A 57,671-nucleotide genomic window follows, 5' to 3' on the forward strand; every position below is an offset into this window, starting at 1 on the left:
CGGCAACCCGCAGATGGTCGATGACACGCGGCAGTTGCTCAAGCAACGAAATATGAACCTGAGCTTGAGCCGCCGTCCGGGCCAGGTGGCGGTCGAAAACTACTGGTAATAAAAAAGGCGCCTCAAGCAGGGCGCCTTTTGTCCAAACCGGCAGTTACTGCAGCGGTTTGTCGTTCTGGGCCTTGAGCAGATCGCGGATCTCGCCCAGCAACACTTCTTCCTTGGTCGGCACCGGTGGCAGCTTTGGCGCAACGGCCTCTTCGCGCTTCAGGCGGTTGATGACTTTTACGCCCATGAAGATCGCGAACGCGACGATCAGGAAGTCCACGACGCTCTGGATGAATTTACCGTAGGCCAGGATCACCGCGGGTGCGTCGCCTTGCGCCGCCTTGAGTGTCACGGCCAGGTCACCGAAGTCCACACCGCCGATCAACAGACCGAGTGGCGGCATCACCACGTCGCCTACAAAGGATGAAACAATTTTGCCGAAGGCGGCGCCGATGATGATACCGACCGCCATATCGACCACATTACCTTTGACCGCGAAGGCCTTGAACTCACTGATCACGCCCATAGGTTATTCCTTGTTACAGATGAGAAGGGTGGAACTCAGTGTAAGTCAGTCGTACCGGGCTTGCCTGACACAACTGTGAACACTGTTAGTTTTAATCGACACATTAAATCGCAAATAGTTTGCAAAGTGCCACCAATCGCGCGCGAGATACGCGCCAAATCAGGGGTTTACCAGATTATTTTATTAATCGCGGTGGTACGGCTTTTCTATTTATCTTCTGACTCGCGGGTCACTAGCCTCTGGCAAGCACAACTGAATGTGCATTAAAAAAACCAGAGGAAACCTCGATGAAAAATCCAAAGAGCCGCGGGCCTGTCGCAGCGCGATCCGTGCTGGTACTGGTGACCGCCAGCCTGCTTTCCCTTTCTGTGCAAGCCGCCAACCTGACGCGCGATAACGGCGCCGCCGTGGGCGACAACCAGAACTCGCAAACCGCCGGCCCCAACGGCCCGGTATTGCTGCAGGACGTGCAACTGATCCAGAAGTTGCAACGCTTTGACCGCGAACGCATCCCTGAGCGTGTGGTTCACGCCCGTGGCACCGGGGCCCACGGCACCTTCACGGTCACGGACAGCCTCAGCGACCTGACCAAGGCAAAAGTGTTCGCCGCCGGCGAAGCCACGCCGGTGTTCGTGCGCTTTTCCGCCGTGGTCCACGGCAACCATTCCCCGGAAACCCTGCGTGACCCGCGCGGTTTCGCCACCAAGTTCTACACCGCTGACGGTAACTGGGACCTGGTCGGCAACAACTTCCCGACGTTCTTTATCCGCGATGCCATCAAGTTCCCGGACATGGTCCACGCGTTCAAGCCAGATCCGCGTACCAACCTGGACGACGATTCCCGTCGCTTCGACTTCTTCTCTCACGTGCCCGAATCCACTCGCACCCTGACCGAGCTGTACTCCGACTCGGGCACCCCGGCCAGCTACCGCGAAATGGACGGCAACGGTGTGCACGCCTACAAGTTGATCAACGCCAAGGGTGAAGTGCACTACGTCAAATTCCACTGGAAGAGCCTGCAAGGCATCAAGAACCTGGATCCCAAGCAGGTCACCGAAGTGCAGGGTCGTGACTACAGCCACATGACCAACGACCTGGTCACCCATATCAACAAGGGCGACTTCCCCAAGTGGGACCTGTATGTGCAGGTGCTCAAGCCGGAGGACCTGGCCAAGTTCGATTTCGACCCGCTGGACGCCACCAAGATCTGGCCGGGTGTGCCCGAGCGTAAAGTCGGACAAATGGTGCTGAACCGCAACCCGGCCAACGTCTTCCAGGAGACCGAGCAAGTGGCCATGGCCCCGGCCAACCTGGTGCCGGGTATCGAGCCGTCGGAGGACCGCCTGCTGCAAGGCCGAGTGTTCTCTTACGCCGACACCCAGATGTACCGCCTGGGCGCCAATGCCCTGCAGCTGCCGATCAACGCGCCACGGGTGACGGTCAACAACGGTAACCAGGACGGCGCGCTCAACATGGGCAAAACCACGAGCGGCGTGAATTACCAGCCAAGCCGCCTGGAACCACGCGAAGAACCGCAGGCCGCGCGTTATAGCCAGTCGGCCCTGTCGGGCAGCACCCAGCAGGCGAAGATCCAGCGTGAGCAGAACTTCAAGCAGGCTGGCGATTTGTATCGCTCCTACAGTCAGAAAGAGCGTCAGGACTTGATCGAAAACTTCGGCGGCTCCTTGGCGACCACTGACGAGGAGAGCAAGCACATCATCCTGTCGTTCCTCTACAAGGCCGACCCGGAGTACGGCACCGGCGTGGCCAAGGTTGCCAAGGGCGACCTGGCTCGCGTGAAAGCGCTGGCGGACAAACTGACTGACTGATCCGTTGGTTCCGGTCGGCGCCCGCAAGGGCGTCGACCCCTGGCAGGAGAAACCCATGCGTATTTCTATCGGTTTGCTGATGGCCATGCTGGCCTTTGTCGCTCATGCCGAGCCCTCCGACCCGGTCGCGCTCAAGGCTCAGCTTCAAGATTATTACTTCGACGCCGCCCGCCGTGGCGATGTCGACATGCTCAACACCTTTATCGAGTCCGGCTACAGCCTCAACAGCCAGGACGACAAGGGCTACACGGCGCTGATCCTCGCCGCCTATCACGGCCAGGGCCCGTTTGTGGAGCGTTTGCTCAAGGCTGGTGCCGACGCCTGCGTGCAGGACAAACGCGGCAATACCGCGCTGATGGGGGCGATTTTCAAGGGCGAGTTGAAAATCGCCCAGCGCCTGCTGGCCACCGACTGCAACCCCGACCAACGTAACGGCGCCGGGCAGACCGCCGCCATGTACGCCGGGCTGTTCAAGCGTGTCGAGCTGCTGGACGAACTCAAAGCCAAGGGCGCCGACCTCAACGCCGAGGACCCGGTCGGCAACAGTGCTTCACGATTGGCCAGCGGTGAAATCCGGACCCCGGCGCCGCGCTGAGCTATCATCGCGGTTTTTCGGTTGGAGGTTCTCAAATGGCCAAGGCCAAGCGCATGTACGGCTGCACGGAGTGCGGCGCGACCTTTCCCAAGTGGGCCGGCCAATGCACCGAGTGTGGCGCCTGGAACACCCTGACCGAGACCATGATCGAAAGCGGCGGCGCGGCGGCGCCGACCGGTCGAGCCGGCTGGACCGGGCAACAGGCACAGATCAAGACCCTGGCCGAAGTCAGCGTCGAAGAGATCCCGCGCTTTTCCACCGCGTCCGGCGAGCTGGACCGCGTCCTCGGCGGCGGCCTGGTGGACGGTTCGGTGGTGCTGATCGGCGGCGACCCCGGTATCGGCAAGTCGACGATCCTGCTGCAAACCCTGTGCAGCATCGCCAGCCGCATGCCGGCGCTGTACGTCACCGGCGAAGAATCCCAGCAACAAGTGGCCATGCGCGCGCGCCGCCTGGGCTTGCCCCAGGACCAACTGCGGGTGATGACCGAAACCTGCATCGAAAGCATCATCGCCACCGCGCGCATCGAAAAGCCCAAGGTGATGGTGATCGACTCGATCCAGACCATCTTCACCGAGCAACTGCAATCGGCGCCGGGCGGCGTGTCCCAGGTGCGCGAAAGCGCGGCGCTGCTGGTGCGTTATGCCAAGCAGAGCGGCACGGCGATCTTCCTGGTCGGCCACGTGACCAAAGAGGGCGCGCTGGCCGGGCCACGGGTGCTGGAGCATATGGTCGACACCGTGTTGTATTTCGAAGGCGAGTCCGACGGTCGTCTGCGCTTACTGCGGGCGGTGAAGAACCGCTTCGGCGCGGTGAACGAGTTGGGCGTATTCGCCATGACTGACCGGGGGCTGAAAGAAGTCTCCAACCCCTCGGCGATCTTTCTGACCCGCGCCCAGGAAGAAGTCCCAGGCAGCGTGGTGATGGCAACGTGGGAAGGCACCCGGCCGATGCTGGTCGAAGTGCAGGCGTTGGTGGATGACAGCCATTTGGCCAACCCACGGCGCGTCACCTTGGGACTGGATCAGAACCGTCTGGCGATGCTGCTGGCGGTATTGCACCGTCACGGTGGCATTCCGACCCACGACCAGGACGTGTTCTTGAACGTGGTCGGCGGGGTCAAGGTGTTGGAGACAGCGTCCGATCTGGCATTGATGGCGGCGGTGATGTCGAGCCTGCGCAACAAACCGTTGCCCCACGACCTGCTGGTGTTTGGCGAAGTCGGCCTGTCCGGCGAAGTCCGCCCGGTGCCCAGCGGCCAGGAACGCCTCAAGGAAGCCGCCAAGCACGGCTTCAAACGCGCGATTGTGCCCAAGGGCAACGCGCCGAAGGAAATGCCTGCGGGGTTGCAAGTGATAGGTGTGACACGTCTCGAACAGGCGTTGGATGCTTTGTTCGAATAATTCAGTAACACCGCGACCCCCATGTGGGAGCGGGCTTGCTCGCGAAGGCAGGGTGTCAGTCGATAAATTCATCGCTGACACACCGCTTTCGCGAGCAAGCCCGCACACATTTGAATTGTGTTGGCTGTTATAGCTGCAGCAAGGTGCCCAACTCCCGTTCCAGTTCTTCCTGATCACCCAGATTCAACTCGATCAGCCGCCGCAGATGGCTGATCGAGTCCAGGTCGATTTCCTTGCACACAAAGCCTAATTGGCCGTGGTCATCGTGGGTCAGCTTGACCTGCATCTTTATATGGGCCTTCGGATCCAGGCGAATGTCGACGTCGAACGGCAGCGCCTTATTGCCTTTCCAAGTGTCGGGCCGCTTTATCGCCAGGCCCTTGAGCGACAAATCCAGCAATTCCACCGGCCAGTCGTGGCCGTTTTGCCGCAGTTCGGTGGCTGCATCAATCGCGATCCGGCGGAAACAGCGGCGATCAGACGGTGGCTCGGTCATGGTTAAACCCTCTGTGGATAGAAGGAGTGTAGCCCTGCGCCATCATTGGCCCGGTTTTTCTGCTTTTTTTGCCTTGGCAAGGCTCTAGACCAACGTAGGGGGGTGGCCTTTAAGGCCAGTAGCGCTAAACTCCGGTTGGCTGTCCTTTCTGTCCACCCTGGCTGGAATATAAAAATGAAAAATAATAATAGCCTGCTACGCCACTTACCCTGGCTGGTGCTGGCAATCGTAGGAGCGTGCGCCCTGGGCGTAGTGGCCTTGCGCCGCGGCGAGGCGATCAACGCCTTGTGGATTGTGGTTGCCGCGGTGGCCATTTATCTGGTTGCTTACCGTTACTACAGTCTGTTCATCGCTAACAATGTGATGCAACTCGACCCACGGCGGGCCACCCCCGCAGTGCTCAACAACGATGGTTTGGACTATGTGCCGACCAACAAACACATCCTGTTTGGTCACCACTTTGCGGCGATTGCCGGTGCAGGCCCGCTGGTCGGCCCGGTGCTGGCGGCGCAAATGGGTTATCTGCCCGGCACGCTCTGGCTGATTGCCGGCGTGGTGCTGGCCGGTGCGGTGCAGGACTTCATGATCCTGTTCCTGTCCACGCGTCGTAACGGCCGTTCCCTGGGGGACATGGTTCGCGAAGAGATGGGCCGCATTCCCGGGACCATCGCGCTGTTCGGCTGCTTCCTGATCATGATCATCATCCTTGCGGTGCTGGCGCTGATCGTGGTCAAGGCCCTGGCCGAGAGCCCGTGGGGCATCTTCACGGTGATGGCGACCATCCCGATCGCGATGTTCATGGGCATCTACATGCGCTACATCCGCCCGGGTCGCATCGGTGAAATCTCGATCATCGGCGTGCTGTTGCTGCTGGGTTCGATCTGGCTGGGCGGGCAAATTGCCGCTGATCCGGTGTGGGCCAAGGCCTTCACCTTTACCGGTATCCAGATCACCTGGATGCTGATCGGCTACGGTTTCGTCGCAGCGGTACTGCCGGTTTGGCTGATCCTGGCCCCACGCGACTACCTGTCGACCTTCCTGAAAATCGGCACCATCATCGCCCTGGCGATCGGCATTCTGGTGACCATGCCAGACCTGAAAATGCCGGCACTGACCCAGTTCATCGACGGCACCGGCCCGGTGTGGAAGGGCGGCCTGTTCCCGTTCCTGTTCATCACCATCGCCTGTGGCGCGGTCTCGGGTTTCCACGCGTTGATCTCTTCGGGCACCACGCCCAAGTTGCTGGCCAGTGAGAGCCATGCCCGTTATATCGGCTATGGCGGCATGTTGATGGAGTCGTTCGTGGCCATCATGGCCATGGTTGCCGCTTCGGTGATCGAGCCTGGCGTGTACTTCGCCATGAACAGCCCGGCTGCCATTGTCGGCACCGATGTGGTCACTGTTGCGCAAACCGTCAGCAGCTGGGGCTTTGCGATTACGCCTGAGGCGCTGTCGGCCGTTGCCCATGACATCGGTGAAACCACCATCCTGGCGCGTGCCGGTGGTGCACCGACGCTGGCAGTGGGTATCGCGCAGATCCTGCACAGTGTGCTGCCGGGTGAAAATACCATGGCGTTCTGGTACCACTTTGCGATCCTGTTCGAAGCGCTGTTCATTCTGACGGCCGTCGACGCCGGTACCCGTGCCGGTCGTTTCATGCTGCAGGACTTGCTCGGCTCCTTCGTCCCGGCGCTCAAACGCACCGAGTCCTGGACCGCCAACCTGATCGCGACCGCCGGTTGTGTGGCCATGTGGGGTTACCTGCTGTACCAGGGCGTGATCGATCCACTGGGCGGCATCAACACCTTGTGGCCGCTGTTCGGTATCTCCAACCAGATGCTGGCGGGTATCGCGCTGATGCTGGCCACCGTTGTGCTGATCAAGATGAAGCGTCAACGCTACATCTGGGTGACCCTGCTGCCGGCGGTCTGGCTGCTGATCTGCACCACTACGGCGGGCTTCATCAAGCTGTTCGACGCCAACCCGGCGATCGGCTTCCTGTCGCTGGCCAAGAAATACAGCGATGCCCTTGCCAACGGCCAGATCCTCGCCCCGGCCAAGAACATCGACCAGATGCAGCACGTGATCTGGAACGCCTACACCAACGCAACGCTGACGGCGCTGTTCCTGTTCGTGGTATTCAGCATCCTGTTCTTTGCGCTCAAGGTCGGCGTAGCCGCCTGGGGCAACAAGGAACGTACGGATAAAGAAGCCCCGTTCCAGGCCGTACCGGACGCGTGATCGAGGATTGCAACCATGTTCAATGACATCAATCGCCTCGGTAAATACCTCGGTCAGGCCGCGCGCCTGATGGTCGGCATGCCCGACTACGATACGTACGTCGAGCATATGCAAACCAAGCACCCGGACAAACCGATGATGGACTACAAGGCGTTCTTCCGCGAACGCCAGGAGGCCCGTTACGGAGGCAAGGGTGGACCCAAGTGCTGCTGACCCGGTAGTTAGGGTTGCGGTGATCCCCTGTGGGAGCCGGCTTGTGTGGGAGCTGGCTCCCACATTTGTTTTGTGTTCCTTCAGTTATAAGGAGAACTGTCTTTGTCCTCTCCCATCCCCGTCACCGTCCTCAGCGGCTTCCTCGGTGCCGGCAAGACCACCTTGCTGCGCCATCTGCTCAAGGCCGAGCACGGCCTGAAGATTGCCGTGATCGAAAATGAATTCAGTGACGCCGGTATCGACACCCAGTTGTTGGGCGCGGAGCCGGTGCAAGTCATGACCCTGTCCAATGGCTGCGTGTGCTGCACCATCCACACCGACCTGACCAAAGCCCTGTACCTGTTGCTCGAGCGCCTGGACAGCGGTGAGATCGCCTTTGACCGCCTGGTGATCGAGTGCACCGGCCTGGCCGATCCGGCCCCGGTCGCCCAGACCTTTTTCATCGACGAGGAACTGCGCGAGCGCTACATCCTCGACGGCATCATTACCCTGGTAGACGCCGCCCACGCCGAGCATCACCTGACCCAGACCATCGCCCAGGCCCAGATCGGTTTTGCCGACCGCCTGCTGGTCAGCAAGCGCGACCTGGTGGATGACGCCACCTTTGATGCCCTCAGCGAACGCCTGACCCGCATCAACCGTCGCGCGCCGATCCGCGTGGTGGACCATGGCGCCATCGACCTGGCCGAACTGCTCGATGTGCGCGGCTTCAATCTCAACGCCGGCATGAGCCTGCGCCCGGTGAGCGCCGCGCCGTCCATTGACCGCATCTCAAGCCTGGTACTGCGCACCGACCAGCCGCTGGACATCGACCGGCTCAGCGCGTTCATGAACGAGCTGCTGGAAGACCACGGCAAGCAACTGCTGCGCTACAAAGGCGTGCTGAACATCGCCGGGGAAGAGCGGCGCATGGTGTTCCAGGGTGTGCTGAAGCTTTACGGGTTCGATTGGGATACCGAGTGGGAGGAGGGTGAGGCGCGGGAGAGTGTGATTGTGTTTATTGCCGATGAGCTGCCGGAAGACAAGATTCGCGAAGGCTTTGCCAAGGTCTACCAACCCTGACTTGAAACACGGTCAAAACTGTGGGAGCTGGCTTGCCTGCGATGGCGGTCTGTCAGTTATCCCATCAATGGCTGGACCACCGCTATCGCAGGCAAGCCAGCTCCCACAGTTGACCCTGTTTCAAGTTGAAATTGGCATAAAAAAGCCCGGCTCTTCAGCCGGGCTTTTTGTTCAAGCAACCGCTATCAAGCGCCGTACACTGGCAGCTTCTTGCAGATGGCCTTGACCTTCTCACGCACCGCATCGATCACGGCTTCGTTGGAAAGGTCCGCCAGGATGTCGCAGATCCAGCCGGCCAGTTCCTTGCACTCTGCTTCCTTGAAGCCGCGAGTGGTCACCGCCGGGGTACCGAAGCGCAGGCCGGAGGTGACGAACGGCGAACGTGGGTCGTTCGGCACGGAGTTTTTGTTCACGGTGATGAAGGCTTTGCCCAGGGCAGCGTCAGCATCCTTACCGGAAATGTCCTGCTTGATCAGCGACAGCAGGAACAGGTGGTTCTCAGTACCGCCGGAAACCACGTCAAAGCCGCGCTCGATGAACACGCCAGCCATGGCCTTGGCGTTCTTGACCACTTGTTGCTGGTAGGTCTTGAACTCAGGCTGCAACGCTTCCTTGAAGCAGATCGCCTTGGCGGCGATCACGTGCTCCAGCGGGCCACCCTGGGCGCCCGGGAATACCGCGGAGTTCAGCTTCTTCTCGATCTCGGCATTGGCGCGCGCCAGGATCAGGCCGCCACGTGGACCGCGCAGGGTCTTGTGGGTGGTGGTGGTGACCACGTCAGCGTAAGGCACCGGGTTCGGGTAGACGCCAGCAGCGACCAGGCCGGCCACGTGGGCCATGTCGACGAACAGGTAGGCGCCAACCTTGTCAGCGATTTCGCGGAAGCGTGGGAAGTCCAGGATCTGCGAGTAGGCAGAGAAACCGGCCACGATCATTTTTGGCTTGTGCTCGACCGCCAGGCGCTCGACTTCGTCGTAGTCGATCAGGCCGTTGGCATCGATACCGTATTGAACGGCGTTGTACAGCTTGCCGGAGGAGGAAACGCTGGCGCCGTGGGTCAGGTGACCGCCGTGGGCCAGGCTCATGCCCAGGATGGTATCGCCGCCTTGCAGCAGGGCCAGGTACACGGCGCTGTTGGCTTGGGAACCGGCGTGGGGCTGGACGTTGGCGTAATCGGCGCCGAACAGTTCCTTGGCACGGTCGATGGCAAGCTGCTCAACCACGTCAACGTACTCGCAACCGCCGTAGTAGCGCTTGCCTGGGTAGCCTTCGGCGTACTTGTTGGTCAGCACCGAACCTTGAGCCTCCATCACCGCAGGGCTGGTGTAGTTTTCCGAAGCGATCAGCTCGATGTGCTCTTCCTGGCGCACGGCTTCTTGCTCCATGGCGGCAAAGAGATCGGCGTCGTACTTGGCAATAGTCAAATCACGGCTGAACATGGCGGTCCTCAAGGATCGGGGGCAGAAAAGGAGGGCATTCTAACCCAATGGGTTTTAGATGGCATATGAAAGGACATCATGTCGCGGACAAGTGGGGTTCACTTGGGATGAGTGGTGCCAGTGAGGGCCTATTCGCGAGCAAGCCCGCTCCCACACTTGACCGAGTTCCATCCTTGAAATGCGGTCGAATGTGGGAGCGGGCTTGCTCGCGAAGGGGCCATCAGCCGCACTGAAAAGGTTCAGTCGAACATGAACAGCGCATCATTGCTGAACTGCGCCGCAAACCGATTCGCCGGCATCGGCCGCCCGAACAGATAACCCTGCACCTCATCGCAGCCATGTTCGCGCAGGAAGTCCAACTGCTCATGGGTCTCCACGCCCTCTGCGATCACCGCCAGATTCAGGCTGTGGGCCATGGCGATAATGGCGCGGGCGATCTGTGCATCCTGCTCGCCGGACGGCAGGCCATCGACGAAGGTGCGGTCGATCTTCAGCACATCGATAGGGAATTGCTTGAGGTAGTTGAGCGACGAGTAACCGGTGCCGAAGTCGTCCACCGCAATGCTCAGGCCCAGGTTCTTCAGGCTGTCGAGGATCTGCATGGCCTCGTTGACTTCGCGCATCAGGATACTTTCGGTCAGCTCCAGCTCCAGGCACGCCGGCGACAGGCCGGTGTCCTTGAGAATGGTGGCGATGCGCGTGCCGAGCTGGCCGTCGGAGAACTGCCGCGCCGAGATGTTCACAGACACTTTCGGCACGCGCACCTTGTTCTGGTGCCAGCTCTTGAGCTGGCGGCAGGCTTCGCTGATGACCCAGTCGCCGACATCGACCACCAGGCCCAACTCTTCCAGCACCGGGATGAAGTCGCCCGGCGGCACCAGCCCGCGGCGCGGATGGCGCCAGCGGAGCAGGGCTTCGGCGCCGGTCAGGCGCTTGCCGTCGCCGCTGAACTGTGGCTGGTAATAGAGCACGAATTCGTTCTGTTCCAGGGCGTGGCGCAAGTCGCTTTCCAGCTCCAGGCGTTCCAGCGCGCTGGCGTTCATGTCGGCCTGGTAGAACTGGAAGTTGTTCTTGCCGCGTTCCTTGGCGTGATACATCGCCGTGTCGGCGTTTTTCATCAACTGGCTCAGCTCATTGCCGTCCTGGGGGCTGAGGGCGATGCCGATGCTGGCGGTCACGAAGAACTCGCGGCCTTCCAGTACAAAGGGCTTCACGAGGCTTGCGAGGATCTGCTCGGCCACATGAATCGCGCGGTTCAACGCCAGTTCACGGTTGACCCGTGGTTGCAGCAGCAAGGTGAACTCGTCGCCGCCCATGCGCGCCACGGTGTCGTCTTCGGCCACGCAGCCCAGCAGGCGCGTGGCCATTTCCTTGAGCATGCGGTCGCCGGCGGCGTGGCCCAGGGAGTCGTTGATCGGTTTGAAACGGTCGAGGTCGAGGAACATCAGCACCACCCACGACTTCTGCCGCTCGGCCGCCTGCAACGCGGTGTGCAGGCGGTCCTGGAACAGCGTGCGGTTGGGCAGGTGGGTCAGGGCGTCGTAATAGGCCAGGCGATGGATGCGCTGTTCGCTGGCTTTGCGCTCGCTGATATCACTGAAGAAACACACGTAGCTGGCCAGGTCGCCTTCATCGTCGAACACGGCGGTAATGCCGACCCACGCCGGGTAATGCTCGCCGTTGCGGCGCTTGAGCCACACTTCGCCTTCCCAGGTGCTGTGCTGGTGCAATTGCTTGAGCACGTAGCGCAGGTGCGCTTCCTGCTGTTCGTCGACGGTGAGCAGGTTCGGCAACTGGTCGAGTACATCGCTCACCGCGTAGCCGCTGACCCGGCTGAACGCCTCGTTGGCCTGCACGATGTAGCCCGCCGGGTCGGTGATCAGGATCGCCGAGGTGGAATGTTCGAATACCGTGGCCGCCATGCGCAGGTCTTTTTCGGCGCGGCGTTGCTGGCTGATGTCGCGACCCACGCCAAGGATGCCCTCGAAAGCGCCGTGCTCATCCCACACCAGCACCAGGCGCAGCTCGATTGGCACCTTGCGCCCGTCGGCGCGCAGGCAGTCGAACAGGAATAGTTGGGTTTGAATGTCATCACGCAGCGTGTTCAGCGCCTCGAGATTGCCCAGCGCGCGGCTGACCTGTTCCATCAGGCTATAAATGCCGTTCAGTTGCTTTGGATTGGCGATGATCGACTGCCAGCCGTGCTTGAACACCCAGTCCACGTCATAGCCCAGCACCGCATTGACCGAAGGGCTGATGTAGTTGAGGGCCAGTTGGCTGTCGGTGGAGCAGATCACGTCGCTGATGCTTTCGGCCAGCATGCGGTAGCGCTTTTCACTGTCGCGCAAGGATTCGCTGGCTTCGATCTGGTCGGTGATGTCCTTGGCCACGCCGATAATGCGGGTGATCTGCGCCGTCTTGTCGCGCGCCAGGGCTTGTTCGCGAATGTCGAAGCGGCGCCACTGGTTATTGCGATGGCGGAAGCGCAACTGGCACTGCAATTGGGTGGTGTAGCCGATCTGGCGCTGTTGCTGGCGCAAGTCGTGATAATGCTCGGCGTCTTCGGGGTGCAGCAGGATTTCCCAGAAGTACTCGCCCATTTGCTGCAGTTCGGCTTTGTTGTAACCGAGGGTATGCCCCAAATGGTGGTTGCTGAAGATCATGCGCTGGCTGATGACGTCCTGCACATACAGGTGGTCTGGCACAGTGCGGACCACGTCCGACCAGAACCCCTCACGCTCCACCAGCGACAGCTCGATCAGCTTGCGGCTGGTGATATCGCTGATGCTGAGGATCACTGCCTTGAAATCGTCCTGCTGCTCCGGCAGGCGCATGACCAGCCACAGGTATTGGTCGTTGCCGGCCACGTCCTTGAGCTGGATCTCAAGCTCCAACTGGTTCTGGCGGGCCAGGAAGGCTTCGAGTATCGAGTAACCGATCGCGGTGGCGTTGTGCGGGCAGTCATCGATCAGGCGGTCCCAGGCTTCTTCGCAGGAACTCACATTCAACAGGCGCACCGCCACCTGGTTGACCTCGGTGACGCGCAGCTCCTTGAGCAGTCGCTTGCGCTCGTCGGGGTTGTCCTGCAGCCAGGCATGCAATTGTTCGCGGGTCTGCAACGAGGTCTTGTCGAAAAAGGCGTTGAGGCCAGACAGGTCAAGCACGCACAGGGCCACGCCGGTGCCTTCGAAAATGTCCTGGTAGCGCCGCCGGCCCTCATTGACCTGGCGCTGACGGCGGCGCATGTTCAGCAACACGATCACAGGGATCAGCGAGAACGCCAGGCCCAGCAGGCATTTGCCGATAAACGCCGGCAGCAGTTGTTCCAGCACGGCGGTGCGGTCGAACAGCCCGCGCAATTGCCAGTCGCTTTTGCTCAGGGGCGTGACCAGTACGCTTTTGTTCATTTCGTCCGGCGTCAGCGCGCCGGCCCATTGCGCTGGCATGCCGCTGTCACGGCTGACGACGCGGTGGTTAACGCGATTCTCGATGACCCACGTCGGGCGTTGGCCCTGGCTGTCCTGGCGCGTCAGGCTGGCCAGGTAGTCGGGTGTCAGGCGCAGTGCCCAATACATCCTCGAGCCGCCGCTGGGCTGGTGCAGCAGCAGATAGATAACGGTGCCGTCGTTGCTGTTGCTCAGGTAATAGGATTGGGAGTGGCTGCGCTGGACCAGCTCTTCGAGCCAGGCGCCATCCTGGCTGTCAGTGGCGCTGTCACTGATCATCGCGCCGCTGGGGGCGAGCAGGGCGACGCTGCGCAGCTCCGGCAGCGAGCGCTGCAGCATGCGCATCAAGGCCACTTGCTGTTCGCTGTCGCGGGGCGGTTCGACCATCGGCAGCAGGTTCAGGGCGATTTTGGCGCTGAGGGCCATGTTCAGGCTGATCTGTTCAGCCAGGTCGGCGCTGTAGTCGATGGTGTATTGCTGCTGGTCCTTCTGGTTTTGCTGCAGTTGATCCAGCAACTGCCAGAACAAAAGCGCGAGCAGCATGAGGACAAGCGTCGCCAACGCGCCCTTGAGGGTGCCGTGCAGGGGCGCTCCCGGCGCTATATGAGCGGCGCGCAGGGGAGTTGGCGGCGTGACTTTGGACAAGCTGTGATCCTGCGGTTTGGCTGGACTGGCGCGCGACGTGCACTATAAGCCGGACGCCCGGAGGGCGGCTAGCATGCCTTGACTTGTGGCAAAGTGCCAGCCCCGCCTGGCGGCTACTACAGTGTGCCGCTGGTGTGGATCAGGCTGTCCGCCAGCCGGCCCAGGATCGCAAGGGTGAACAGGCTGATAACCACAGAAGCCGTGCGGTTGATGGTGTGCGGCGTCAACCAGGCGTAGCCGCCCCGCTTGATGCGGGCGCCAAACAGCACCCACGCACACCCCACCGGTATCACCACCAGCGTGAACTGGGCGACGAACTGCATGTACAAGGACACATCGGTAAACGTCTGGATCGGCACAATAAACGAAACGATCAGCAACCCCTTGGGGTTGATCAGCGTCAGCATGAAAAACTGCAGGTTGGACACCCGTGCTTCAGGCGGGGACTTAAGTGTCTCGTCGGGATTGCGCCACAGCAGGTATGAAGTCCTGATCAAATAACAGATCGAGGCGAACTGCACCACTTTCAGCCCCCAGGGCGCACGGTCGCCGAGATGGCTGAACAAGTAGCCCCAAAAGGAGATTTGCGCCAGGTAGGCCAGGCACTCCAGCAGGCTCAGCGGCCAGGCACGCCTGAACCCCTTGAGTATCCCCGAGCGCAACAGCAACGTGTTGGTGGGGCCCGGCATTAATAGCAGCAAACCGAGTGCGGACAGGACGCCGAGCATGAAGGGTTGTTTCCTGGAGACTGGGGGGCAGGGTCGGCTAATCTAACAGATAGATTTCGATACGCCCGGCCACTTGGGTTAACCTTGGGGATTGGCAATGCTATGTACAGCGCCATGACGCTACGTAGGCCTGTTCTTACTTTTTCATGAGGTCCACATTTTGGCTCAATACGTCTTCACCATGCATCGGCTGGGCAAAGTTGTCCCACCGAAGCGGGAAATCCTTAAAAACATCTCGCTGTCCTTTTTCCCTGGCGCCAAGATCGGCGTGCTCGGCCTCAACGGCTCGGGTAAGTCCACGCTGTTGAAAATCATGGCCGGTGTCGATACAGAGTTCGAAGGCGAAGCCCGCCCGATGCCCGACCTGAACATCGGCTACCTGCCGCAGGAGCCGATCCTCGACCCGACCAAAACCGTGCGTGAAGTGGTCGAAGAGGCGGTCAGCGTGATCAAGGACGCCCAGGCGCGCCTGGACGAGGTCTACGCCGCCTACGCCGAACCGGATGCCGACTTCGACAAGCTGGCCGCCGAGCAGGCCAAGCTCGAAGCCATCCTGCAGGCCGGCGACGGTCACAACCTGGAGCGCCAGCTGGAAGTGGCCGCCGACGCGCTGCGCCTGCCGGCGTGGGACGCCAAGGTCGAGTTTTTGTCCGGTGGTGAAAAACGTCGTGTGGCCTTGTGCCGCCTGCTGCTGTCGGCCCCCGACATGCTGCTGCTCGACGAACCGACCAACCACCTGGACGCCGATTCCGTCGCCTGGCTGGAACATTTCCTTCACGATTTCCCGGGCACCGTGGTTGCGATCACGCACGACCGCTACTTCCTGGACAACGTGGCCGGCTGGATCCTCGAACTCGACCGTGGCGCCGGCATCCCTTACGAGGGCAACTACTCCGGCTGGCTGGAAGCCAAGTCCGACCGTCTGGCCGCCGAATCCAAGCAGCAGTCGGCCCACGAAAAAGCCATGAAGGAGGAATTGGAGTGGGTGCGCAAAGGCGCCAAGGCCCGCCAGTCCAAATCCAAGGCCCGTCTGCAACGCTTCGAAGAAATGCAGTCGCAGGAATTCCAGAAGCGCAGTGAAACCAACGAGATCTACATCCCGGCCGGTCCACGCCTGGGTGACAAGGTCATCGAGTTCAAGAACGTGTGCAAAGGCTATGGCGACCGCGTGCTGATCGATAATCTGTCGTTCTCCATGCCAAAAGGCGCGATCGTCGGCGTTATCGGCGGTAACGGTGCGGGTAAATCCACGCTGTTCCGCATGCTGATGGGCAAGGAAACCCCGGACTCCGGCAGCATTGAGATCGGCGAAACCGTGCAGTTGGCCTGCGTGGATCAGAGCCGTGAAGACCTGGACGGCAGCAAGACGGTGTTCCAGCAGATCTCAGACGGTTCCGACCAGATCCGCATCGGCAACTATGAAATCCCGGCGCGCACCTATGTCGGCCGTTTCAACTTCAAGGGCGGCGACCAGCAGAAGTTCGTCAAGGACCTGTCCGGTGGTGAGCGTGGTCGCTTGCACCTGGCCCTGACCCTGAAAGAGGGCGGCAACGTCCTGCTGCTCGACGAACCGTCCAACGACCTCGACGTTGAAACCCTGCGTTCCCTCGAAGAAGCCCTGCTGGACTTCCCGGGCGCCGCCATTGTGATCTCTCACGATCGGTGGTTCCTTGACCGCGTCGCGACGCACATTCTGGCGTACGAAGACGACTCGCAAGCGGTGTTCTTCGAAGGCAACTACACCGAGTATGAAGCGGACCGTAAAAAGCGCTTGGGTGAAGCAGCTGCCCAGCCGCATCGCGTACGGCATAAAAAACTGGCCTGATTCGGGTCGGTGGTTTGAAAGAGCGGAGCCTTCGGGCTCCGTTTTTTGTGGTTTTTTTCAGGCAGACCGAGGTGGGTTCATCGCAGGCAAGCCAGCTCCCACACCTGACCGCGCCGAGGCTGATGTACTCGATCAATGTGGGAGCTGGCTTGCCTGCGATAGCGGTTCAACTGTTGGTGCATGCTCTAAATTGAAATCCCTTTTTTGGTGCGATAAAGCGCACTTATTTATATGCAGCGCACCATTTAAATTCACAAAGGCGACATTTTGCCCTGTTGCAGTGCGAAATGAATTGATAAAGTCCGGCTCAATCTCCCTTAACAACAATCAATTTGCCGAGACTTTTCATGACCGAATCCGTCGAGTCCTTCCTCGCCCGCCTCAAGAAACGCGACCCCGACCAGCCGGAATTCCACCAGGCCGTAGAAGAAGTCCTACGCAGCCTGTGGCCGTTTCTTGAGGCCAATCCCCATTACCTGAGCGCCGGCATTCTGGAGCGCATCTGCGAACCTGAACGTGCGATTACTTTCCGGGTTTCGTGGGTGGATGATCAGGGCAAGGTTCAGGTCAATCGCGGTTTCCGTATCCAGATGAACAGCGCCATCGGCCCTTACAAAGGTGGCCTGCGCTTTCATCCTTCGGTGAACCTTGGGGTGCTGAAATTTCTCGCCTTCGAGCAGACCTTCAAGAATTCCCTGACCTCGCTGCCCATGGGCGGCGGTAAAGGTGGCTCGGATTTCGACCCCAAGGGCAAGAGCGACGCCGAAGTCATGCGCTTCTGCCAGGCGTTCATGAGCGAGCTGTACCGCCATATCGGCGCGGATGTGGATGTACCGGCCGGCGATATCGGCGTGGGCGCCCGTGAGATCGGCTTCCTGTTCGGCCAGTACAAACGCCTGAGCAACCAGTTCACTTCGGTGTTGACCGGCAAGGGCATGACCTACGGCGGCAGCCTGATCCGCCCGGAAGCCACCGGTTTCGGCTGCGTGTACTTCGCTGAAGAAATGCTCAAGCGCAACGGCCAGCGGGTCGAGGGCAAGCGCGTGGCCGTGTCCGGCTCCGGTAACGTGGCGCAATACGCGGCGCGCAAGGTCATGGACCTGGGCGGCAAAGTGATTTCCCTGTCTGACTCCGAAGGCACCCTGTACGCCGAAAACGGCTTGACCGAAGAGCAATGGTCGGCGCTGCTGGCGCTGAAAAACGTGCAACGCGGTCGCATCAGCGAACTGGCCGAGCGTTTCGGCCTGGAGTTCCGCAAAGGCCAGGCACCCTGGGCACTGGCCTGCGACATCGCGTTGCCCTGCGCGACCCAGAACGAACTCGACGCCGATGCCGCACGCACGCTGCTGCGCAACGGCTGCATCTGCGTGGCCGAAGGCGCCAACATGCCGACGACTTTGGAGGCTGTGGATATCTTTATCGAGGCCGGTATTCTGTTCGCCCCAGGCAAGGCCTCCAATGCCGGTGGCGTAGCAGTGAGCGGGTTGGAAATGTCGCAGAACGCCATGCGCCTGCTGTGGACCGCCGGTGAAGTGGACAGCAAGCTGCACAGCATCATGCAGTCGATCCACCACGCTTGCGTGCATTACGGCGAAGAAGACGGGCGGATCAACTACGTGAAAGGCGCGAACATCGCGGGTTTCGTCAAAGTCGCTGACGCGATGCTGGCCCAAGGCATCGTCTAAACCTCGGGCTCGATGCGCAGCACTTCAATCAACTGATCGCCGACGGGGCGTTTCCACAACACCTCGTCGCCTACCTGGGCACCCAGCAACGCGCGGCCCAGGGGCGAGCCCCAGTTGATCAAGCCGGCGCCCGCATCGGCCTGGTCCTCGCCGACCAACTGGATACGCTGCTGTTCGTCCTGTTCAATGGCGAAGGTCACCCAACTGCCGATCTGTACCTTGTCGGTGGACGTGGCCGGTACCACGACCTGGGCGCTTTGTACGCGCTGGTTGAAGTAACGCAGATCCCGTTCAAGGTCAGCCTGGCGCTGTTTATCAGCCTGCTCGCCCTTGGTGGATTCGCTGCTGTATGCCTGCTGCAACTGCGCGACCTTGGCCTGCAACTGCACCAGCCCCTGTGCGGTCAGGCGATTGGGTTGCTGGCTGACTTGGCGCTCCACTGGCTGATCAGCCTGGGCGGCGGCGTTGTCTTCATTTACAAATGCACGGCTCATGGTGTTCTCCCTCAATGGAGTTTGGGCCATGTTCACCGCGCTTTAGTTTCGATGGATATCTGAAAGCGACCTATTGCGAGCGATAAGCCCTGGCGGCGTCGCGGTCTTTCTCCTGTTGCCACGCCCGATCCCGGTCATCCCAGTGGCGTTCCTTATAGTCGCGCAGGTCCTCGTTCTCGCGCATCGCCTTGCACTGACGAAAACCGTCTTCCCAGCCTTCGGCGTATTGCCGGTCCTTGAGATAGCGAGCAACGTTCTTGCGAAACTCACCGGTAATCACCCCGGCGGCCTGACGACCGCTGCTGCAGCCATCATCGAAGCCGTCGGCAAAAGCCGGTGGGTAACCCTTGGCTAGCAAATCCTGGTGAGTTGACTGGCAACCGGATAACACCATCACTGCACACAGCAATACCGCAGACCGCCACATGGCGTACTCCCTGGCCGTTTCACGGCTTATAGGGAGAAGTCTAGATCGGGATTCGTTGGGGGGATGTGAAAGGGGTGTGAGAAAGGTGTGGCGGGCGCAAACCGCACGATGGTCCTGGCCGAACTCAGAACCAAATGTGGGAGCGGGCTTCGTTGCTTGAGTCTTGCATAAGCAGTCGACCGCATTCCTGTGGCGAGCGGGCTTGCCCCGCGCTGGGGTGCGAAGCGCCCCCAATGAAGGCGATGCGGTGGATCAGGCCTACCTCTGCGCCGGGTTTTAGGGCTGCTGCGCAGCCCAACGCGGGGCAAGCCCGCTCGCCACAGAGGACCCAGTTTGCTGCGCGACAGCGCTACGTCGAAGCGGTAGTGGAACTCCCACATTTTGATTTTTGCCAGGCTTCAATCAGTAGTGATACCACTTCACTTCGAGCATCACTTCATTCACTGGTGTCGACAAGTGGCTGTATTCGCGCTGCGCGCTCAGGCGCAGGCCCAGGTTGCGCGACAGTTCCCATTGCTGGTTGAGGCTGATGCTGCGGCGCACTTCGCCATTGGTGAAAAAATCACCCTTGGCTTCCAGGCTCAAATTGCCCAGCGGGTTTTTCCACAGCACGCCGGTATTGAACCCGGCCGCCGGGGAGATGGCTTCGTTGAAGTCATTGTTGTGTTCCACACGCACGGTGCCGAGGGCGAAGCCGAGCATGTCGTCGCGCAGTTGCCAGGTGCCGCCGGCGCCGCCGTTGACGTGGGCGACCAGGGTTTCGTCATCGTGTTTGCCGGGCACCCGCTCCAGGCCGCCGGTGACTTGCCATGACCAGGGCTGCAACAAGGCGTTGCGCGGGGTCAGGGAGCGGATGGTGGCCAGGTCCAGTTGCTGCAGTTGCCAGTGGTTGCCTTCGTACTGGCGCAGTTTCATTTGCAGGATTTCGATCTGCGCGCCGAGGGGAAAGCCTTCGGCGTTGTCGTTGAGGTCATGGTAGGCCATGCGCAGGCCGTATTCGCCGAAGGCCTTGTCGCCACGGGTGCCGATGCCGGCTTGCCAGGTGCGCGATTCATGGCCGTTTTCCGGCAGGCCTGGGGGCGTGATCTTCAGGTCGGGCGCGGGGTTCTGGTTGATCGCGCGCAGCAGTTCGAAGCTGCGCTGGGAGCGGGCGGTGTCGCGTTCCAGGCCATTGGCGCGGTAGCGGCCCAGGCGATAGGCAGCGTCGATGATCAGGGCCTGGCGCTCGCGGGGCAACGCTTTGAAGGCTGGTTCCTGCAATTGTTTCTGGTCGTCGCTGACTTTGAGTACCCATTGTTGCTCATCGCCATCCAACGGTTTGGCGCGTTCGAGCAGCTCGCGCTCACGGGACGGCCGGTAATCGATCTTTTCTACAAGACCTGCCTCTTTCACGGCCTTGACCGTGTCGGTCGGGATGGCGGTGAGCGGAAACTGTTCGGTCAGGCGCAGGCCGGGGCGTGCCACTTGCAGCAGTTCGAGCAGGCGATAGGAGCAGTTTTCGTCGAAGAAGAAATAGTCGAACTGGATCTGCTTGAGTTCCCACACGTGCTCGACCATGCGTTTGGTCTCGACTTCGGTCAGGTTCAGGCGGTATTCCCACAGGTCGCGGTTTTCGAGGCTACGGTACTCGGAGAGTTTTTCCTGGTAGGGCACCAGGGCGAACAGGCCGGGGTAACCACCCATCAGGCCTTTCCAGGCATAGAGGATGCTGTTGTCGGAACCCTCGATATAGGCGCCGAAGTTGATCGCGTAACTGAGCAGAGCGGTGTTGTTGCTCTGTACGTCGGCCTGGTCGATGCGCAGCAGGGTGTGGCCAAACATGGAGGACGGGCTGTTAAGGTAGGCCGCCGGGAAGATCATCACCGCGCTGTGGGGGGCGACGTCCTTGAACCATTGCTTGAATTCTGTGCAGTCAACGGCCGGCAGGTCAGTGAGGTGCAACTGATCCTTGAGCCAGCGGGTACGTGCGGGATAAACGCATTGGGCATGTTTTTCGCCAAGGCTGGCCGGTGCGTAGAGCGCATCAACGGTGGCCTTGAGTTCGGCCTCGGGATGGTGGGCGCCATCGGCGGCGAGGAAAAACTTCTTGTCGCTGACATAGCTGCGCCAGCCGCTGATTTTACCGGCTTCGTAATGGCCCAAAGATAGCCAGAACGGATCATTGGCCAAGTGCTGCAAACGTTGATCATCGATAGGCGGCGCCGCGTACAGCGGGGCGCAGGTAAAGAGTGCCAGCCAGGCAAAGCGTTTGAGCATAGGGGCAACTTAAGTCGGAATAAATAAAGACCCAAAGGGGAGGCGGGTCCAAAAAGAGCCCGCGCCTTTGGTAGGCGCGGGCGGGTCGAGCTTAAGCCTGGGTAGCGTATTTCGCCAGACGGGCATCGCTTTTCAGTACAGCAATGGTGTTGTTGTGCACATCGTCAGCGGTCACGTCAGCTTTGCTGAAGATTTGCTGGAAGTGTTCGTGAGTCACGGCTGCGAAGTGCTCGCGGTCTTCCGGTGCAACGCCCAGTACCACCGCGTAGGTGGTCAGCGCTTCGCCATTACCCTTGGCCATGTCTTCGGACAGCTCGTTCATCATGCCATTCATGGCAATCCAGGACTTGCCGCCATAGGACAGCGCGCTGTTGGTGCTGCAACCGTTGGTGCCCGAGGTCATGCCGAAGGTGGCGTTACCCGAAGTGCCGTTGGTGGTGGAAGCCAGGAAGTGAGCTGGAGTGCCACGCTGGCCTTCGAACAACATGTTGCCCCAACCGCAGTTCGGGCCACCGGGTGCTTCTGCCATTGCATTGAGGGATACGACGGTGAAGAGAGTACCGAGAAGGATCCGTTTCATAGCTTTGTTCTCTTTGTGTGCAAACCAATGGACAAGGGTTCAGGCACTTCATAGCGCCCTAGGGATCGGTTATTAGTCCAACCCGCGCAGTTTGGAGTTTAGGCACGTTCCAAGGGTTCCGTGAGTTTTTTATAAAACACCGAATCATGTCACGATATTTTTGCAGGACGCATCCCGCGTCCATGCCTTCCCGAAAAGCGCGCCTTGCCAGAGCGCGTGACCGGGAGCCAGAATGCCCCATCTGCCCCGCCTGATGTAAGGAAGCCCGATGCCTGATCCTGTTGCTGCCAGCTTGCGTCTAGCGCCCGAAGCGCTGACTCGCCCTTTCTCCGCTGAACAGTTCAGCTTCTCGACCACCAATGATCTGGAGCCTTTTCGCGGTGTGCTTGGCCAGGAACGCGCGGTTGAAGCCTTGCAGTTCGGTGTGGCCATGCCACGCCCCGGTTACAACGTGTTTGTCATGGGCGAGCCCGGTACCGGCCGCTTTTCGTTCGTCAAACGCTACCTGAAGGCCGAAGGCAAGCGCCTGCAGACCCCGGCTGACTGGGTCTATGTGAACAATTTCGACGAGCCCCGTGAGCCCCGTGCCCTGGAATTACCGGGCGGCGCTGCGGCGGCATTCATCGCCGATATCAATGGCCTGATCGATAACCTGGTGGCCACTTTCCCGGCCGCCTTCGAACACCCCACGTACCAACAGAGAAAAAGCGCCATCGACCGCGCCTTCAACCAGCGCTACGACAAGGCCCTGGACGTGATCGAGCGCCTGGCCCTGGAAAAAGACGTGGCGCTGTATCGCGACAGCAGCAATATCGCGTTTACCCCGATGCTCGACGGCAAGGCCCTGGACGAGGCCGAGTTCTCGCAGTTGCCGGAAGCCGATCGCGAGCGTTTCCACACCGACATATCCGAGTTGGAAGAGCGCCTCAACGAAGAACTGGCGAGCCTGCCGCAGTGGAAGCGTGAGTCCAACAACCAACTGCGTCAGTTCAACGAAGAAACCATCACCCTGGCCCTGCAGCCATTGCTCGCACCTCTGTCGGAAAAATACGCTGAAAACGCCGCCGTCTGCGGTTACCTGCAAGCGATGCAGGTGTACTTGCTCAAGACCGTGGTCGAGCAATTGGTCGACGATGCCAAGACCGACGCCCAGGCGCGCAAGCTGCTCGAAGAGCAATACTGCCCGAGCCTGGTGGTGGGCCATTCAGTCAACGGCGGCGCACCGGTGGTGTTTGAACCTCACCCGACCTACGACAACCTGTTCGGCCGCATCGAATACAGCACCGACCAGGGCGCGCTCTACACCACCTATCGGCAGTTGCGCCCAGGTGCCTTGCACCGCGCCAACGGCGGCTTCCTGATCCTTGAAGCCGAAAAAATGCTCGGCGAGCCGTTCGTGTGGGATGCGCTCAAGCGCGCCCTGCAGTCGCGCAAGCTGAAAATGGAGTCGCCGCTGGGCGAGCTGGGCCGCCTGGCCACCGTGACCCTCAACCCGCAGATGATCCCGTTGCAGGTCAAGGTGATCATCATCGGTTCGCGCCAGTTGTATTACGCGCTGCAGGACGCCGACCCGGACTTCCAGGAGATGTTCCGGGTGCTGGTGGACTTCGATGAAGACATCCAGATGGTCGACGAAAGCCTGGAGCAGTTCGCCCAGTTGCTTAAAACCCGCACCTCGGAAGAGGGCATGGCGCCGCTGACGTCGGATGCGGTGGCGCGGCTGGCCACGTACAGCGCGCGATTGGCCGAACACCAGGGGCGTTTGTCGGCGCGCATCGGCGACTTGTTCCAGTTGGTGAGCGAGGCGGACTTCATTCGCCACCTGGCGGGTGACGACATGACCGACGCCGGCCACATCGAGCGCGCGCTCAAGGCCAAGGCCACGCGCACCGGGCGGGTCTCGGCGCGGATTCTCGACGACATGCTCGCCGGGGTCATCCTGATCGACACCGCGGGCGCGGCGGTGGGCAAGTGCAACGGTCTGACAGTGCTGGAGGTGGGCGATTCGGCCTTCGGCGTGCCGGCGCGGATTTCAGCCACGGTGTACCCGGGCGGCAGCGGCATTGTCGATATCGAGCGTGAGGTCAACCTTGGCCAGCCGATCCACTCCAAGGGCGTGATGATCCTCACCGGGTACCTGGGCAGCCGCTATGCCCAGGAATTCCCACTGGCGATCTCGGCGAGTATCGCGCTGGAACAGTCCTACGGTTATGTGGACGGCGACAGTGCGTCCCTGGGCGAAGCGTGCACCTTGATCTCGGCCCTGTCGAAGACGCCGCTCAAGCAGTGCTTTGCCATCACCGGCTCGATCAACCAGTTTGGCGAAGTGCAGGCCGTGGGCGGGGTCAACGAGAAGATCGAAGGCTTCTTCCGTCTCTGCGAAGCCCGCGGCTTGACCGGGGAGCAGGGCGCGATCATTCCCCAGGCCAACGTCGCCACGCTGATGCTCGATGAGAAAGTCCTGCAGGCCGTGCGCGCCGGACAGTTCCATATCTATGCCGTGCGCCAGGCGGACGAGGCCTTGAGCCTGCTGGTGGGTGAGGACGCCGGTGAGCCGGATGCCGATGGGCAATTTCCCGAGGGCTCGGTGAATGCACGCGTGGTAGAGCGGTTGCGGGCGATTGCCGAGATGATCAGTGAGGAAGACTTGAAGGAGGCCGAGAAAGAGCTGGCGCTCCAGGCGTTGGCGGAAGCCAAGCCGAGCTGATTTGTTAGCGCGACGCGGCCAAAGTGTGGGAGCGGGCTTGCTCGCGAAGGCGGTATGTCAGAGAAAAGTGTGCTAACTGACACGCCGCCTTCGCGAGCAAGCCCGCTCCCACATTGGGTCTGCGGCGTATGTGAGATAGCATGCAGTTCGTCATTAAATTGACACTGAGCTGGCGACCAGTGCCGTTGGTCCCTACAACCTTGGTTTGTTGTGGCTTTCTTCTATTCTTGATTCAGGGATATCCACAGGAGTCGCTGGATAGAAACAGCCTTGCCCCAGGCTGAGGCTGAACACCGATCTACCGAGGGTCGCCGCCATGCCGCGCAACCTTTGCCTTACCCGCCAGTGCCTTGGCCTGGTCACCCGTATCGAATGTGCCATTCGCCCTCTTGCGGGGGATAACGGGCTGTGGACTTTATTGTTCGCCGCCGGAATGACCGGCGAACAGCCTTCCACCCTCAAGTCCGAAGGCCCGTTTGCCGGGCCGGTCGTGGCGCAACACATGCTGCAAGCTATCGTGGACAACTTGACCTTGTGCGGCTATGAGCTGGCGCGCGACCCGCAGATCTGGTGCCTGCACCTGCAGGCCTATCTGCGCCAGCTCAACGCGAGGCACGAACAGCTGGCCTAATAGCCGTCGTTTATTTGCTCTCGGGCTTGTCCAGCTTGACTTCGAAGCCGTATTGCACGGTGTTCAGATCGGTGCGCTGATAGCTTTCCAGGGATGTCGGCTGGCCGTAGAAGTAATGCACGTCAAACATCGCCGTGCCGTACTCCTCGGCACGGTGGCTGACCCCGAGAATTTCCTTGAGGTAGTTGCCACTGGCGTCTTTGGCGTAGAAGCGCCAGCTGTCGGCGGGGAACTCCTTCTGGTCGACGATCAGTGCGTTGTCCTTGAGCGATAGCCCCTTGGGCAGCTTGGCTACGTCTATCTCGCCCTTCTCGATGGTCGCCAGAAACAGCGGAATCGAGCCCACCACGAAGGCCGGGTCTTCCGGAAACAGGTTCAGGTCGTAGGTGAGGGTGCCGCGCGTGGGGTTCAGTTCGAAGGCTTCGGTCGGCAACTCGATCGGCTCGCCGCGTTCGCCTTTTTCGTCGGCGGTGAAGAAGGTCACCGGTGACTCACTGCTGGTGCGCTCGCTGCCGATCAGGTCATCGTTGAAGGTGAACGGGTGGTCGAACGCGATGTGCGCGGCGCTGGCGTCTTCCACCGACTGGCTGATGGTGACGCTGTTTTTCAGTTGCTCTTCGGTCATGCTCGCGCCTTTGAGCCAGCTGGCGGCGCCATCGTCATAAACGGTGACCTGCATCGGTAACGCCTGCACGGTTGGCTGCAGGCTGTTCTTGTCGAAGCGCAGCACCGGCAGGTCGAGGTCCTTGCGGGTCAGTGTAGCGCTGGAAAAATCCAGCACGTTGACCTGCAGGTTGTCGACCAGCCCGTTGAAGTACACCTTGGCGTAATGACTGCTCTGCTGGTGTTCGAAGGCCTTCTGTTGTTCGGCCAGCTTTTTTTCGAGCGCATCGGACCATGCGTCCTGCTTTTGCAGCTGCGCCAGTTGCTTCTCGTAGAACGCCACCTGTGCGCCGCTTTCGTTGATCGAGCCAGAGCGTGTGAGGAATTGCCCGGTGCTGTCGCGTGCCTGTACCAGCAGGGGGTTAGGCGATTCCTCGCCCACTTGCGGCGCCAGTGGCAGGCTGTTGGTCATCTCGATTTCGGCGTAGTTTTTGTCCAGATGCACCAGGGTGAGGGTGATATTGCCTTCGGTGCGCGTGTGGCCCTCGTCCCTTTTCGACAGCTCGAATGTCAACACCTTGCCCGGCGCAACCACTTCAACCGTGCCTTTGAGGCTGACCGGCTGTGGCTGGCTCTTGTTTTCCGTCTCGATGCCGTCGAAGAAGGGGTAGGTCACCGTCAGGTCGTCGGGGTTGGTCAGGTTGGAACTGCTGGGGCTCAGTTGGATGCCAGGATCGGTTTCCGACCATTCCGGCTGAAAGGGGATGACTTTGTTGTTGCTCAAGGTCACCGACTGCCATTCCAGGCCATGGGGGAAGGGAAACGCGTCGGGCATACCGAAATTGAAGGGGAAGACCGGCTGCAGGTCCGTCAGGTAATCGGAGTGGGACGTCTTGCGCAGCACAAACAGGCCATTGATGTAGGTGTCCACCAGCGCCTGGGGCGTGGGGTAATGCTTGAGCAGGGCCAGGGCGTCTTCGCCGTATTCGGTTTCGATGGGCTTGCTGTCAAGCTTGGTCCGCGCTCGTTCCAGTAACAGCAGCGAACCGCCGAGGTCAGCGATGGCGTCGCGCAGCTTGGGGTCGTAGATGCCGTCGAGGGACTGTTCGAACGTTGCGGTTTTCTCTTCGAGGGAGGCCTGCTTCTGCTCGTCGCTGGGGGAGCACCCGCCGGCCAGCAGCAATATCGTGCACAGGCCGATGTTGGCCAAAGGGAATCGCACATCCATCATCTGAGTTTTTCCTGTCCGACATCATCGAGCCGAGTTATTGGGCTCGACACTAGCAGAAAAATTCTCTTACAGATGCCGCCCCGGTCAGTTTTCTCGTGGTTACAGGTGGCTTGTAGCGGCTGGTATACTCGCCGTCATTTCTAGCCAAGCTGTGTGAGATCCCATGGAACGCTTTATCGAAAACACTATGTACGCCTCACGCTGGCTGCTGGCGCCGATCTACCTCGGGCTGTCCCTGGGCTTGCTGATCCTGGCGCTGAAGTTCTTCCAGGAAATCATTCACGTGATTCCCAACATTTTCACCATGTTGGAAGCCGAGGTGATCCTGCTGCTGTTGTCGCTGATCGACATGGCGCTGGTCGGCGGCCTGTTGGTCATGGTGATGATTTCCGGCTACGAAAACTTCGTTTCGCAGCTGGATATCGATGAAAACAAAGAAAAGCTCAACTGGCTCGGCACCATGGACTCTTCATCGCTGAAGATGAAGGTCGCGGCCTCCATCGTGGCCATTTCGTCCATCCACCTGCTGCGCATTTTCATGGACGCCAAGAACGTCGATCCCCAGCACCTGATGTGGTACGTGATCATCCACATGACCTTCGTGGTTTCAGCCTTTGCCATGGGCTATCTGGACAAGCTCACCAAACATTAATGCCCGGCGCCGGCCTTACTGTTCCACAAAATAGTAAGGCTGGCGGTTGATCGACATTTCCTTGAGCACTTTCACCGGCGTGGCCAAGCCGTTGGTATGGTCCAGCAGCGCAATGTTGCCGGGCTTGGCGGCGAGGTAGTCGTGCAACTGGGCCTCGGTCTGCAGGATCGGCAGGTAGGCCCGCAGGTAAAACACACTGGCCCCGGCGATGCGCTCGTTGGGCTGGAACAGCACCACCTCCTTGCCTTCATCTTTTAACGCCTGGACCTGGCTGATCACCGGTATGAACGACTGGCGTGCATCCGCCTTGGGCGCGAACCAGAACGCCGCTATCAGGTAGCAAGCCACGGCCAGGGTGAACACACTGCCCACCAGGGTTTTGTGGTGTTTGTGCAACGCGGGCTTGTGCGCTTGTAACCAACCCAGCAACACGCGCGAAAATTCCGCAGCCAATACGGCGGCAGCTGGCGTCAGTGCCATCAGGTACACCGTGCGTTTGCTCGATGCCAGGCTCAGCAGGGTGAACTGCGCCACCAGCCAGACACTGAAGAACAGGCGGTAGCGGTTGCGTACCAGGCTTTTTCGAAAGTGCCAAAGGCCCAGGTACACAAGGATGTTCCAAGGCAGAAAGGCCTCCGGAAGCTTGGCGATGTAGTAATAGAACGGCTCGTAATGCCCCGCCTCGACAAACGAACCGCTGAACCGACCGACGCTGTTGGTCAACAACACCTCGGCCACCGCCTGCATGCCGCCGCGTTGGAACAGGAAGCCCAGCCAGATCACCAGCGGCACCAATGCCAACAGGGTAAACAGCGCAGGCTTGAGCCAGGCATCAAGGTGCACGCGCTTGTCCATCAGGCTGGTACTGGCCAGGTACACAAAAATCACAATGCCAGGCATGGCCAGGCCCAGCACCCCTTTGCTCAACGTGGCAATCGCCATCCCGGCGGTAAACAGCGCCCATGCGCCTGCACTGGAGCCTTCGCGATCAGGTCGTACGGCCTGGTAGAACGCCAGCAGCGCAGCGGTAACGCCCAGTGTGAGCAACGAATCTTCACCCACACCGCGCACGTTGCTCCAGTAGCTGGCCATGGTCGCCAGTATCAATGCCGCGCTGAAGGCCAGCGTTTGCGGGCGTCCGAACCGTCGCAGCATGGCGTACAGCAGCATCACGCTGAACAAACCGGCAAATGCCGACGCCAGGCGCACCGCCCAGGTAGTGCCACCAAACAGGCGAATGGCCCCCGCGTCGATCCATAGGCTCAGCGGTGGTTTTTCCAGGAAGGGCTCACGAAACAATTGGGGCACCACCCAGTTGTTGTCCAGGTGCATGGCCATGGCGATCCCGGCGACGCGGGCTTCGGTAGAGCCTTGCAACTCATGGTTACCCAGGGCGAAAAAGAACAGCAGGCCAGCAAGCAGGAGCAGCAGAGGAGCGGGACGCGACATGGGTGGGGCTACCAAGGCAGAAGGACCGTCCGGGTAACGGTCATCGCAATTGGCTAGTATCTGTTTGTGCTTCTGAACATTTCGTGAACGAATCGGGAATTTTTTAGAGGCGGGTCACGGCATTTTCAAGCTGGGCACCGCCTGTTTGCCTTGCGCCGTCAGCACCGGTTCCAGTTCTTCCCAGGTAAAGCTCAGTTCGTTGTCACAGCCGTCGCCTTGGGCGGGTGTCGAGAGTTGCAGGCCCTGGGTGTTGAAACTCAAGTCGAACGTCGTATAGCTGGTCACGGCCGGGCACCCTTCGTCGGTGCTGGTCTTCTTGGCCAGCCATGCGCTGAAGGCGGCGGGCAGTTTGACCTGGCTGGAGTAGGGGCTGTCCCATTCTTGCTGGCCGCCCAGCCATATCCAGGGGTCGACGCGTTCGCCGGTCTGCAAGTTCCAGCTGTGCAGGCCCCAACTAATGCCGCCGCGTCCGTAACCTGCCGACCAGCGGTAGAAGCGCACGGTGATCCAGTGCGATGACCAATAAAACGGCTCGACCGTGATCTCGCTCGTGGTGGTACCGCCGCTTTGCTCCAAAGCGTTGCGCCGCTCGGTGTAGAACTCGGTCTGGCCGTCCGGGTTGATGGCCATGCGCGCAAGGTCTCGGTTGATCTCGTCGATGGCCGCACCGTCGCCTTCGAGTTGCAGAATGACCTGGCCGCCTTGGGTTTTCACTTGATAGGCATGTTCGCCGAACGTCTTCCTCTCCACCTTTACCGCAGGCGGCACCGCTTCAAGCGCGTTGTTATAGGCGTCGCTGGCGCAACCGTCGGTGTCAGCGCGTTTGAGCCTGAGCGCCAGGCTTTTACCGCCCAGGGTTTTGCTCCAGGTCCCCGTCAACGTGTCACCCTGAGGGTCGTCCAACTGCCAGAAACCGGTTTGCCCTTCTTCGGCCCACGGCTCGCTGGCGTTGGCCTGCGTCAACTGGATGGGCGTGAGAATGCGCTGGTAGTAATAACTGCCATTGGCCCCATGGGCGCCGTTGAAACAGACGGTGATCGCGGACTTGCCCAAGGTGCCCCTCCAGACACCGGCCAGGTCGGCGGCGTTGGCAAGCAGTGGGGCGCAGGCGAGTGCGAGAACAGCAAGTGGCTTGAGCACGGGTATCGGACTTCCGGTTGTCTGATAGAGGGGGTCAGGGTAATGGGAAGTGCGGGGGGATTCCAGATAGGGATTGTTTTGCTTCGAAGGCTTTAGCCGATGCGCAGCGGTCTAAATTTTTATCTGGTCAAATTTTCCTGGGGCAGAAAAGCGCCACGGCACGTTGAATGCGGCGCCTCCTCTTATCAGCTCTGATTGACTCATGATTGCCGGCCACCATCGAATCAGGTTATGCGCCTTGTTCCAATAGGTCTCGTTATTCCAATGTTTCGCCAGACAGAAAATGGGTAGCCCGCAGTCTCGAAATGCCTGCTTTTCAGCGTGCCCTTTGGCAAAGCGATCTTGGGAGATAACGACCCAGTCGCCTTCCTCGCGAAGCACTGATATCCAGGAAATATCACTCGCGTCCTGGGGGAATTTATCTCTGAGCGGAACTACGCCATGCTCATGGACTTTTGAAAGCTCATTCAGGGCGCGTCCCAGTGCCGGTGGCAGATTGTGGTCCAGAAGGAAATTCAAGCCGCATGCCTTTGTTCGAAGTTGATCGCGGCTTTTACAGCGGATGTAGGGATCTCGTAGAGCAGGGCAACGCGTTTTGTATCCTGTCCTTCCGCTTCATAGGCACTGAACAGCGCGGCGGTGTCGATACCGGTCACGGTCAGTACGGGCTTCCCGAAATTCCTGGCAGGGTCCAATACAACGGCCTTGCTACGTTTGATCGGATACCAGCGTTGTGCCGAGCCTATACCGGTGTAGTCGATCCCTTCATACAGCGACGGACTGATGACCTGCTTGAAAGCGTATTGTTTTTTGATCAGATCCAAAAGTGCCTCATCGCCCGTTTCATCCAGAACGGTGGCAAAGATGCTTCGGCCGTCTGTTTGGAAGCGCCTGCAAGTGAACGGGTAGGCTTGACCGAAAAGCTCCGTTGCTTGCCTGGACGCGCTGCGAATGGCTTGAAGGCTGACTCCGTGCTGACGGAATGCATGCACAAAGCGGATTTCCAGCAGGTCATGGAAACCCAGTACGCAATCGCTTACATCCTGCAGTTCCGATTGCCAAAGACCAGGATGATGAATGCCGTTGTTACTGTAGCCGAACAACCATCTTCGAATGTCTGAGGCGGGGATGCCGGTATACAGTGAGGCTTCACCGAGCGTATAGAGGCCAACCCCCACAAGGGGGCTGGGCGAAACAGTGCCTTGCATGACGGGCCTCCTTGTCGTGGGTCGGGGGGGGGGGCAGGAGTGTGGGCGCTCAAATAGTTGCGTTCAACTATGGTCAGACGAGCAGTCGTTCGAAGCGTATTCGAGATATTCACTTCGCGCCAGTTCATCTAAGGCATACCAACGTGCAGGAATTTTCCGTCGGCTGATGTAAGTGGCAGTAGTCCGCATCAGAAGCCCAGCCCCACGCGCTTCGAGCACAGAAGAAGACGCCCTCAGACATCTTCTTCTGCTCCAGCAGATGACTCGGGTTGACCCGAATCAACAATCAATGTCCCCCGCCAATGCGCGCGCTTCAATTCGCCTGCCGAACCACCTGCTGCTCGCGCTGGTTGCATTGCCAGCGCCACGCATCGGCGAGCATTTGCTCCAACGAATAGCGCGCTTGCCAGCCCAACTCGTCGATGGACTTTTGCGGGTCGGCCCAGCAGCAGGCTATGTCGCCTGGGCGGCGCGCTTCGAAGTTCAGGGGGATCCGGACGCCGCTCACTTTTTCAAAGGCGTTGATCACGTCCAGCACCGAATACCCACGCCCCGTTCCGAGGTTCCAGATACTGACGCCGCGGCGCTCGCGCAATGCTTCCAGCGCGCGGATATGACCCAGGGCCAGGTCCACAACGTGGATGTAGTCGCGAACGCCGGTGCCGTCCGGGGTGGGGTAGTCCTTGCCATAGACCGACAACGCTTGGCGCTCGCCGCTGGCAACCTGAAGCAGATAGGGCAATAGATTGTTCGGTGTGCTGGTCGGCGCCTCGCCCAGCAGGCCGGAGGCATGGGCACCGATCGGGTTGAAGTAGCGCAGCAGGCCTATCGACCAGCGCGGGTCGGAGCTGGCCACGCTTTTCATGACGTTTTCGCACATCAGCTTCGACATCCCGTACGGGTTGGTCGGTTGCCCGGTGGCGCACGCTTCGTTGATCGGCATGCGGCTGCAGTCCCCATACACCGTTGCGGATGAACTGAACACCAGCCGGAACACGCCGGCCTGTGCCATGGCCTGGCAAAGCACCACGCTGCCGCCGACATTGGTGTCGTAGTAGCGCAACGGCTCGCGCACGCTTTCGCCAACGGCTTTCAAACCCGCGCAGTGCACCACGGCATCGATGGGGTAGTCACGCAGCAGGGTGTCGAGCAAACGTCGATTACGCACGTCGCCATAGATGAACCCCGGCCGCTTGCCCGCCAAGGTGCTTATCCGGTCGACCGCCGAGCGATGGCTGTTGCATAAGTTGTCCAGTATCAACACCTCTTCGCCTCGGACCATCCATTCCAATGCAACGTGCGCACCGATATATCCCGCACCGCCCGTAATCAAGATCATGCGCTCGCCCTCGTTCGCCCTGGCATCTGCCCGATGCCTGTTTTTTTCTGTTCGATCAGCGCTGTTTGCGCGGCTGACTGTTCAAGGTAGGGGGCGCTTTTGACGAGGAGTTCAAACCGGATGACTGACCGGTATGTGCAGTTCATCGGCTTCGCTCACTCTTGCGCTGAACGCGCCGCGACGACCGTGCTTCCAACCTTCAAGAGCCGAGTGGCCTGGATAAGGGCTGTCGTGCACTTGCCGTATCGACACGGTATGGCCAAGGGGCTCAATGCATGAGCCGTCACTTTCCGCTTGATAAGGACGTTGATATGAACCTTGCAGAACAGCCCGAGGCGTTTGCTCAAGTGATTGCGCAAAGCCCTGTTGAATCCCCCAGCCAGGCCCGTCCTACGCTGGTGTGCCTGTCCCATTTGCGCTGGGGGTTCGTCTACCAGCGTCCGCAGCATGTGATGTCGCGCCTGGCGAAAGACTATGACGTGATCTTCTTCGAAGAACCGGTCGTGGGCGGTAGCGAGCCTCCCCGGCTTGAAGCGTTGAGCCCGTCTGCAGGCATCCAGGTGGTTGTCCCGCACCTGCCCGAGGGCCTGGGTGAGCAGGCGATGATCGAGGCGCAGCGACGGTTGTTGGATGAGCGTCTCGCCGAGGCCCTGCAAGGTGATCTCCTGCTCTGGTATTTCACGCCCATGAGCCTGGCGTTTACCGACCACCTCCAGGCGCGGGTCACGGTGTTCGACTGCATGGATGAGCTGTCTGCGTTCAAGGGCGCACCCGCACGGCTGGTGGACATGGAGCGGCTGCTCATGGACAAGGCCGACGTGGTGTTCACCGGCGGTTTCAGCCTCTGGGAGGTCAAGCAGCACCAGCACGGCAATGCGCACCCGGTGCCCAGCAGCGTCGACATTGGGCATTTTGCGCAGGCGCGAAACGCATTGGCGGACCCTGCCGACCAGGCGCCGATCGCGCGGCCACGCCTGGGCTTTTTCGGTGTGATCGATGAGCGCTTCGACATCGAACTGGTGGACCGCATGGCGGCGCAGCGTCCCGACTGGCAGATCGTACTGGTTGGGCCGGTGGTCAAGATCGATCCGCAGACCCTGCCGCGACGCCCCAATATTCATTATCTGGGCGGGCGGCAATACGCCGAATTGCCGGCTTACCTGAGCGGCTGGGACGTGGCCCTGATGCCGTTCGCGCTCAATGAGTCCACCCGTTTCATCAGCCCCACCAAGACCCCCGAGTACCTGGCCGGCGGCTGCCCCGTGGTCTCGACGCCAATACGCGATGTGGTCAATGGCTACGGCCAAAGCGGTGCCGTATTTATCGCCGACACTGCCGACGCGTTTGTCAGCGCCATCGAAGGCGCGCTGCGCCTCAAAGGTACGCCCGATTTCCTGAAACGCGCCGATGCGGCGCTTGAAGGGATGTCCTGGGACAACACGTGCCGCTTTATGAAGGAGCAGATCGAATGCCTCAGATAAACCTTGAAACCGCCAAGTCCGGTCCGTCCCGCCAACCCGGGCGCGGCGTCTATGACTACCTGGTCGTCGGCGCCGGCTTTGCCGGCAGTGTCATCGCCGAACGGCTGGCCCAGGGGCTGGGGCGCAACGTGCTGTTGATCGACCGACGCGCGCATATCGCCGGCAACGCATACGATCACCCGGATGCGGCGGGGGTGCTGGTGCATCGCTACGGTCCGCACATCTTTCACACCAACGCGCAGCGGATCGTCGACTACCTGTCGCGCTTTACCGAGTGGCGGCCCTATGAACACCGTGTGCTGGCGCAGGTCGATGGGCAACTGGTGCCGATCCCCATCAATCTCACCACGCTTAACAAACTGTACGGTTTGTCGATGACGTCCGAGCAGGCCGAAGTGTTCCTGGCCGAGCGCGCGGAGCCGGTGGCCACGATTCGCACGTCGGAAGACGTGGTGGTCAATCAGATCGGGCGCACGCTCTACGAGAAATTCTTCCGTGGCTACACCCGCAAGCAATGGGGCCTGGACCCTTCCGCGCTGGACAAGTCGGTGACCTCGCGGATCCCGACGCGCACCAATGAAGACGACCGCTATTTCACCGACACCTTCCAGATGATGCCCCGCGATGGCTACACGCGCATGTTCGAGCAGATGCTCGATCACCCCCGGATCGACGTGCTGCTGGATACCGACTTCAAGGCCGTGCGCGATGCGGTGAAATTCAACCACGTGATCTATTGCGGCCCGATCGACGAGTACTTTGATTTCCAGTTGGGACGCTTGCCCTACCGTTCGTTGCGGTTCGAGCACCAGACGCTCGAGCAGGAGCGCTATCAGCCGGTGGCGGTGGTCAACTTCCCGGACCCGGAGGTGCCCTACACGCGCATCACCGAGTACAAGCACCTGACCGGCCAGGTCCACCCCTGCACCAGCATTACTCGCGAGTTTCCCTGTGATGAGGGCGACCCTTATTACCCGGTGCCACGCGCCGAAAACGTCGAGCTGTACAAGCGTTACAAGGCCCTCGCGGAGCAGACGCCGAATGTGACGTTCCTCGGGCGCCTGGGTACTTACAAGTACTACAACATGGACCAGGTGGTGGGCCAGGCGCTTGCGTTGTACCGCGACATTGAGGCCGCGAGCAGCGAAGCCACCGTTGCAGCCGGGCTCGATGTGTTATGAGCGCGCCGCCGGAGCAGAGCCAAAGGGAGCCCCGCGAGCGCGGTCATCATGCGCTCTTCAACAGCTTCGTGATGGCGGGCTACGAGTGCTCCAGCCAGCGCCGCCAGGATGGTCGGCGCCTGGATTTGCTGGCCGCCACCGGGCACGCGCGTTGGGCACACAAGGACTACGCGCAACTGGCGGGCCTGAATGTGCGTTGCGCCCGTGACGGCCTGCGTTGGCACTTGATCGAGCGCAGCCCGGGTCGCTACGACTGGAGCAGTTTCCTGCCGATGCTCAGGGCTGCGCGCGATCACCAGGTGCAAGTGATCTGGGACCTTTGCCATTACGGGTATCCGGATGACCTGGACGTCTGGCGCCCGTCGTTTGTCGACCGGTTCGCACGTTTTGCCGGCGCGGTGGCAGGGCTGATGGCGGATGAAGGCATCAGCGTTCCGTTCTATTCGCCGGTCAACGAGATATCGTTCTGGAGCTGGGCGGGGGGCGACGTCGGTTATTTCAACCCCAATGCCCACGGGCGCGGCCAGGAGCTCAAGCACCAGTTGGTGCGCGCCAGCATCGCGGCGATCGAGGCGATTCGCGAACGCGCGCCGGCTGCGCGGTTCGTGCAGTGCGACCCGCTGATCAATGTGGTCTCCGAGTCGCAGCGTAGCGAGGACATTGAAAACGCCGAACGCTACCGGGTGGCCCAATTCGAGGCCTGGGACATGCTGATCGGGCGCCAGTGGCCGGGCCTGGGCGGGCAGGAGGATTACCTGGATATCATCGGCGCGAATTTCTACCCGCATAACCAGTGGTATTTCCACGGCGGGCGCATTGCGCTGGGTGAGTCGGATTACCGCCCGCTCGCCGGTATGCTCAAAGAGTTGCACCAACGCTACCAGCGGCCGCTGCTGATCTCTGAAACTGGAGCGGAGGACCAGGAACGTTTGCCCTGGTTGAGCTATGTCGTGGAACAGGTGCTGATGGCGCTGGAACGTGGGGTGCCGGTGCAAGGCATTTGTTGGTACCCCTTTCTCGATTACCCCGGCTGGGATGATGGCCGGTATTGCCCCACCGGCGTCTTCGGCTACGCCGACGGAGAGGGCGAGCGCGCGGCTTTCCACCCGTTGCACCTGCAGCTCAAAGCCCTGCCCGAGCGTATCGAGGCACGCTTGCGCGAGCTTGATGAAAGGCGGGCGCAGAGGCTGCGCACATGATCTTCCAGCGCCTGCGCGACGAGCCTTTGCCGGCGACAGCCAGCGCGTTTTTATGGCGCTACGTGAGGGTACGCCCGCTGCATTTCAGCGCGATGTTGTCACTGGTGATCGGCGCGGCCTGCTGCGCGGTGGCGGTACAGTACGGCATGAAGTTGCTGGTGGACGCCATGGCCGGAGAGTCGCAGGCCGACCAGGTGTGGCATGCGTTCAGTCTGTTCATCGGCTTGATCGTGTTGGAAAACGTGCTGTGGCGGTTGGGCGGTTGGGTGGGCTGTTATACCGTGGTGGGCAGTTGCGCCGACCTGCGCGTTGACCTTTTTCATCACCTGACCGGTCATCCGATGCGCTATTTCAACCGGCATTTTGCCGGTTCGCTGGCCAATCGAGTGTCGTCGGCCGGCGCGGCCGCCGACAAGATATACGGCGGCCTGGCGTGGCGCATCGTGCCGCCGTGCGTGGACTTTATCGGTGCCGTAGTGGTGTTGTTCGCCGTGCGCGGCTCAATGGCATTGGCCCTGATCGCGTGTGTGGTGCTGGTGGCCGCGTTGATCACTGTGGTCGGCGTGCGTGGCAGAAACCGGCATATCGCCTTCGCCTCACAGTCGGCGCGGGTCGGGGGCGAGATTGTCGACCTGGTGTCCAATGTCTGGACGATCAAGGCGTTCTCCGGGCGCGAGCGCGAGCGCGTCAGGCTGGAGCGGGAGATCGGCGTCGAGGCGGGCGCGCATCGGCGCAGTTGGATCTACCTGGAAAAGGCACGCGTGCTCCACGATATCTGCCTGTCCATCATGGCCGGGTCAATGCTGGGCTGGGCGATCCTGCTGTGGCGCCAGGGCCAGGTTACGGCGGGCGATGTGGTCATGGTCAGCGCGTTGACGTTTCGTATCCTCCACGGCTCGCGCGAATTGGCGCTGGCGCTGGTGGAAGCCAGCCAGCAGATGGGCGTCATCACCGAAACGCTCGGCATCATCGCGCAGCCGCACGAACTCAGCGATGCGCCGGAAGAACTCGCGCCGACCCGGGGCAGCATCAAATTGCTGGACGTCAGCTATGCGTACCCCGGCGGGCGCCAGGTGTTCAACCATTTATTCCTGGACATTCCTGCGGGCCAGAGCGTCGGGATTGCCGGTACCTCGGGTTCGGGAAAATCCACGCTGCTCAGCTTGCTGCAACGTCTGGACGACGTGCACAGCGGGGCGATCCTGATCGACGACCGGGACATCCGCTCGGTCAGCCAGGACAGCCTGCGCCGGCAAATCGCCGTGGTACCCCAGGAGCCGGCGCTGTTCAATCGCAGCATCCTGGAAAACATCGGCTACGGCCTGCCGCGCGCGACCGAGCAACAGATTATTGATGCCGCCCGGCGGGCCTACTGCGATGAGTTCGTGCAGGCGCTGCCTGATGGTTATCACACGCTGGTGGGGGAACGTGGCGTGACGCTTTCCGGCGGGCAACGCCAGCGCCTGGGGCTGGCGCGAGCGTTCCTGAAGAACGCGCCGATCTTGATCCTCGACGAGGCGACCTCCGCACTGGATTCCGATTCCGAGGCCGTCATTCAGTGCGCGCTGATGGACCTGATGCGCGGCAGGACCGTGCTCGCGGTGGCTCACCGACTCTCGACCATCGCCAGCTTCGACCGGGTGCTGGTGCTGGAGGAGGGGAAGGTGGTTCAGGACGGCGCACCCGATGAACTGCGTCGCCGCCAGGGACGTTTCCGCACGCTCTGGCAGATGCAGGCGATGGTCCAGGACCACTGATGCCTGAGCGTGCTCGGAGCGGAGTACGCCGTTGATCGGCCTGCGCCGTTTGCCGAACGAACGCGTGAGAATAGCCTCGGTTCGAACCTTACATAGCCGTTGACGCCCTTGGGGCGAACCTACTTTTCAGGACAGAAGAGGAATTGACCATGCTGGTACAGGTAGACAGTAATCATATTGAGGGCAGTGCCGATCTTCAGGAGTGGGTAGGCAGTACGGTGGTGGGTGAGCTGGAGCGCTACAGCTCGGTACTGACCCGTGTGGAAATCCACGTGGGCGACGTGAACGCGCAGAAGTCCGGTCCGCAAGACAAACGTTGCCAGATCGAAGTGCGCCCCAAGGGCCACAGCTCATTGTCCGTTACGCATCAGGCGGAAAGCCTGGAGCTGGCCGTCGCCGGCGCCGCTCGCAAAATCCACCACGCGCTGGAACATCTGATGGGACGCTTGTCGCCCAAAGTCGAATCCACCGGGCATCTGACGGCGCCCCCGGTCCAGGAAGAATCGCCGGCGCAAATCGACGCGCTGCTCGAAGACGATTTCCTGGCCAGGCAGGCTGATCTGGACAAACACTGAGGAGGCTCCCCATGGTCCACGTTCAAACCTTTACCCGCGACACTCTGGACACGCTTCTGGCCCTGGCGGATCGCACCAACCTGAGTGTCTACATGCCCGCCCAGCAGACGTTCCCCGAGCGCACGCAAAACCCGATTCGTTTGAAGAACCTCATCAAAGACCTCGAAGGCCTGCTGGCTGATCAGGCGCAGGCCGAGACGCTGCTTGCACCGTTTCATGACCTGGTGGCCGACACCGAATTCTGGAATAGCTGCCCGCCTTCGATCGCAATCTTTGGCGGCGCCGAGCATTTTCTGGTGGTGGGGTTGCACCGGCCGGTCCAAGAAACCGCCATCGTCAACCGCCACCCCTATCTCAGGCCGCTGCTGCGCCAGGCGCCAATGACCGAACGCTACCAGGCGCTGTGCCTGACACGGGACAGCGTGCGGGTTTACGAGGGCGCCGCGCAGACACTGCAGGAAATCGAATTGCCGGAGGCGGTGCCCACCTCTCAGGCCGATGCCTTGGGCGATCAACTGACCGCCCGCGACCAGCAAGGCCACCCCGACGGGTTCAGCGGCGCGGGCGAGCGCGGCGATCCGATGATGCATGAGTCGGGCGGCGGCGGTAAGCAGGACGAAGTGAACCTGGACCGCGAACGGTTCTTCCGTGCCGTCGACAAAGCGACCACCGAGCACTGTTCGCGCGTCTGCAAACTGCCGTTGGTGCTGGTGGCGCTGCCCGAGAACCAGGCCGTGTTCCGGGCGCTCAGTCACAACCCCTTCCTGCTGGCCGACGGTGTGCGTAAAGACCCCGCCACGCTCTCGCCAGCCGAGTTGGCGCAGGCCTGCACCGCCGTGATGAGCAAGCGCTACGAGGATTCCCTGAACACCGCGTTTGATCGATTTGGCGTGGCCGTAGGGCAGCGGCTTTATGCCTCGCGGCTGGTGGACATCGAGCATGCGACGCTGGAAGGCCGGGTGGCGTTGTTGCTGGTGGAGGCTGACGGCAGCGAGCCAGGCGCCCAGGTCGCCGAGGAAGACGCTGCGCTGGACGAGCTGATCCTGGCCGTTATCCGCCAGGGCGGCGAAGTGGTGGTGGTGCCTGCCGAGCGCTCTATGCCCACCGACACCCGCGCGGCGGCTGTATTGCGTTACTGAGGCGCACGGGCTTTTTACTCAGCAGGAGCGCGAGCATGGAAAAAAGCGAAAAAGCGATGGAGATTCGGGCCTGGCACCTATTGCTTGAGGACGACAGCTACCGCCTGGATCAGCCTGACGACTTTTATCGGACCCTCATCAACCGCGCCGACGAGCTGGTGCTGCGCGAAATCATCAGCCTGGAGGAATGGCAGCGGCTCAAGGACGCTGCTGACGCGGTCTACGCGAAAACGCTGCAAAGCCTTGCAGCCCAGCAACGTGATCGACTCGACACCGTGGCCATCGACCTGTGCATCGATGCGGCGCAGTCGACATCCCCCCCGAAATAAACCGACCGTCGTGTCTTGGAGGCAACATGAACAAACCGACCCTCAAAGGGGCACTGACCGCCCTGGCCCTGTCGCTGGGCATCTCGCACGCGTACGCCGCCGAAACCAAGCGCGTCGATGTGATGCTGGTGGGGGGCGGGATCATGAGTTCGACCCTGGCGGTGTGGCTCAGTGAATTGGAGCCGGGTTGGTCGATGGAGATGGTCGAACGCCTGGACAAGGTCGCCGAGGAAAGCTCCAACGGCTGGAACAATGCCGGCACCGGCCACTCGGCGCTCGCCGAGCTGAACTACACCCCGGAAAAAGACGGCAAGATCGATATCACCAAGGCCGTCGAGATTAACGAAGCGTTCCAGATCACCCGGCAGTTCCTGGCCTGGCAAGTGAAAACCGGCGTGCTGCACAACCCGCGCTCGTTCATCAACTCCACGCCGCACATGAGTTTTGTGTGGGGCGACGACGACATCCGCTTTCTGAAAAAACGCTACGAGGCGTTGCAGGCCAGCCCGCTGTTCCGGCCGATGCAGTATTCCGAAGACCCGGCGCAGATCAAGCAATGGGTGCCGCTGATGATGGAAGGCCGCGATCCGGCGCAAAAAATCGCCGCGACCTGGTCGCCCATCGGCACTGACGTCAACTTCGGCGAGATCACCCGACAGTTCGTCAGCCACCTGCAAACCCGCCAGAACTTCGCCCTCAAGCTGTCGACGGAAGTGCGCGACATCACGCGCAACGACGATGGCTCCTGGCACGTCGAATACAAAAACCTCAAGGACGGCACGACCGGCGCCACCGATGCGAAATTCCTGTTCATCGGCGCGGGCGGCGCGGCGTTGCCGTTGCTGCAAAAGTCCGGCATAGAGGAAGCCAAGGACTACGCCGGCTTCCCGGTGGGCGGTTCTTTCCTGGTGACCGACAATGCCGCAGTGGCCGAGCGGCACATGGCCAAGGCCTACGGCATTGCCTCCACGGGTGCGCCGCCGATGTCGGTGCCGCACCTGGACACCCGTGTACTCGATGGCAAACGCATGATTCTGTTCGGCCCGTTCGCGACGTTTTCCACCAAGTTCCTCAAGGAAGGCTCTTACTTCGATCTGGCCGCCAGCATGACCTTGCACAACGTCTGGCCGATGATGCGCGTCGGTGTGCGCGAGTTCGACCTGGTGCAGTACCTGGCCGGCCAATTGATGCAATCGGACGATGATCGTTTCGATGCGCTGAAAGCGTATTTCCCCAACGCCAAAAAGGAAGACTGGCGTTTGTGGCAAGCCGGGCAGCGCGTGCAGATCATCAAGAAGGATGAAGACCAGGGCGGCGTGCTCAAGCTGGGCACCGAAGTGGTGGCGTCCAAGGACGGCAGCATCGCCGGCTTGCTCGGGGCTTCCCCGGGAGCGTCGACCGCGGCGCCGATCATGCTCGACCTGATGCAGAAGGTGTTCAAGGACAAACTGGCGAGCGCGCCCTGGCAGGACAAACTGCGCCAAATCGTACCCAGCTACGGCACGCACCTGAATGAAAACCCCGACAAAGTCATGGAGGAATGGCGCTACACCAGCGAGTTGCTGCAACTGACGCCACCGCCGGACATCGACCGCCAACCCGGCGCCAACCCCCCCATCGACCCGATCAAGCAGCCACACGTGGATACCGACCCGGATCTGCAGCCATGACCCAGGGCCTGCGCGTGCATCATCTCAATTGTGGCTGCATGTGCCCGTTGGGCGGCGCCCTGTTCGATGGCTACAGCCGCGGCCTCACCGCCTCGGTGGTGTGTCATTGCCTGCTGATCGAAACCGCCAGCAATGGCCTGATCCTGGTGGACACCGGTTTCGGCCAGCAGGACGTCGAACATCCCGAGCGCCTGAGCCGGTTTTTCCGGACATTCAATAACATCCAGCTCGAGCACCGTTTCACCGCCCTCGAACAACTGCGCCTGATGGGCTTCCACCCCAATGACGTCCGCCACATCCTGCTCACGCACCTGGATTTCGACCACGCCGGTGGCCTGCAAGACTTCCCGAATGCCCGTGTGCACGTGATGCACCAGGAACTCAACCACGCCACCCTGGCGAATGGCTGGATCGAACGACGGCGCTTCCTGCCCGCGCAATGGCGCGACGTCGCGGGCTGGCAACTGTACGCCCCGCACGGCGACACCTGGTTCGGCTTCGACTCGGTACGCGCCCTGGTCGGCGCCCAGGAAGAAGACATCCTGCTGGTGCCCCTGCGCGGCCACACCGCCGGCCACGCAGGCATCGCCATCCGCACCGCCGAAGGCTGGAAACTGCATGCTGGCGATGCTTACTTTCACCATGACGAAGTGCATCTACCCAAACGCCGCTGCCCACCTGGGATGCGCTTCTACCAGACCATGATGGACACGGATCGCCAGGCGCGGCTGCATAACCAGCAGAGGTTGCGGCAATTGGCGGCTGATGGTGGCGCGGCGGTGGATATATTTTGCAGCCATGATGCGCGTGAGCTGGAACGAGCGCGGGAGGCTGGCGGTGGGAAATGAGGTGAGGGCAAATTCCAGGCAAAGAAAAGCCCGCGATGGGGAAAAGCGGGCTTGAAAGGGATGTTCACAAGGAGCTGGGGTAAACATAGATGCTCGAGTGTGAAAGGGATGTGAAAGCTTGAGCTAAGTATGAAGTTGCGATTGCCAGAGCGAGTTGCTGGCCAGTCGTCAGTGGCGCCGGCCTGTGCGCGGTTCGCTTGCTGCTGAGATTACGTCGGGAGCGGTTGCGCGTCGGCGGTGGGTGCCAGCGTGACCAGCACACGCTCGATGAGTAATCCGCCCAGCACGACGAGTTGCTGGCTACCCAAGAGTTTTTGACGGTTTATGCCGTCGAGTTCGAAGGCCAGGTCGGTGATGATTGCGTCCAATGAGGAAAGGGTTTCGCTGGCTTGGATCAGCAGGGTTTCGGGGTCGACGTTTTCATTGACCGTGAAGAGAGTTGCGGGGGGATTGGGCGTGATTTTTTTCATGATGAAGCTCCTACACTGTTAAAGGAGCCGCCGCCCCCTGCTGTCAAACAGGATTGGGTGGCAGCTGTACGCGGGTTGACAGACCGGAAGTGTAGGAACCCGGCGCACCCGAAGATGCCCCACGCACAGCCGCCATGAACGAGGCGGACACGCAAAGCATGCCGCTAAATCAAGGAGTGTGAAAGGTTACACTTTTCGGCCTGTCAAAGCCGGTCGCTGATGAGTAGCGACGGGGGGAAGGTAGCGTTGTGGAGGTGGGAGCGCTAGTTCATGGAGGGCGCGATAGGTTGAAGGAAAATTCCGAGGGCCCGTCGGTTGGCTCTGAGCGGTGGGGGCGAAGGAAGCTGCGACAGATGGGAGCGATGCGTGCCGGGGTAATCTGAATTGGCATCCTATGGCATTGATTATTTGAGATAAATTTATTTTTAGTGCTGATTGGAATTCCAACTGGAATACCCCACGAGATATTCACGCTCTGGTCTGGCGCTTGTAATCGATTTTACGCCTTTGCTTCTCATCTTTGATTAGGGGTGATCTTCCTGCCGCTCTCGGGATACAGGTTGCGCTTGAAAAGAGGCTGAAGGTGGTGAACGGCAGAACCAGGCCGATTCTGTTGAAAAAGTCGGTTCTCTCGGATTGCCCCGGAAGCTGAGCGGTGAAGGAGCCTGTTTTTCGCGCGGCTACGTGAAATCGGTTTCCGAATGCCTGTGCGTTATTTAAGATTTCAATCTCATGCGCTTACTTTTCTGCCCTGAGAACCGCGTCCGACTTTTTCAACAGAATCGGCCAAAAGCGGTCATTGCCAATGGACTTGCGCAGTGCGAATCGAGTAGTGTTCGAGTCGAATTTTCTGGCGACCTGATCAAGCAGCCTAGGCTTGTTATCCATGTCGCATTACTCCCGGCGGCCGTCGTAATCCTTTCGACAGTGATGTCGCACAATAGTATTTAGATAACGATATGTCCGAAACACGATGGCAGACGCAAGGAACAGCAGGATGGTTGTAGAGACGCAGAACGCAAGCCTGAGCAGGGCGAAGGCGAACAAGGAGGATGAGTTTTACACTCAGCGAGAAGACGTCGAGCGCGAACTAAAGCATTACCGGAGCCACTTCAAGGGCAAGGTCGTCTATCTCAACTGCGATGATCCAAGGGTCAGTGCCTTCTTCCATTTCTTCTCCTTCAACTTCGAGAAGTTTGGCCTCAAGAAGTTAATAGCAACCTGCTACAGAAATCAGAAGCGTGACCTCTTCAGTGAGCATGAAAGTGATCGTGCGATCGTCCTAGAGTACGAAGGTGATAAGGACGGTGACCGCATTCCGGGAGACGATGAGATACATGTCAACTTCTTAGATGGTGATGGAGATTTTCGCAGCGCGGAATCCATCGAACTATTGAAGCAAGCGGACATCGTGGTCACCAATCCCCCGTTCTCCCTCTTCCGAGAGTACATCGCGCAACTTATCGAGTACGACAAGAAGTTCATCATTCTTGGAAACCAGAATGCAATTACCCTGAAGGAAATCTTCCCGCTGCTCAAGGAAGAGAAATTATGGTTAGGTGCTAATAGCGGGGATATGAGTTTCAAGGTTCCGGACCATTACACGGAGCGCGCAACGCGGTTCTGGGTAGACGAAACGGGGCAAAAGTGGCGCAGCTTCGGAAATATGTGCTGGTTCACGAACTTGGACTACCGAAAGCGCCACGAAGATATGATTCTCTTCAAGACCTTCAACTCTGGCGAATATCCCGCCTATGACAACTTTGACGCCATAGAGGTCGGTACAGTCGCTAACATTCCCAAGGACTACGAAGGCGTCATGGGCGTTACTCCCGGTTTTTTTGCGAAACACAATCCTGACCAGTTTGAGATTGTAGGCATTACTAAAACGTGGTTCGGTTTGGCGACCAAAACGTATCCACAGCAAGAACAGCTGAGCGCGAATGGCAAGATCAGTCGCGTAGGTAAACTGAACGATGGCGCAGTGATCAAGGTGGCGACCCCTCCCCTTGGTAAGACCTACTACAAGGTGGGCGATGAGTTCTTTACTCAGACCTATCCTCGTATCCTCATCCGCAACAAGAAGATTGAAGTCTGATGGAAATCGAACTCAAGAAGATCCTCGTTCGCGACTTGTATGAAGGCTACTTCGACGACGCGGAGGGCGGCGTTCGCGGTTATAGCGGTAAACTTGATATCCGCCCGCCATACCAGCGCGAGTTCGTATATGACGCCAAGGAGCGCAACAAGGTCATAGACACACTGACCCAAAATTTTCCTCTCAACGTCATGTACTGGTCCGTTCGCGACGACGACACCTTTGAAGTAATCGACGGGCAGCAACGCACGATCTCGATTTGCCAGTACGTGGATGGCGAGTTTACATGGAACGACCTCTACTTCCATAACCTCACAAATGACCAGCAGGAGCAAATCCTCAACTATGAGTTGATGGTTTACTTTTGCGAGGGGACAGATAGTGAAAGGCTGGCCTGGTTTGAGACCATCAATATCGCTGGCAAGGTATTAACTAAACAGGAACTCCGCAACGCGACGTACGCGGGTCCGTGGTTGTCGGACGCCAAGAAACATTTCAGCAAGACCGCTTGTCCCGCTTACCAAATCGGAAGCGAGCTCATGAGTGGATCGCCCATCCGCCAGGACTATCTTGAAAATGTTCTAGACTGGATCAGCGCCGGCAACATTGCGGCGTATATGGGGAAACACCAACACAAATCCAAGGCAAACGAGTTGTGGGTGTACTTCCAAAACGTCGTTGCATGGGTAAGGGCAACCTTCCCGGTGGCGCGTAATAAAGAAATGAAGGGACAACCGTGGGGCGAGCTCTACAATGTTTACAAGGACGTGTCTCTCGACCCTGTCGAGCTCGAGGATCGCATCTCAGTCCTCCTGCAAGACCCGGACGTGACGAACTATCGCGGCGTCTATCACTACGTGTTGAACGGCAAGGAGAAGCATCTCAACATCCGCCAGTTCGATGAGAGGATGCGCCGTTCAGCGTTTGAGCGGCAGAAGGGTGTGTGTCCTGACTGCGCCAAAACCTTCACCATCGAAGAGATGGAGGCAGACCACATCAAGCCATGGCACGAGGGTGGAAAGACAGAAGCGGTCAACTGTCAGATGCTGTGCCTTGAGGACAACCGAAGAAAGGGAGGGAGATAACATCGTCTAACAGTGGTTTGCAGCGGGCGGATCGCTTCGCGTTCCGCCGCTGAACCAGGATGTCGGTCTTTTGTGATCGGCAACATTGGGTCGGATAGCGACGGTGAAACATCGACCGTTACTATGGATGGTCAGACCCGCTTGTTCCGCCATTTCCAAGGCATCATCGACCTCGATTCCCAGCTATCTAGTTGGAAATAAGAAGTCCTCGCTGCGGAGGTGCGCCTGATGCATCCTCGCCTCCAAAACCGTTCGAGTTTGCTCAGTGATTTTGAATTGCACAGGGTGCTGAGTTTTCTGCTGCATCACGATTGCCCGTGACGAGACATGCTCGCCATAGGCTATGTCTCGAACTCGCAGCTTGGTTAGTCACAAGCACGCAGCTTGCTGTCGATAGCCAAGTTGAAGAGCGCCAAATCACGTGTTTTTTCCGCGAGCTGGAGTCTGGCCCGAATGGCCCAGATATCTCTGACTCGCAGCGGGGCTTTCTGCCGACAAGCTTTCCCTTGTTCCAAGGCTATTGGCTGTGTTTAGCAATAATGTTCATGGCTCGTCCTCCATGTTGAGAGAGGACAAGGGTGAATCAGTCAGAAAGAGTGGTGGTCGCTACTCGACCCAAAACGGACGTTCGCTGGCGCCACGAAAAACGGAATCTGGTTGGTGAGATGATGTATAGCGATGAGACCTAGCCTCACAAGCTGCGGGGTATGCATAGCCAATAGCCATCAGTTAGAATCCAGTCAGGGCTGAATTTTCTGCGCTTCTTCTCTCTGAAGCGGTGATCCTTCTGGACTACTAATTTAGGTATCCCCTAAGCCTCAAACAGTTCATAACAATGCCAAGGATTTGCATGAACAACATTACACTGCAAAGCATGCTTAAAGAATTCTCAACTAAAAACTCTCTAACTGATAGCGATAGCCTCCGCTTTGAACAATTCGTGGTTTATTCATTGTTAGCCAACGATTACAACGACACATTTGAGCCTGACGCCCTAAGCACAGGTAATTGCATTGGGGTTGACTCGGTAGCGATTGCAATTAACGACGTTTTGGTTTATAGCGTTAACTCAGCTGTCCCGCTTACTACAGGGATATTCGATACAAGCTTTACATTCATCCAAGCTAAAACCTCATCTAGCGTGGATTTGGGTGATTATCTTAAGTTTCTGCAAGCAGTTAAAATATTTTTCACTGGTAAATTGGAAGATCAGCCAGCAGAGCTTAAAGAAGCATATGCAATCAAACAATTCATCTACGATAAGGCCGGAAAATTTCGTTGTGACCCGACATTAACAATGAAATATGTTTACACCGGCGACGGAAAATTTCCTGACAGAGATTTTCTACCTCAAGTACAAGCTACGGTAAGCGAGATCGAAAACTTGAAGTATATGTTCTCATCTGTCGAGAGCAAGTTGATTGGGGCTGTCGAGCTACAAAATCTTTACAAAGAAACATTAAACAGAATCACTAAGCCTTTGATGTTTCAGCGCCATGTTGCATTGCCTAAGTTGTCCTTGGCCACGGCAGCATATCTGGGTGTCTCTAAGTGCAAAGACTACGTAGAGTTTATTAAAAATCAAAGTGGGAGTATTAACAAGGGTGTATTTTACGACAACGTTCGCGACTATCTCGGCAGCGCAAATCAAGTAAATGCGGATATTGCCGAAACAATAAAAAGCGACGCCCAGAGAAATTTGTTTTCTGTTCTTAATAATGGCGTAACAGTTGTCGCAAAAAAGGTAGTACCTTCTGGAGATGTTTTTAAGATATCGGGCTTCCAAATCGTTAACGGATGTCAGACGAGCCACGTTCTTTTTGAAAATAGGGAGCATATAACGGATGACATGTACGTCACGATCAAGCTTATTGAAACTGACGACATTGAATTATCTAGCAGTGTCATTAAGGCCACCAACAGCCAGTCGGTGGTGATGAAGGAAGCATTCGCAACCATCAAGCCGTACCACAAGCGACTTGAAGACTTCTTCGCAGCGATGAATACACAAGGGCACCGAATTTTTTATGCGCGGCGACCTCATCAATATGATGAAGATGATACGATACTACTGAGCGAAACAGTATCAGCACCTCTATTAATAAAATCATTCATATCCATAGCACTCGAGGAACCTCATAAAGTCCACTTTTATTATGGTCAACTGCTTAGAGACTACAATAACGAAGCAAGCAGCCTTCTTTTTAATGAAAGTCATCACCCGGCTCTATACTTCGTATCCCATTTGATTTTCTCAAAATCCAAGGAGCACTGCGCAAGACGCCGAATGTCCAAATGGAGTTACCACGTTGCGCTTCTAGTTAAGAAAATACTCCATATCGATTTAAGTCCAGAAAAAAAGACAACTGACGACCATGTCAAGGATATGATCGCTAAAATTAATAGCGGCTTTGAACGAGCGATACAAACAGCGGAAGCGATCATTAATTCATTTGGTTTCGGTTCAAATGATCATATGGACCCACGTCACACCAGCGCCATTCTCGAAAAACACAAGATCGTCGTTGCAGACTCTTATCGTCAAAAAGCCAAAGCAGTGCAAGAAGGAAAAAATGCTAGTTCGAGCGATACTTTGAAGCCGCTGCAACCGCAAACTCAAGCTCAATTCCTAAAAGGAAACTATAGAGTTCGTCGTTATAAAGCATCAAACGGCACTGCTACGTTCAGCTATAATTCCAAAGAGCATAGTTGTCAATACGATAATCCGAAATTCGACTCCATCGAAGAAGTTAGCTGCAATATAAGGTTCGAAAGCGGAATAATTCACGACGTCGTATTCTAATTTGTTGCTTCGATATAACGGCATACCTCTGGCGTGCCGCTGTAAAAAAGATATGCGCTCAAGTCCAGAAGTACAAGGGCTTGAGCGCCCTTTAGTATTCCGACAATAGCATATGTATAGGTTTGGATTGACCTAGCAGGTCGCTTAGTTTGTTCCATTATTATGCCACATAGAGCGCACCATCCTCCGATGGCAGGCGAAGCCTATGCTTCCACGGCTAGACTAAAGATAGATATGAACCCTTCAAAGCGCCCCTTTGAGCGGTTGAGTAGCGGTCACTATGGGTAGAAGGGGAAGCTCAGGAACGGCCGCTTTTAGCCGATTCTGTTGAAAAAGTCGGACGCGGTTTTCAGGGCAGAAAAGTAAGCGCATGAGATTAAAATCTCTTTTTTGGGCGCTCCCCCCGACGCTGTTCATTTCCAGGATATCGACGATGACCTCTTTATCGTCAACCCAGTCAATGTACGCGGCGGCAATATTGATCGTGTTGTCGTCCATCTTCGCCTTGCGAAAAGGGACTCCCATCACGCGGGCGCAATAATCAATAGAGTTGGGCTTGCCTATAAAGTCCAAGTCATCGCTAGTGACGAATCCGACATCCTCGCCTGTCATTTCGTCGATGAGGTATTGCCGGGCCCAAAGCGTAAGCGATTGCCCCCCAACGATTACAAGGCCGTAATCGGTGACAGCTGATTGAATTGAGGGACGGTAGACGCGCTGAATTAGATCGAGCAGGAAAGCGAAGAGCTCTGAACGTTCAAGCAGGGCGAACGGAGCGTCTTCGTTTACCGCTTCGGGCATCAGTTGCTTAGCGCAGAGAATCGTTGTGGGCGAGCAATTGAAGCAGAGTTGCCACGAAGGGCGGCTTTGGCACGGGCAGCAGCCATTTCAAGCATCTGAGGGTCAGCTGCATAGACAGCATCAACCTGGCGGTCACGTGAGCTGCTTTTAAGGCTCATCATTTCCGCAAAGCTAAGGTCTTTTAAATGCTGGTGGCCGCTGATCATGGCAAAAGTGCCCATAAGAGTGAAAATATACTTGGATCTGAGGTTAGCACACTCAGTCGGCGCAAATACAGGCAAAGAGCTGTGCTTGCAAGGTATTAACCGACGAAATGCACGGTCATGGTGCCGTCCAGGTACACAGGGCCTGCTTCACCGGCCTGTGTACCTGGACGGCTCTTAACGGCAAAAGTGGCACGATCTTCATCGAGATAATCATCTGTCAAGTGAAATGTCAATGTGGACCATTCATCTACACAAACCGATGGCGCCGAAGCCCTTGATTCCATTAGATCCCAGACACAAAAAAAGACGTCCAAGGACGTCTTTTTTCGTTGAAATGGTGGAGCCGGGGGGATTTGAACCCCCGTCCGCCAGTACTCCGCTGTCGGTACTACATGCGTAGCCGTTTCTATTAAGTTAACCCGCAGCGACCCGAAGGGCAGGGTGCTTTGGGCGAGTTGTGTAAGTTTTAGCCGCTTCGTCCACAACGTACTGCACGGCGATTCTGTTCTATATGACAATCACTTTGGGTTTACAGACATCCCCTGGTGATTGCTGGACCCGAAGGTACCAGAAGCTCAGGGCTAAGGCTGCTTACGCAGCGAGAGCGAATTCCTGGCCGTAGTTTTCGTCATTGGCAACTATAAGTAGTTGCAACAGTGGATTTACGAGTTCTGTTACCAACTCGGCATGCACCTAAAGTTTCGCGACCGGCGTCGAATCCTAAACGGCCCCGTGCTTGTAACTCGTTGTTTCTTAGTGAGTGACAAGCTCGTGCAGTGTACTCCAAACCGTCACGGAAGGCCAACCCGAAGGTTGGTCCTGCGTGACAGGGCAACCTATTCACCGCCTTTGTCGTTGTTCTGCAGGTCTTGCAGGGCCTTGGAGGTGATTTCGATGCACTTCTTCTCATCACCGGCGGCGTGGGCGGCCTTGGCTTGGGAGACGGCGGTGTCTATCTCGCCGCTTTTGCCACTGGTGTCGGTGGCGAGCAGTGCCTTGCCGTTGTTGATTTTGTTCAGGTTGATTTCGCAGAGGTCTTTATCGCCCGCGGCAAACACAGGGGACGCCAGCATCGCAGCGGTAATGAACAAGCCAGCAAGAGCGGAACGCTTCATAAGGTATCTCCTTGCGCAAAAGGGCTCGACGCTGCTGGCGTTCAACGGCTGCCAGCGACATCACTGATGGGCCTCGTCTGTCGAGGCCTATGCAGATGACTGCGCCAGCGCTTAAGGGTTCTATTTTTTTGCTGGATCAATGAGCGCGGGCCTGGGTGACGCGGTCCACCAGGTAGACCAGGCCGTGGTAATCAATGCCGCCATGCTGGCTCAGGCCGATCTCGCAGGTGCGGCTGGTGGAAATGCCTTCACTGCAATATTGCACGGCGTCCTTGAGGCTGCGCAGTGCGTGGGCGTTGAGTTGCGGTGTGGTGAAGCCTTTGTCGCCGGCGAATCCGCAGCAGTGGATGCCTTCCGGAATCACCACGGTTTTGGCGCAGCGCCGGGCCAGGTCGATCAGGGCCTGGCTTTCGCCCAGATGTTGGGTGCTGCAGGTGACGTGCACGGCGATGGGCGCTTCCTGGGGCGTGAAGTCGAGGCGATCCATCAGATGCGTGCGGATAAAGCGTACGGGGTCGTAGAGGTCCAGGCGCGTTTCGCCCAGGTCCTGCACCAGGCGCAGGGTGCAGGGGCTGGTGTCGCAGTAGATCGGGTCGAGCCCGCCGCGGCTGGCGTGGAGCAGGGCGCCGAGCAGTTCCTGGCGCTTGTGTTCGGCTTGTTCGGCGTAGCCTTTGGAGGCGAAGGGCTGGCCGCAACACAGGCTGTTCTGGTTCTCGGGGAGCACCACTTGGTAACCGGCTTTTTCCAGCAGGCCGCGGGTTTTGTCATACAGTGACATCTGCTCTTTATCCCCCGCCGCCGGGCCCATGGCGCGGGAGACGCAGGCGGCCAGGTAGACCACCCGGGGTCGTTCGTCCGTCACGGCCGGGCTGAAGCGGATGGCTTTTTCCGGCTGGGGCATGGCGTTGGTCCACTGCGGGATCTGCCCCTTGGACAACCGGGTGACAGTGGCCGATAGCTTGGCCAGACGCGGCGCGCCCAGCAGCATGCGTGCACCATTGGCCACGTGCAGCGTAAAGCGCGCACCTTGCAGCGCAGTGGAGAAATGGCTGGCGAGCCATTCGGCCGTTTTCGTACGGTCGGCTTCACGGCTGCGCAGTTTTTTCACCAGGTCGCCGGTATTGATTCCCACAGGGCAGCGTTGAGCGCACAGGCCGGTGGCGGCGCAGGTGTCGATGCCCTGGTAGTGATACGCGGCTTCCAGTTCGGTGGTGTCGACGCCGGCGCGCTTTTTCGCCTGGATGTCGCGCCAGATCACGATGCGTTGGCGCGGGCTCAAGGTCAGGCCTTTCGAGGGGCACACCGGTTCGCAGAAGCCACATTCGATGCACTTATCCACCAGCTCGTCGGCGGCGGGTAGCGGCTTGAGGTGTTTCAGGTGGATTTGCGGGTCTTCGCTGAGCACCACGTCCGGGTTGAGGATGCCGTTGGGGTCGAGCAGACGCTTGAGCTGCCACATCAATTGGTAGGCGTCGCTGCCCCATTCCAGCTCGACGAATGGCGCCATATTGCGGCCGGTGCCGTGTTCGGCTTTCAACGAGCCACCAAACTCTACCGCCACCAGTTGCGCTACGTCGTCCATGAACGCTTGGTAGCGTGTGACTTCTTCTGCGCTGTTGAAGCCCTGGGTGAAGACAAAGTGCAGATTGCCTTCCAGCGCGTGTCCGAAAAGGATCGCTTCGTCGTAGTGATGTTTGTCGAACAGTTCGATCAAGCGATTGACCCCGATTGCCAGTTGTTCGACCGGGAAGGTCACATCCTCGATGATCACCGTGGTGCCGGTTTTGCGTACGGCGCCGACGGCGGGGAAGGTGTCTTTGCGGATTGCCCACAGGCGGGCGTTTTCCAGCGGGTCTTCGGTGAAGTCGACCTGTTTTTCCACGGGGAAACCGGCCAGGGAACCCATGATCAGCGCCAATTGCTCATGCAACAGCGCTGGCGACGCGGCGCGGGATTCGATCAACAGTGCGCAGGCATTTTCCGATAGGTGCTGTACGAAAGCGGGCATGCCCGGCTTGTCCTGTACCGAGCGCATGCTGCGTCGGTCCAGCAGCTCAACGGCGGAGACTGGTTGGGTTTTGAGAACGGTGACCGCGTTGCAGCAGGTCTCGACATCCGGGAATACGATCAGCGCCGACGCTTTGTTCGGGTGATCGACCACCGTGTCGTAGGTGACTGCACTGATGAAGCCGAGCGTCCCCTCGGAGCCCACCAGCAGATGGCTGAGGATATCCAGCGGCTCATCGAAATCCACCAGGGCATTGAGTGACAGCCCGGTGGTATTTTTCAGACGGTATTTGTGGCGGATTTTCGCTGCCAATTCAGCATTTGCCCGCGTCTCGCGGCCCAGCGACGCCAGGCGCTCAAGCAACGGCCCGTGTTGTTCACGAAACGCCGCGACGCTGTTTGCATCTTCAGTGTCCAGGCGGCTGCCGTCAGCCAGTACCAGGCGTATGCCCGCCAGGGTGTGGTAGGTGTTCTGCGCCGTACCGCAGCACATGCCGCTGGCATTGTTGGCGACGATGCCGCCGATTTTGCAGGCGTTGATCGACGCCGGGTCTGGCCCGATCTTGCGCCCGAACGGCGCCAGCCATGCATTGGCCTGGGCGCCGATGACACCGGGCTGCAAGCGAATCTGCGTGCCTTGCCCACGAATTTCGCGGCCGTTCCAGTTGTCACCCAGTACGAGCAGCACCGAGTCGCTGATGGCCTGCCCGGACAGGCTGGTGCCGGCTGCGCGAAAGGTCACGGGTACGCGGTCGCGTTGGGCCAGCTGTAACAGCGCCACGACTTCATCTTCCGACTCCACGCGGATCACCAGCTGTGGGATCAGTCGGTAAAAGCTGGCGTCGGTGCCGAAAGCGAGCGTGGAAAGTGGGTCGTCGAAACGCCGATCATTCGGAATCAGGTGTGCGACGTCGCTCAGGAAAGCAGCAGGCAGGCTCATCGGTCCTCCAGAAATAGCTGACGCCGGAAGCGTTATCCGGCGTCGATTCTTACGCTGTTATGTGCTGGCCTTAGTGCACCAGCATACCGGTGAACCAGTACGCCTGGGCCAGGGTGATCAACCCGACGATCGTGGCAAAGAACAGGCTGTGTTTGAGCGTGAAGCGGAACAGGTCGGATTCCTTGCCCACCAGGCCGGTGGCGGCACAGGCCACGGCGATCGACTGGGGCGAGATCATCTTGCCGGTGACGCCGCCGCTGGTATTCGCGGCCACCAGCAAGGTGTCATTTACGCCGATCTGATGCGCGGTGGTGGCTTGCAGCGAGCTGAACAGGGCGTTGGACGAGGTGTCGGAGCCTGTCAGGAAAACCCCCAGCCAACCGAGGAAAGGCGAGAAGAACGGGAAGGCAGCACCTGTGCCGGCCAACACCAATGCCATGGTTGAAGACATGCCGGAGTAGTTGGTGACAAAGGCGAACGCCAGGACCATGCCGATGGACAGGATCGGCCAGCGTAGCTCGTAGAAGGTCTCTCTTAAAGTGGTAAGACCAGTTTTAATGTCTATCTTCAGCACCAGCATCGAGATCAGGGCGGAGAAGAAAATCGCCGTGCCGGTCGCTGAAATCGGGTCCAGCTTGAACACGGCCGGGATCGCGGTGGGGTTGGTCACGATCGGTGCGACCTTGACCACCAGTTGATCCAGATGGGGGATCGCGAAGTTGAACACCCAGCTGTACATCGAGCCGCCGGCGGCGAACATCGCCTTGAACGGTTTGAGCGTCCAGAGGGTGACCAGCACGGTAAGAATCAGGAACGGCGACCACGCCTTGAAAATCTGCCCCAGGCTGTAGGGTGAGACCGCCGTGTTGCGCGGCAGGCCGAAACCGCCGGCACTGGCGGCGACCGCTGCGCTGGAGGTGGCGCCGGCTATCTGTGCGCCGGCGGTGCGCTTGGGCTGCCAGATTTTCAGGAACAGTGTGAGGGAGATCAGGCTGGCGAGCGCCGAGGTGATATCCGGCAGTTCCGGGCCGATGAAGTTGGAGGTGAAGTACTGGGTAATGGCAAAGCTCAGGCCCGCGACCAATGCCGCCGGCCAGGTTTCGCGAACGCCACGCAGGCCGTCCATCATGAACACCAGCCAGAACGGCACGAACAGCGACAACAACGGCAGCTGGCGGCCAGTCATGGCGCCAATCTTGAAGGCGTCGATACCGGTCACCTGGCCGGCCACGATAATCGGGATGCCCAGCGCGCCGAAGGCCACGGGGGCGGTGTTGGCGATGAGGCACAGGCCGGCGGCATACAGCGGGTTGAACCCCAGGCCGACCAGCAGCGCGGCGGTGATCGCCACGGGAGCACCGAAACCGGCCGCGCCTTCGAGGAAGGCGCCGAAGCAGAAACCGATCAGCAGTACTTGCAGGCGCTGGTCATCGGTAATCGACAGCACGGAGCTGCGGATAATCTCGAACTGGCCGCTTTTGACCGTGAGTTTGTAGAGGAAAACCGCAGCGACAATGATCCACGCGATAGGCCACAGACCATAGGCAAAGCCGTAACCGGCGGCGGCGAGTGCCATGTCTACCGGCATCTGGAAGGCAAAGATCGCCACCAGGATCGACAGCGCCAACGTGATGCTGCCGGCCACATGGCCTTTGAGGCGAAACACGGCCAGGGCCAGGAAGAAGAATACGATCGGAATGACGGCCGCCAGTGCGGACAGGCCGAGGCTGCCGAGCGGGCTGTAGAGCTGTTGCCAGGTTTGCATGGGGGATGGCCCTGATTGTTGTTGTTTGGTTAGCTTGGTTAATTGGTAATACCAATTTACAATCGCTGTGGGCTAGAGTAAAAGCCTTGGCAGGGATGTGTCAATTTGCCGCTTACGAAACTTTGGTCGTAGGCGTTCGAGCGGAGCGCTCTGACCGGCTGAAATGAAGGCGTTCTGATAGGTGCTGCCAGCGCTGCGATAGGCCAGAATGGAGCCGCCGGCGAGTGGTCGGGATGGTGGAGAGTGAGTGATGGGGTTTGATCAGGTGCGTCAGCGCCGTTTGTCTGACGATATCGTCGAGCAGCTCGAGGGCATGATCCTTGAGGGCACGTTGAAGTCGGGCGAGCGCTTGCCGGCCGAGCGCGCGTTGGCCGAGCGCGCGTTGGCCGAGCAGTTTGGTGTGTCGCGTCCGTCTTTACGCGAGGCGATCCAGAAACTGGCGGCCAAAGGCTTGCTCGTCAGTCGTCAGGGCGGTGGCAACTATGTGGCTGATTCACTCGGCTCGACGTTCAGTGACCCGCTGCTGCATCTGTTGGAAAACAACCCCGAGGCTCAGCGTGATCTGCTGGAATTTCGGCAAACGCTCGAAGCTTCTTGCGCCTATTACGCAGCGCAGCGCGCCACCGAAGTGGATCGCGAGCGGCTTACGGCGGCGTTCGAAGCGCTGCAGGATTGCTACACCCGCTCTGATGAAGTGAGTCGACTGGAGGAGGGCGCGGCGGATGCGAGGTTTCACTTGGCGATCGCCGAGGCCAGCCACAACGCCGTATTGCTGCACACCATTCGCGGTCTTTTCGACCTGCTCAAGCGTAACGTGGTGACCAACATCGGTGGCATGTATCAGCAGCGTACGGAAACCCGCGACATGCTGATCAGTCAGCATCGGGATTTGTACCTGGCGATTATCGAAGGGCGGGCCGAGCAGGCACGCGAGGTTTCAACACGGCACCTGCTGTATGTGCAGGAAGTGTTGGAGGAGGTGCGTCAAGAGGTACAGCGCGTGGCGCGTGCGGAGCGGCGCAAGGGGATGTAGCCGAGGGAGGCTCCCTAGGCTACATCACGGCAAGGGTCAGTCTTCCTTGCCCTTGTTGCGCACGGCGCGGTGCAGCTCACGATTGGAGTCACGCTCGCGTTCGGTATCACGCTTGTCGTACTCCTTCTTGCCCTTGCCCAGGGCAATTTCGCACTTGACCAGATGCTTGCTCCAGTACCAGGACAGGCAGATGCAGGCATAGCCCTTCTGCTGTACGGCGGAAGCGAGCTTTTCCAGTTCGCGCGCGTTGAGCAGCAGCTTGCGCGTGCGC

The 57,671-nt window shown here is 59.3% G+C and carries 47 protein-coding genes, 1 other RNA gene and 1 pseudogene (2 of these 49 cut by a window edge); 25 read left to right on the forward strand and 24 right to left on the reverse strand.

Annotated elements, in window-relative coordinates:
• Nucleotides 1-109, forward strand: partial view of a ferredoxin--NADP reductase gene (locus H0Z09_RS13510; RefSeq protein ID WP_186691050.1) — the 3' end only. It extends 668 nt beyond the left edge of the window; 109 of the gene's 777 nt are visible here — the last part of the coding sequence; its start codon lies off the left edge, out of view; its stop codon occupies nt 107-109.
• Between the two features lie 45 nt (nt 110-154).
• Here the strand turns inward: H0Z09_RS13510 and mscL are convergent, their stop codons facing one another.
• The gene (mscL, locus tag H0Z09_RS13515) at nt 155-574 is read right to left on the reverse strand and encodes a large-conductance mechanosensitive channel protein MscL (protein ID WP_186691051.1); all 420 of its coding nucleotides are present in this window, start codon (nt 572-574) and stop codon (nt 155-157) included.
• Between the two features lie 287 nt (nt 575-861).
• Here mscL and katB point away from each other — a divergent pair, with 287 nt between their 5' ends.
• From katB to radA, 3 genes are read left to right on the forward strand one after another with little or no spacing between them, the layout of a single operon-like run.
• The gene (gene katB, locus H0Z09_RS13520) at nt 862-2,403 is read left to right on the forward strand and encodes a catalase KatB (RefSeq protein WP_186691052.1); all 1,542 of its coding nucleotides are present in this window, start codon (nt 862-864) and stop codon (nt 2,401-2,403) included.
• 55 nt (nt 2,404-2,458) lie between these two features.
• Complete coding sequence (locus H0Z09_RS13525; RefSeq protein WP_186691053.1) at nt 2,459-2,998, forward strand: ankyrin repeat domain-containing protein; 540 nt, start codon at nt 2,459-2,461, stop codon at nt 2,996-2,998.
• A gap of 35 nt (nt 2,999-3,033) precedes the next feature.
• Nucleotides 3,034-4,401: a DNA repair protein RadA gene (gene radA, locus H0Z09_RS13530; protein ID WP_076952730.1), complete on the forward strand. Its 1,368-nt coding sequence runs from the start codon at nt 3,034-3,036 to the stop codon at nt 4,399-4,401.
• Nucleotides 4,402-4,528: 127 nt separating this feature from the next.
• On the opposite strand, the gene H0Z09_RS13535 is transcribed toward radA, so the two are convergent.
• On the reverse strand, nt 4,529-4,897 hold the full coding sequence (locus H0Z09_RS13535; RefSeq protein ID WP_186691054.1) for a PilZ domain-containing protein: 369 nt from the start codon (nt 4,895-4,897) through the stop codon (nt 4,529-4,531).
• Between the two features lie 174 nt (nt 4,898-5,071).
• Here H0Z09_RS13535 and H0Z09_RS13540 point away from each other — a divergent pair, with 174 nt between their 5' ends.
• The 3 genes from H0Z09_RS13540 to yjiA all read left to right on the forward strand — a co-directional run bounded on the left by H0Z09_RS13540 (nt 5,072) and on the right by yjiA (nt 8,413).
• Nucleotides 5,072-7,138 (forward strand): carbon starvation CstA family protein, encoded by a 2,067-nt coding sequence (locus tag H0Z09_RS13540; protein WP_076952732.1) that lies wholly within the window; start codon nt 5,072-5,074, stop codon nt 7,136-7,138.
• A 15-nt stretch (nt 7,139-7,153) separates the two neighbouring features.
• A complete protein-coding gene (locus H0Z09_RS13545; RefSeq protein WP_033901562.1) occupies nt 7,154-7,351 on the forward strand; it encodes a YbdD/YjiX family protein in 198 nt (65 codons plus the stop codon).
• A 102-nt stretch (nt 7,352-7,453) separates the two neighbouring features.
• Nucleotides 7,454-8,413 carry a GTPase gene (yjiA, locus tag H0Z09_RS13550; protein WP_186691055.1) on the forward strand — a complete coding sequence of 320 codons (960 nt, stop codon included), beginning with the start codon at nt 7,454-7,456 and terminating at the stop codon, nt 8,411-8,413.
• Between the two features lie 185 nt (nt 8,414-8,598).
• Here yjiA and glyA read toward each other — a convergent pair whose 3' ends face one another.
• The 3 genes from glyA to H0Z09_RS13565 all read right to left on the reverse strand — a co-directional run bounded on the left by glyA (nt 8,599) and on the right by H0Z09_RS13565 (nt 14,671).
• Nucleotides 8,599-9,852, reverse strand: a complete 1,254-nt coding sequence (gene glyA / locus H0Z09_RS13555; RefSeq protein ID WP_076952735.1) for a serine hydroxymethyltransferase — start codon at nt 9,850-9,852, stop codon at nt 8,599-8,601.
• A gap of 239 nt (nt 9,853-10,091) precedes the next feature.
• The gene (locus H0Z09_RS13560; protein ID WP_186691056.1) at nt 10,092-13,943 is read right to left on the reverse strand and encodes a bifunctional diguanylate cyclase/phosphodiesterase; all 3,852 of its coding nucleotides are present in this window, start codon (nt 13,941-13,943) and stop codon (nt 10,092-10,094) included.
• Between the two features lie 116 nt (nt 13,944-14,059).
• Entirely contained in the window at nt 14,060-14,671 is a 612-nt protein-coding gene (locus tag H0Z09_RS13565; protein WP_186691057.1) for a LysE family transporter, read from the reverse strand.
• A gap of 160 nt (nt 14,672-14,831) precedes the next feature.
• On the opposite strand from H0Z09_RS13565, the gene ettA reads away from it, so the two are divergent.
• On the forward strand, nt 14,832-16,496 hold the full coding sequence (ettA, locus tag H0Z09_RS13570) for an energy-dependent translational throttle protein EttA (RefSeq protein WP_076952738.1): 1,665 nt from the start codon (nt 14,832-14,834) through the stop codon (nt 16,494-16,496).
• Nucleotides 16,497-16,843: 347 nt separating this feature from the next.
• On the forward strand, nt 16,844-18,181 hold the full coding sequence (gene gdhA, locus H0Z09_RS13575) for an NADP-specific glutamate dehydrogenase (protein WP_186691058.1): 1,338 nt from the start codon (nt 16,844-16,846) through the stop codon (nt 18,179-18,181).
• On the opposite strand, the gene H0Z09_RS13580 is transcribed toward gdhA, so the two are convergent.
• The 4 genes from H0Z09_RS13580 to H0Z09_RS13595 form a co-directional block, all read right to left on the reverse strand.
• Nucleotides 18,178-18,675: a GreA/GreB family elongation factor gene (locus tag H0Z09_RS13580; RefSeq protein ID WP_186691059.1), complete on the reverse strand. Its 498-nt coding sequence runs from the start codon at nt 18,673-18,675 to the stop codon at nt 18,178-18,180. The two genes, gdhA and H0Z09_RS13580, sit on opposite strands and share 4 nt — an antisense overlap.
• A gap of 70 nt (nt 18,676-18,745) precedes the next feature.
• Entirely contained in the window at nt 18,746-19,102 is a 357-nt protein-coding gene (locus tag H0Z09_RS13585; protein ID WP_076952741.1) for a hypothetical protein, read from the reverse strand.
• Nucleotides 19,103-19,504: 402 nt separating this feature from the next.
• Entirely contained in the window at nt 19,505-21,358 is a 1,854-nt protein-coding gene (locus H0Z09_RS13590) for a DUF4105 domain-containing protein (protein ID WP_186691060.1), read from the reverse strand.
• A 91-nt stretch (nt 21,359-21,449) separates the two neighbouring features.
• Nucleotides 21,450-21,938, reverse strand: coding sequence for a DUF3015 domain-containing protein (locus H0Z09_RS13595; RefSeq protein ID WP_010206666.1), 489 nt, complete (start codon nt 21,936-21,938; stop codon nt 21,450-21,452).
• Nucleotides 21,939-22,206: 268 nt separating this feature from the next.
• On the opposite strand from H0Z09_RS13595, the gene H0Z09_RS13600 reads away from it, so the two are divergent.
• Nucleotides 22,207-24,645: an ATP-binding protein gene (locus H0Z09_RS13600; RefSeq protein ID WP_186691061.1), complete on the forward strand. Its 2,439-nt coding sequence runs from the start codon at nt 22,207-22,209 to the stop codon at nt 24,643-24,645.
• 316 nt (nt 24,646-24,961) lie between these two features.
• A complete protein-coding gene (locus H0Z09_RS13605; RefSeq protein ID WP_076952745.1) occupies nt 24,962-25,276 on the forward strand; it encodes a hypothetical protein in 315 nt (104 codons plus the stop codon).
• A gap of 10 nt (nt 25,277-25,286) precedes the next feature.
• On the opposite strand, the gene H0Z09_RS13610 is transcribed toward H0Z09_RS13605, so the two are convergent.
• Nucleotides 25,287-27,110, reverse strand: a complete 1,824-nt coding sequence (locus H0Z09_RS13610) for a hypothetical protein (RefSeq protein ID WP_186691062.1) — start codon at nt 27,108-27,110, stop codon at nt 25,287-25,289.
• 163 nt (nt 27,111-27,273) lie between these two features.
• On the opposite strand from H0Z09_RS13610, the gene H0Z09_RS13615 reads away from it, so the two are divergent.
• Complete coding sequence (locus tag H0Z09_RS13615; RefSeq protein ID WP_005791582.1) at nt 27,274-27,762, forward strand: TIGR00645 family protein; 489 nt, start codon at nt 27,274-27,276, stop codon at nt 27,760-27,762.
• A gap of 15 nt (nt 27,763-27,777) precedes the next feature.
• On the opposite strand, the gene H0Z09_RS13620 is transcribed toward H0Z09_RS13615, so the two are convergent.
• The 5 genes from H0Z09_RS13620 to galE all read right to left on the reverse strand — a co-directional run bounded on the left by H0Z09_RS13620 (nt 27,778) and on the right by galE (nt 32,898).
• Entirely contained in the window at nt 27,778-29,211 is a 1,434-nt protein-coding gene (locus tag H0Z09_RS13620; RefSeq protein WP_186691063.1) for a glycosyltransferase family 39 protein, read from the reverse strand.
• Nucleotides 29,212-29,325: 114 nt separating this feature from the next.
• A complete protein-coding gene (locus H0Z09_RS13625) occupies nt 29,326-30,351 on the reverse strand; it encodes a hypothetical protein (protein ID WP_186691064.1) in 1,026 nt (341 codons plus the stop codon).
• A 111-nt stretch (nt 30,352-30,462) separates the two neighbouring features.
• Nucleotides 30,463-30,870 (reverse strand): hypothetical protein, encoded by a 408-nt coding sequence (locus H0Z09_RS13630; RefSeq protein ID WP_186691065.1) that lies wholly within the window; start codon nt 30,868-30,870, stop codon nt 30,463-30,465.
• On the reverse strand, nt 30,867-31,454 hold the full coding sequence (locus H0Z09_RS13635) for a DUF433 domain-containing protein (protein WP_186691096.1): 588 nt from the start codon (nt 31,452-31,454) through the stop codon (nt 30,867-30,869). The genes H0Z09_RS13630 and H0Z09_RS13635 overlap by 4 nt, the downstream gene beginning before the upstream one ends.
• 418 nt (nt 31,455-31,872) lie before the next feature.
• Nucleotides 31,873-32,898, reverse strand: a complete 1,026-nt coding sequence (galE, locus tag H0Z09_RS13640; RefSeq protein ID WP_186691066.1) for a UDP-glucose 4-epimerase GalE — start codon at nt 32,896-32,898, stop codon at nt 31,873-31,875.
• Nucleotides 32,899-33,209: 311 nt separating this feature from the next.
• Here galE and H0Z09_RS13645 point away from each other — a divergent pair, with 311 nt between their 5' ends.
• From H0Z09_RS13645 to H0Z09_RS13685, 9 genes are all read left to right on the forward strand, one after another.
• Nucleotides 33,210-34,379, forward strand: coding sequence for a glycosyltransferase family 1 protein (locus H0Z09_RS13645; RefSeq protein ID WP_186691067.1), 1,170 nt, complete (start codon nt 33,210-33,212; stop codon nt 34,377-34,379).
• Nucleotides 34,367-35,560 carry a UDP-galactopyranose mutase gene (glf, locus tag H0Z09_RS13650; protein WP_186691068.1) on the forward strand — a complete coding sequence of 398 codons (1,194 nt, stop codon included), beginning with the start codon at nt 34,367-34,369 and terminating at the stop codon, nt 35,558-35,560. Before H0Z09_RS13645 ends, glf begins: the two co-directional genes overlap by 13 nt.
• Entirely contained in the window at nt 35,557-36,759 is a 1,203-nt protein-coding gene (locus tag H0Z09_RS13655; protein ID WP_186691069.1) for a beta-glucosidase, read from the forward strand. The genes glf and H0Z09_RS13655 overlap by 4 nt, the downstream gene beginning before the upstream one ends.
• Complete coding sequence (locus H0Z09_RS13660; protein ID WP_186691070.1) at nt 36,756-38,516, forward strand: ABC transporter ATP-binding protein; 1,761 nt, start codon at nt 36,756-36,758, stop codon at nt 38,514-38,516. The genes H0Z09_RS13655 and H0Z09_RS13660 overlap by 4 nt, the downstream gene beginning before the upstream one ends.
• Before the next feature lie 149 nt (nt 38,517-38,665).
• Nucleotides 38,666-39,091, forward strand: coding sequence for an HPF/RaiA family ribosome-associated protein (locus tag H0Z09_RS13665; RefSeq protein ID WP_186691071.1), 426 nt, complete (start codon nt 38,666-38,668; stop codon nt 39,089-39,091).
• A gap of 11 nt (nt 39,092-39,102) precedes the next feature.
• Nucleotides 39,103-40,230 (forward strand): hypothetical protein, encoded by a 1,128-nt coding sequence (locus tag H0Z09_RS13670; protein WP_186691072.1) that lies wholly within the window; start codon nt 39,103-39,105, stop codon nt 40,228-40,230.
• 35 nt (nt 40,231-40,265) lie between these two features.
• The gene (locus tag H0Z09_RS13675; RefSeq protein ID WP_003235859.1) at nt 40,266-40,559 is read left to right on the forward strand and encodes a hypothetical protein; all 294 of its coding nucleotides are present in this window, start codon (nt 40,266-40,268) and stop codon (nt 40,557-40,559) included.
• Nucleotides 40,560-40,585: 26 nt separating this feature from the next.
• Complete coding sequence (gene mqo, locus H0Z09_RS13680) at nt 40,586-42,229, forward strand: malate dehydrogenase (quinone) (protein ID WP_186691073.1); 1,644 nt, start codon at nt 40,586-40,588, stop codon at nt 42,227-42,229.
• A gap of 8 nt (nt 42,230-42,237) precedes the next feature.
• Nucleotides 42,238-43,077: an MBL fold metallo-hydrolase gene (locus tag H0Z09_RS13685; protein ID WP_186691097.1), complete on the forward strand. Its 840-nt coding sequence runs from the start codon at nt 42,238-42,240 to the stop codon at nt 43,075-43,077.
• Nucleotides 43,078-43,286: 209 nt separating this feature from the next.
• Here H0Z09_RS13685 and H0Z09_RS13690 read toward each other — a convergent pair whose 3' ends face one another.
• A complete protein-coding gene (locus H0Z09_RS13690; protein WP_186691074.1) occupies nt 43,287-43,547 on the reverse strand; it encodes a DUF6124 family protein in 261 nt (86 codons plus the stop codon).
• A gap of 997 nt (nt 43,548-44,544) precedes the next feature.
• Here H0Z09_RS13690 and H0Z09_RS13695 point away from each other — a divergent pair.
• Entirely contained in the window at nt 44,545-45,645 is a 1,101-nt protein-coding gene (locus H0Z09_RS13695) for an adenine-specific methyltransferase EcoRI family protein (protein WP_186691075.1), read from the forward strand.
• Complete coding sequence (locus H0Z09_RS13700) at nt 45,645-46,730, forward strand: DUF262 domain-containing protein (RefSeq protein ID WP_186691076.1); 1,086 nt, start codon at nt 45,645-45,647, stop codon at nt 46,728-46,730. Before H0Z09_RS13695 ends, H0Z09_RS13700 begins: the two co-directional genes overlap by 1 nt.
• A 186-nt stretch (nt 46,731-46,916) precedes the next feature.
• Here H0Z09_RS13700 and H0Z09_RS27335 read toward each other — a convergent pair.
• A pseudogene (locus H0Z09_RS27335) lies at nt 46,917-47,277 on the reverse strand (integrase); the annotation flags it as partial.
• Between the two features lie 303 nt (nt 47,278-47,580).
• Between H0Z09_RS27335 and H0Z09_RS13705 the strand changes: the two are divergent.
• Entirely contained in the window at nt 47,581-49,533 is a 1,953-nt protein-coding gene (locus H0Z09_RS13705; RefSeq protein ID WP_186691077.1) for an AIPR family protein, read from the forward strand.
• Nucleotides 49,534-49,776: 243 nt separating this feature from the next.
• On the opposite strand, the gene H0Z09_RS13710 is transcribed toward H0Z09_RS13705, so the two are convergent.
• From H0Z09_RS13710 to H0Z09_RS13735, 6 genes are all read right to left on the reverse strand, one after another.
• Entirely contained in the window at nt 49,777-50,334 is a 558-nt protein-coding gene (locus tag H0Z09_RS13710; RefSeq protein WP_238340240.1) for a hypothetical protein, read from the reverse strand.
• Nucleotides 50,334-50,555, reverse strand: coding sequence for a hypothetical protein (locus H0Z09_RS13715; protein ID WP_186691078.1), 222 nt, complete (start codon nt 50,553-50,555; stop codon nt 50,334-50,336). The genes H0Z09_RS13710 and H0Z09_RS13715 overlap by 1 nt, the downstream gene beginning before the upstream one ends.
• 320 nt (nt 50,556-50,875) lie before the next feature.
• Nucleotides 50,876-51,272: a transfer-messenger RNA gene (gene ssrA, locus H0Z09_RS13720) on the reverse strand.
• A 104-nt stretch (nt 51,273-51,376) separates the two neighbouring features.
• Nucleotides 51,377-51,655, reverse strand: coding sequence for a hypothetical protein (locus H0Z09_RS13725; RefSeq protein WP_076952819.1), 279 nt, complete (start codon nt 51,653-51,655; stop codon nt 51,377-51,379).
• A gap of 136 nt (nt 51,656-51,791) precedes the next feature.
• Entirely contained in the window at nt 51,792-54,602 is a 2,811-nt protein-coding gene (locus tag H0Z09_RS13730) for an FAD-binding and (Fe-S)-binding domain-containing protein (protein ID WP_186691079.1), read from the reverse strand.
• Nucleotides 54,603-54,672: 70 nt separating this feature from the next.
• Nucleotides 54,673-56,367 (reverse strand): lactate permease LctP family transporter, encoded by a 1,695-nt coding sequence (locus H0Z09_RS13735; protein ID WP_186691080.1) that lies wholly within the window; start codon nt 56,365-56,367, stop codon nt 54,673-54,675.
• Nucleotides 56,368-56,617: 250 nt separating this feature from the next.
• Here H0Z09_RS13735 and H0Z09_RS13740 point away from each other — a divergent pair, with 250 nt between their 5' ends.
• Complete coding sequence (locus tag H0Z09_RS13740) at nt 56,618-57,400, forward strand: FCD domain-containing protein (RefSeq protein WP_186691081.1); 783 nt, start codon at nt 56,618-56,620, stop codon at nt 57,398-57,400.
• A 36-nt stretch (nt 57,401-57,436) separates the two neighbouring features.
• Here H0Z09_RS13740 and smpB read toward each other — a convergent pair whose 3' ends face one another.
• Nucleotides 57,437-57,671: the final stretch of an SsrA-binding protein SmpB gene (gene smpB / locus H0Z09_RS13745; RefSeq protein WP_049711476.1), read on the reverse strand. The gene runs 248 nt beyond the window's last position; only the last 235 of its 483 coding nucleotides appear in the window; its start codon lies off the right edge, out of view — the gene reads right to left on this strand; its stop codon occupies nt 57,437-57,439.

Origin of the sequence: Pseudomonas sp. SWRI18 (assembly GCF_014268345.1) — a bacterium.
Taxonomy (GTDB): Bacteria; Pseudomonadota; Gammaproteobacteria; order Pseudomonadales; family Pseudomonadaceae; genus Aquipseudomonas; species Aquipseudomonas cedrina.

Excerpts from the sequence above, each read along its gene's own strand:
- mscL (WP_186691051.1), bottom strand. The coding sequence starts at position 574 with ATGGGCGTGATCAGTGAGTTCAAGGCCTTCGCGGTCAAAGGTAATGTG.
- katB (WP_186691052.1), top strand. The coding sequence starts at position 862 with ATGAAAAATCCAAAGAGCCGCGGGCCTGTCGCAGCGCGATCCGTGCTG.
- H0Z09_RS13525 (WP_186691053.1), top strand. The coding sequence starts at position 2,459 with ATGCGTATTTCTATCGGTTTGCTGATGGCCATGCTGGCCTTTGTCGCT.
- radA (WP_076952730.1), top strand. The coding sequence starts at position 3,034 with ATGGCCAAGGCCAAGCGCATGTACGGCTGCACGGAGTGCGGCGCGACC.
- H0Z09_RS13535 (WP_186691054.1), bottom strand. The coding sequence starts at position 4,897 with ATGACCGAGCCACCGTCTGATCGCCGCTGTTTCCGCCGGATCGCGATT.
- H0Z09_RS13540 (WP_076952732.1), top strand. The coding sequence starts at position 5,072 with ATGAAAAATAATAATAGCCTGCTACGCCACTTACCCTGGCTGGTGCTG.
- H0Z09_RS13545 (WP_033901562.1), top strand. The coding sequence starts at position 7,154 with ATGTTCAATGACATCAATCGCCTCGGTAAATACCTCGGTCAGGCCGCG.
- glyA (WP_076952735.1), bottom strand. The coding sequence starts at position 9,852 with ATGTTCAGCCGTGATTTGACTATTGCCAAGTACGACGCCGATCTCTTT.
- H0Z09_RS13565 (WP_186691057.1), bottom strand. The coding sequence starts at position 14,671 with ATGCTCGGCGTCCTGTCCGCACTCGGTTTGCTGCTATTAATGCCGGGC.
- gdhA (WP_186691058.1), top strand. The coding sequence starts at position 16,844 with ATGACCGAATCCGTCGAGTCCTTCCTCGCCCGCCTCAAGAAACGCGAC.
- H0Z09_RS13580 (WP_186691059.1), bottom strand. The coding sequence starts at position 18,675 with ATGAGCCGTGCATTTGTAAATGAAGACAACGCCGCCGCCCAGGCTGAT.
- H0Z09_RS13585 (WP_076952741.1), bottom strand. The coding sequence starts at position 19,102 with ATGTGGCGGTCTGCGGTATTGCTGTGTGCAGTGATGGTGTTATCCGGT.
- H0Z09_RS13590 (WP_186691060.1), bottom strand. The coding sequence starts at position 21,358 with ATGCTCAAACGCTTTGCCTGGCTGGCACTCTTTACCTGCGCCCCGCTG.
- H0Z09_RS13595 (WP_010206666.1), bottom strand. The coding sequence starts at position 21,938 with ATGAAACGGATCCTTCTCGGTACTCTCTTCACCGTCGTATCCCTCAAT.
- H0Z09_RS13600 (WP_186691061.1), top strand. The coding sequence starts at position 22,207 with ATGCCTGATCCTGTTGCTGCCAGCTTGCGTCTAGCGCCCGAAGCGCTG.
- H0Z09_RS13605 (WP_076952745.1), top strand. The coding sequence starts at position 24,962 with ATGCCGCGCAACCTTTGCCTTACCCGCCAGTGCCTTGGCCTGGTCACC.
- H0Z09_RS13610 (WP_186691062.1), bottom strand. The coding sequence starts at position 27,110 with ATGATGGATGTGCGATTCCCTTTGGCCAACATCGGCCTGTGCACGATA.
- H0Z09_RS13615 (WP_005791582.1), top strand. The coding sequence starts at position 27,274 with ATGGAACGCTTTATCGAAAACACTATGTACGCCTCACGCTGGCTGCTG.
- H0Z09_RS13620 (WP_186691063.1), bottom strand. The coding sequence starts at position 29,211 with ATGTCGCGTCCCGCTCCTCTGCTGCTCCTGCTTGCTGGCCTGCTGTTC.
- galE (WP_186691066.1), bottom strand. The coding sequence starts at position 32,898 with ATGATCTTGATTACGGGCGGTGCGGGATATATCGGTGCGCACGTTGCA.
- H0Z09_RS13645 (WP_186691067.1), top strand. The coding sequence starts at position 33,210 with ATGAACCTTGCAGAACAGCCCGAGGCGTTTGCTCAAGTGATTGCGCAA.
- glf (WP_186691068.1), top strand. The coding sequence starts at position 34,367 with ATGCCTCAGATAAACCTTGAAACCGCCAAGTCCGGTCCGTCCCGCCAA.
- H0Z09_RS13655 (WP_186691069.1), top strand. The coding sequence starts at position 35,557 with ATGAGCGCGCCGCCGGAGCAGAGCCAAAGGGAGCCCCGCGAGCGCGGT.
- H0Z09_RS13660 (WP_186691070.1), top strand. The coding sequence starts at position 36,756 with ATGATCTTCCAGCGCCTGCGCGACGAGCCTTTGCCGGCGACAGCCAGC.
- H0Z09_RS13665 (WP_186691071.1), top strand. The coding sequence starts at position 38,666 with ATGCTGGTACAGGTAGACAGTAATCATATTGAGGGCAGTGCCGATCTT.
- H0Z09_RS13670 (WP_186691072.1), top strand. The coding sequence starts at position 39,103 with ATGGTCCACGTTCAAACCTTTACCCGCGACACTCTGGACACGCTTCTG.
- H0Z09_RS13675 (WP_003235859.1), top strand. The coding sequence starts at position 40,266 with ATGGAAAAAAGCGAAAAAGCGATGGAGATTCGGGCCTGGCACCTATTG.
- mqo (WP_186691073.1), top strand. The coding sequence starts at position 40,586 with ATGAACAAACCGACCCTCAAAGGGGCACTGACCGCCCTGGCCCTGTCG.
- H0Z09_RS13690 (WP_186691074.1), bottom strand. The coding sequence starts at position 43,547 with ATGAAAAAAATCACGCCCAATCCCCCCGCAACTCTCTTCACGGTCAAT.
- H0Z09_RS13695 (WP_186691075.1), top strand. The coding sequence starts at position 44,545 with ATGGTTGTAGAGACGCAGAACGCAAGCCTGAGCAGGGCGAAGGCGAAC.
- H0Z09_RS13700 (WP_186691076.1), top strand. The coding sequence starts at position 45,645 with ATGGAAATCGAACTCAAGAAGATCCTCGTTCGCGACTTGTATGAAGGC.
- H0Z09_RS13705 (WP_186691077.1), top strand. The coding sequence starts at position 47,581 with ATGAACAACATTACACTGCAAAGCATGCTTAAAGAATTCTCAACTAAA.
- H0Z09_RS13710 (WP_238340240.1), bottom strand. The coding sequence starts at position 50,334 with ATGCCCGAAGCGGTAAACGAAGACGCTCCGTTCGCCCTGCTTGAACGT.
- H0Z09_RS13715 (WP_186691078.1), bottom strand. The coding sequence starts at position 50,555 with ATGGGCACTTTTGCCATGATCAGCGGCCACCAGCATTTAAAAGACCTT.
- H0Z09_RS13725 (WP_076952819.1), bottom strand. The coding sequence starts at position 51,655 with ATGAAGCGTTCCGCTCTTGCTGGCTTGTTCATTACCGCTGCGATGCTG.
- H0Z09_RS13730 (WP_186691079.1), bottom strand. The coding sequence starts at position 54,602 with ATGAGCCTGCCTGCTGCTTTCCTGAGCGACGTCGCACACCTGATTCCG.
- H0Z09_RS13735 (WP_186691080.1), bottom strand. The coding sequence starts at position 56,367 with ATGCAAACCTGGCAACAGCTCTACAGCCCGCTCGGCAGCCTCGGCCTG.
- H0Z09_RS13740 (WP_186691081.1), top strand. The coding sequence starts at position 56,618 with ATGGGGTTTGATCAGGTGCGTCAGCGCCGTTTGTCTGACGATATCGTC.